Genomic DNA, 57,177 nt, shown 5'->3' on the forward strand with positions numbered 1-57,177 from the left:
GGCCCCTGTGACGGCCATGGCCCTTTCCCCCGACGACAGGTACCTCGTGGTGGTGGAAAAAAAGGTCCATCTCTTTGAGGCGGAAAAGCTCACTGACCGTACCCGCAGCACCGAATGCGGCGCCTTCACCCCGCGCCTTGGTGCCTCCTCGGTGCTCTGTGACCCCGACGGCGCAGTCCTCTATGAATCGGACCTGAGCAGGGTGGTGCTCTCGCTTGTGGATATCGGGAAGCTGCTTACCGATCCCCGCAATGCCGAGCTCTCCCAGGGAAGGACAGCCCTTCTCCCCCAGGAGCGCATTGGGAACAGGGAAAAAGAAGGCACTCCATGCAACATGGCCCTCTGTCCCGGCACACCGTATCTCTTCATGACCCATCCTTCAATTGACCGCATGAGCGTCGTCGATACGGAGAAGATGAAGGGCGGCGAGGCTTTATGGGGGGTGTCAAGAGTCTCCACGGGGCATTGTCCCCTCCAGGTGTGCTTTACCGAGGGGGCCGAGTATGCCGTAGTGAACAACAGCCTCTCGGGGAACCTCTACTTTTACGATGCGCCGCGTTGCATCTCTGAGCCTGCCGATGCGCTGGTGATGAAGCTTGCCATCGCCAGGCCCTCTTTCATGGCGCTCAGGCCCAGGGGGACCAGAAATGAGAGCCCTTAGCCGGCTGCTTTCTCCCTTTCAAGGCGGTCCTTCTCGTACATGAGCTCCTTGAGCTTGTAGCGCAGGTTCGAGGCATTGTCCTTCGCGTAGTAGTTCTCGTTGTTGATGCTGTCAACTGCGCTCGACAGCGAGTTGAACTCGGAGTTGAGGTCGTTTATCTTCCACTGGCAGCTGGTGATGGTGTCATAGAGCTTCATTATCTCATCATCAAGCCGCTCCTTTTCCCTTGCGAGGGAATGGAGATCAGAGCCTTCCGCATAGCGCATCTTTTCCTTGACGGTGTACCGCCGGCCCTCGGCGTCGGCCTTCCTGTCGTTTGCTTTTGAGAGCTCATTATTGTTGCGCCAGAGCTCACCTTTTATATACTCCCTTTTGCGGGCGATCTCATCAAGCTTTCCCTGGTTGGTATTGACACGGTATTCCACATTTGCAAGCTCATACTTGTTCTTCTCGATCTCATTTTTGACCCATTCAAGGCGCTGCTCCTTGCTGTAGTCCCAGTACTTGTATTGCTGCTCGTAATCGCTGGTCTGCCACCCTGCAAGGCTCACCGATGGCGAGGTATAGGCATATGATGAAGCTGACGGCACTGATGAAGCGTACATGTCCCTTTCCTCCCGGAACTTATGGTATGCTTTTATAGTAACATAAGTTTTTTCTCTTTTTTATAGATGCCTCGTTAACTTTTTCTGTGAAAATGTTAATTTCGGTACAGGTGGGGATGAGGGCCCTTCACGGCGCCGCTTGCCTGTGTGAGCCCCCTCTTATAACCTGCAGTGAGGGAGGAAAAAGGGGTTGACCCGATGCAGGGCGAAAGAAAACAGGAAAAACAGTCACGGGGCAGTGAAACGTTGCAGCAAAGCAGGGTCAGGCACGGCATGGCTTCTTTCCCGGTGAAGCATTGGAGAGCACTGATGGCACTCGGTACCCTCATCCTCTTTTTCACCCTTTTTTCTTGCCGCGAAGTGTCAGGGAAGAGCCCTTTTGAAGGGAAAGGGAGGAGCTTTGCAGGGAAGAAATCAAAGATGGTGAGTGAAGGGGAGCTTGCCGACATACGGGAGCGCCATGTAAAGCTCGCCGACAGCCTTGCGGCGAAAGAGGATTACAGGGGAGCCTGCATCGCCTATCAGAAAGCCCTCGATGAGCTGATGAAAAGGGGCATGGACCATGGCTTCGATGAGTGGATGAGAATTTACGGGAGCCTTTATAAGCAGGTGGACGGGAAGCTCAGGAAAAGCCGGTCGCTCTTCGAGGCGGGAAGAAAACATTTCCTTGCAGACCTCTATTCCCGTCACCAGAAGGAGCGGCTTTCCCAGGCAGCGTCACTTTCAGGTACTGTGAGGTCCACCCCCTTGAAGAAGGCCGGGAGCCTCTCCCTTGACGGCACCCTTGTGCTGGCCGTAGCGCCTTCAGATTCACCCTTTGCAGATTCCAGGCAGGTCGTGGGCCTCTTTGCTGCCGAATCGGGAGAAAAGCTTTACGAAGAGAGCCCTGTGCCCGATGACAGGCACAACCCCCAGATAACGCGCTGGGGCCGGTCCTATCTCATGCGGAACCCGGTCTGGTCCCCAGACGGCACCAGGTATGCCTATACTCTCAACGGCGCCCTCTGCGTGAATGACGACGGATCGGGGAAACCGGTCCTTGTCTCGGCCATTCCTGATTCCCGCACCGAGAACGACGTGGCCTTCTGGTGGTCCCCCGACGGAAAGAAGCTTGCCTATGTCCGTGATGACGGGAAAAGCAGGACGGTATACTGGAACATGGCGGCAGGAGCCTCGGAGCAGAAGGTGTCAGCAGGTTCGAGGGCCTGCTTCTCTTCCGATTCCTCGATGATTGCCGTTATCGCGGCATCAAGGGTCCACCTCTTCTCCCTTGCCACGGGCAGAAGCGAGGCACTGGGTTCAGGCGATGAGTGTGCATTTTCTCCCGATGACTCCCTTGTAGCCGTCGTGAAAAGGCAGGGGGGGACATGGAGCCTTGATGCCTGCGATCTGAAAAAAAGGAGAGAAACCGGGCTCGCAAGCTCCAGGGATTTCAGGGCTTTTACAGGAAGCACCCCCAGGGATATCACCTTTCTCTCGAGGAACCTTCTTGCCTTTACCTTGAGCGGATCCCGGGGAGGCCGCAGGGTGAGCGAGATATGGGCCTGTTCCCTTCCCCAGGGCGGCATCAGCATGGTGAGAGAAGGGGAGCTGCGCCAGTGGCTTGCCACCCCCATGAGGCTTGCCACCGAGCAGGAGCTTCTTTTTTTCTCCCGGTGAGGTCCCCGGTGCCGGGAAGAGAGAAAAGGAGTTTCCTCTCCCTCCATGGAATGTACCCCTTATCATGGGGGCTGCCACACAAGAAAAAGCTCCCTCCCCCTTGCAGTGGCCGGGACATTCCCGGCGATTCCGAAGAGATACTTTGATCCAGGTAAGAGGTGAGAATGTGAAGCTTTTTGAGAAGAAGAAAATTTCGCGGCCCACGTTCAAGGTGGAGAAACCGTCAAAATCCTCGAAGGATGACAAGCAGGACAACCTCTGGGTGAAGTGTGAGCAGTGCGGCTCCCCTCTCTTTGAAAAAATTTTTCTGCAGAACCTCAGGGTCTGCGATAAATGCGGCTTCCACCACAAGCTTTTTGCCCAGGAGCGCATGACCATGCTCGTCGATCCGGGAACCTTCGAGGAGCTTGACAGGGAGCTTTCCCCAGCCGATCCCCTCAACTTCGGGAAGGAATACATGGATAAAATGAAGGAGGACACGGCGAAGACCAGCCTGAAAGACGCGATTCTTACCGGGAGCGCCACCATGGGCGGCCATCCCGTGATGCTCGGCATCATGGATTTCCATTTCCGCGGAGGGAGCATGGGCTCGGTGGTGGGGGAAAAGATAGCCCGCATCTTTGAGGCCGCCATGGAAAAAAGAAGCGCGGTCATCACTGTCACTTCATCTGGAGGCGCCCGCATGCAGGAGGGTGTTCTTGCCCTCATGCAGATGGCCAAGACAAGCGCCCTCACGGTGAGCCTCGGAAAAGAGAGGCTTCCCTACATCGTAATCATTACTGACCCCACTACCGGAGGCGTTTCAGCGAGCTTCGCCTCCCTGGGGGATGTCATCATCGCCGAGCCCCACGCGATTATCGGCTTTTCCGGCCCCCGGGTCATCGAGCAGACAATACGCCAGAAGCTCCCGCCCGGCTTCCAGAGCTCGGAGTTCTACCTGAAGCACGGTTTCATTGATTGCGTGGTCCACCGCAAGGATATGCGCACCACTCTTATCAAGGTGCTCAACTTCTTCAGAGAGAGGTACCGGCAATGAGCAACATCATACTTGAGATAGAAAAGCCCCTGAAAGAGCTTGAGGAAAAGATAAAGGCCCTCAAGGAGGTCAACCTCTCAGGGAAGATTGATCTCTCCAGGGAGATCCAGGCTCTCGAGAAGAAGGCCCAGACCCTCAAGAAGAACATTTACGGGAACCTGAGCTCCTGGGACAGGGTGCAGCTTGCCCGCCATCCCCAGCGGCCCGCCACGTCAGATTATATTGAGAACGTCTTTGACGAGTTTTTCGAGCTCCACGGCGATCGCCATTTTGCCGACGATCCCGCGGTGATGGCGGGGTTTGCCATACTCGACGGCCGCACCGTGGTAGTCGTGGGCCATCAGAAGGGTAAGGACACCAAGGAGAACATTGCGCGGAATTTCGGGATGCCCAACCCTGAAGGCCTCAGGAAGGCCCGGAGAGTGCTGGACCTGGGGGCAAAGTTCGGTTTCCCCGCCGTGAGCTTCATCGATACCCCCGGGGCCTACCCCGGCCTAGAAGCCGAGGAGCGCGGCCAGTCTGAGGCCATTGCAAGCAACATCGCCCACATGTTCTCTCTCCCTGTGCCCATTGTGGTTATCATCATCGGGGAGGGGGGAAGCGGCGGAGCCCTCGCCCTTGGCGTGGGAGACAGGATAATGATGCTTGAGAATGCCATATACTCGGTGATTTCCCCCGAGGGGTGCGCTTCAATCCTCTGGAGGGATTCCCACAGGGCATCAGCGGCCGCCGAGGCCCTCAAGCTCACCTCCTATGACCTCAGGGAGATGGGCATCATAGACCTCATAGTGCCCGAGCCCATGGGAGGAGTCCACAAGAACAGTGAGGCCGTCTTCATTCACGTGAAGGATGAGCTCATCGCCCTTATTGACGAGCTTGGCGCACTTCCCCGGGAGAGGCTCCTCGAGGAGCGCTTCGGGAAATTCCGGTCCATAGGGGTATACAAAGGCAAGGAAAGAAAGGCGGCTGCAGAGTGAGAAGGACAAAAATCGTATGTACCCTGGGGCCTGCAAGCGCTTCGCGTGAAATACTGGAGGAGATGATCCTGAAGGGGATGAATGTGGCGCGCCTTAATTTTTCCCATGGCACCCATGAGAGCCATGGCCAGATGATAACCCTCATAAGAGATCTTTCAGAAAAGCTTGGGAAGCCCCTTGCCGTGATGCAGGACCTCTGCGGTCCCAAGATAAGGCTTGGCGAGATCGCCGGTGCCCCCGTGACGGTGTCATCGGGCGATCCGTTCCTGCTGACGGAGGACGAGATTGTGGGAGATGCCACGAAGGCCCACGTGTCCTATAAGAACCTCTCCCGGGAGGTCCATGCCGGTGACAGGATTCTCATCGATGATGGTCTCGTGGAGATGAGGGTCGAGGGGACAAAGCAGGGGGAGGTGGCCTGCCGGGTCGTCGTGGGGGGCCTTCTCAATCCCCGCAAGGGAGTGAATTTCCCGGGGGTGAAGCTCTCGGTGCCCTCCCTTACCGAAAAGGATTTTGACGATCTGAAATTCGGCATCCGCTCCGGCGTTGATCTGGTGGCCATCTCCTTTGTGCGGGCCGCCAGGGATCTTACCCCTGCCTATCAGGTGATGGAGCGCGAGGGCACTTTTCTCCCCATTATCTCCAAGATAGAAAAGCAGGAGGCCGTTGACGACATCGAGGCCATTCTGCAGCGGTCGTACGGCATCATGGTGGCCCGGGGCGATATGGGCGTAGAATTGCCTTTCCAGGAGGTTCCCTTTATCCAGAAAAAGCTCATAAGGATGTGCCGCGAGCGGGCAAAGCCCGTCATCACGGCAACACAGATGCTGGATTCAATGATCCGCAACCCCATGCCGACCCGTGCAGAAGTGACCGATGTGGCCAATGCCATCCTTGACGGCACCGATGCCGTGATGCTCTCCGGCGAGTCGGCCTCGGGGAAATACCCCCGGGAGGCCGTGGAGACCTTGGCCAGGATAGCTGATTACACTGAAAAGTTCCTCCCTTACGAGCATATATTTCAAGAGCCAGGGATAAAGCTCAATGCCGTCGAGGCAGTAAGCCTCGCCACCTGCGAGATGGCGGAGCAGATGGATGCAAAAGCCATCATAGTCGCCACCAGCTCGGGGAGGACAGCCCGGGCCATTGCCAAGTACAGGCCAAGGGCGCCGGTGATTGCCGCCACAGATGAGAGGGAGACAAGCAGGCGGCTCGTGCTCTCGTGGGGCGTTTTTCCCGTCGTGATAGCCTCGTCTCTGGGCACCGAAATCCTTATAGAGGATATGTGCAACGCGGCGCTTGCCACGGGGCTCGTCAAGGGGGGCGACCTCTCGGTGCTCACGGCAGGGATTCCCGAGGGGATGAAGGGAAGCACCAACACCATAAAGCTCCATATCCTGGGCCATCACTTCGTGCGCGGCACCGGCGTGGGCGCCCTGAAGACCGCCACAGGGAGAATATGCGTCACCCGCTCTGTTGAAGAGATCGGCGCAAGGCTCCAGCGGGGTGACATCCTGCTGGTGCGCCGCCTCGAGGATGCCATGGAGCCCCTCGTGATGGCTGCCGGCGGTATCATTTCGCAGGAAGGCGACAGCCATTCCCCCTTGAACGCCGTGCTCGAGAAGGCGGGCATCCCGGGGATCGTGGGAGTCCCCGGCGCCCTTGATCTCTTTGAGGAGGGAAAGATCGTCACCATTGACGCCCAGAGGGGCCTCATCCTCACGGAGCCCCGGCAGAGCCCGCAGTAATGCCGGGCGTCATGCGATGACCGCTCATCTTTTGCTTTCTTTTCTTGGAACGGGAGGGGCCCTCGGCGGCGGTCGCCTTTTTTCGGCGTTCATGGCCGACAACCATGTGCTCTTTGACTGCGCGCCCACGGTGCCTCTGGCCCTCCGGCGCATGAAGAAGGATCCCCTCCTGATCACTCATGTGTTCATCACCCACTACCATGGCGACCATGTGCTGGGCCTTCCCTTTCTGCTCGCCGAGTATGCCCTCAAGCACCGCAGGCGCGAGCCCCTCCATGTCATCGGCCCCCCCGATATTGAGGAGCGCATCTGGAGGCTTACGGAGCTCTCGTTCTCACCCATTGCCGGCGAGGTGATGGAGAAATCAGCGGTGCGCTTTCACCCCTTCAGGGACCAGGAAATCCTCCAGACTGCGGCGGGGATATCTTTCACTCCCTACCGCATGAGGCATTTCGGCAATTCATTCGGTTTCAGGGTAGGGTTTCCCGGCGCAGTCCTCGCCTATTCGGGCGACACAGGGTTCTGCAGCACCATCGGCCGCCTGGTGGAGGGAGCTGATGTGGCGGTTCTGGAGATGAACAGCCTGGCCGTCGATTTTCACGCCCACCTGAACCTGGCCCAGATTGAAGAGATCCGGCGGACGACCCCTTCCCGCCTGAAGATCGTGGTGACCCACAGGGAAGATGATGAGGTGCCTTCCCTTGAGGGGGTCATCATGGCGGAAGATTTCGGGGAATACCGCTTCCCCTGAGAATAGAGGTCACAGCGAGGGGAAGTTCTGGGGAGGAAGCCTGATGCGCTGCCTGAGCTCATTGAGCTCGGTTCCCGTGTTCTGCTGGGGAGAAGAGGTGTCACCGGGCTTTGATGCGGAGCTGCCTGAAGAGCCTGAAGGGGGTGCGCTTCCCCCTGAGCCGGTCTTGATGAGCGCCGGGTTGTAGCTTGTTCTTGCCACCTGGGGAGGTGCAAGGGCAGCCAGCTCATCCAGGCGTCCAAGCCTCAAGAGCTCATCCTTCTTCTCATTCCACCTGGTCCACGGGGAGAAGCCGCCCTGGCTGGTCTTGGATGCCCTCAGGGGCAGCTCCTGGCCGGGCATGAGGGCCACGGACTCCTTCTCATTAAGGATCACCGCTCTTTTTTTCCTGGTAAGCACGATCGATCCTTTCCAGACCCTGAATTCTTCAAGCTCCATCTTGTCTTTTCCCTTTATTACTTCAAAGACCGCACCATGGGTGAAGATTTTCCCTTCAGGTATGGTGATGGTAAAGGAACGGTCTCCGCCTTCAGAGGCTGGTATGGTGATCCAGAGGTTTCCGTACTGAAGGAACAGTTCGTCATAGGAAGAAGGGGAGCCCGGCGTCTCCTGCGGTGCGCCAAGCTGGACCATAGTGTCGTTGCTCATGGTGATACTGTCCGAGCCGTTGAGGGTGACTATCAGACAGCCCTTGCCCCCCGTGCCGATCCAGTCCTGTGCCTGAAAGGCCCCTCCCTTCTCCAAGGGCTGCCATCCCTTGCCCTCCCGGAAAAAGGATGATTTTCCCCAGACGCAGAGAGCGGTGGGAGATGACGGGCCATCGGCCCAGGAGCGCGGGAGCCATGAGGTAAAGAGCAGGATGATCGCTCCAAAAAGGAAGAACTGGAGTGTTTTCAATGCGGTGCCTCTCCTTCCGGAGCATTGATGTCCTGGACCGTCGCCGTGCAACAGCTCCATAACTCGTGGATCCTCTCTTTGAGGAGCCCTTCATCGATGAGCCCCTCCTCAAGAGCTTCGCCCATGTCGCTGATAATCATTGCAGTGAGAGCCTCCTCGCCAAGGGGCTTTTCTTCGCTGAGATAGCCCCCGCTTTTCAGGAAGCTCTCAAGCTCTTCGACTCTGCCGTGCCTGAACTTCGCCACTGCTCCCGTCCTCAGGGCGGCCATGAGAAGGCGCCCGTCGCCTTTCACGCCGGCTGCCTTGCGCGTTATGGCATCGATGAATTTTTTTGAGACGGGGGATTCCTCGATGACAGCCCTGTCAACGACCTTCCCCTTGCCCACGTGCCAGAGGGTGAAGAAGCGCTCGGCCGCTTCAATCCATTGATCAAGCTCCCCGAGGGCCTTCTGGTCAGCCTCGGAAAGCTTCAGATTCTCACGGATATAGCGGTACTGCCCCACGGTGGTAATTGACTGACTGGTAAGGCGGTAAAGGAGAGGAAGGTTATGCCTGAGGAGGTACCAGAGGTGGAGGGGCGCGGCGCCTTCAAAGGGATTGACTTTTGGAACCAGGAGGGAGCGGGCGTATTCCTCGGCGGTTTTTCCCTCGTAAGGGGGGGCTTCAGGCAGCTTTTCCACCTTGAACTCCTCACTTCCTATTGCCGCACTCTCGGACCTGATCTTTCCCAGGTCGATAAGAGTGAGCTCCTGGGGGGAGAAGTAACCCCGGAGCTTCCCGATATAATAACTGTCGCAGGTGATATAGAAAACCTGGCGTTTCCCGTCGGCCACCAGCTTTTTCAGATCCTTCGCGACGGCATCAAAGCGCACCGGGTCAGTGGTGGTAAGGACCTCGTCCAGGAAGAAGGGCAGCGTCGTGTTTTTTTCAGCCTGCCTCACGAAGGCAAGCCTTGCAGCGAGAAAAAGCTGCACCCTTGTTCCCGAGGAGAGCTCGGAGAGTGAGAGCGATTTTCCCGTCGAGAGCTCCTTTGCTTTGAAAGAGGGCCCGTTTTTGCCGTCGCCGGAGGTGACCAGAAGGGCATAAGTGTTAGTGGTGAACATCCTGAAAAGCTCCGATGCCGACCGGAGCGTCTGGGGCTCTATCTCTCTCTGGTACTGGCCTGTGACCTTGTCCATCAGGAAACGGCCCGCCGTCTTCCTCAATGCAAGCTCCCTCGCTTCCCGGAGGGCTTTTTCGGCCTCGTCCTGTGCGGCGAGGGCTGCTTCAAGCCTCGAGTCTTCCCGGGCCTTCCTGATGTTTTCCCTGATGATGGCAGCCCTGTTGGAGATTTCCCGGGATTGCTCCTCCTTTTTGTGGGCCGCGGCGATTCTCTCCTCAAGCTCAATGCGCGGGAGGGCCGCCAAGGCAGCTTTTCCATGGTGCGCCAGAAATTCCGTGTCCCTCCTGATGACTTCTCCATCGAGGGTGAGGGCCATGGTGATCTCCTTCCACCTGCCGTGGTTCGTGATGAGCCTTGTGAAGGCTTCCTTGTCACCACGCTGGAGGCCCAGGCGGTCGAAGAAGGATTCATAATCAAGAGAGCGCTTTTTCAGGATTCCTTCCCATTTTTCCCTCTCCTCCCTCAGCGTTTTCATCTGCTCTTCCGCCTGGGAATAGGCCTCGTTTCTCCTGTTGAGCCTCTGGAGAATCACCGAGGCGGTCTCGTTATCGGCGGCCTCCTCTTCATGGTGGGAGCGGAGAAATTCGTTGAGCTTTGAGAGGGCTTCCTGGTATGCTTCGGAGGCTTTATTCCGTTTCTCTTCTGCCACGGCAAGGCCGGTAAGGGCTTCCTGATAGATAAAGAGGTTCCTGAGGGTGAATACTATCGTGGAGTCATTGTCGGGTGCACCAATCCCCCCCTCGTGGAGCACCTGGCCCCGCTCTTCGACAAGCCCTTTCAGCTCCTTTTCCACCTCTATGAGGCGCTCATCGAGCTCAAGCTCCTTTTTCTTCAGCTCGCTCTCGAAGAGGGCCCCCGTATAGTCATCGGAGAGCTTCATGTAATGCTTCTGCACCTCTTCCTCTCCCCAGTCGGCAGGCTTGTCAAGCCCTGTATCCTCGTATTCCTTTCTGTAGAGCTCCCGGGAGCCTTCGCGGGTGCCGCCTGCCTTGCGGCCCACGTAGTAAAGGGTGAAGATGCCTGCGAGAGAGGCAATTATCGAGGACCACCCGAGGGTATTTCCCTCAAGGGCAATGGTTACCGCCGGAATCAGGGAAATGGCAAGGAGCACTATGACTCCCATCACTATCCACTGGGGGAGGGCTTCTTTCCCCTCGGGTGAGCATATCCAGCGGACCAGCTTCTGGATGCCGTCACGGAGCTTTCCGGGCTCCCCCGGCGCTCCCCCTTTTTTCTGGGCCTTAAGCCAGCTTTCCAGCCTTTTAAGGTGCTCCAGCTCCGCCCTTTTTGCAGTGACGGCGCCGAGATAGGCCTCGGCCCTTGCCACGAGCTCGGCGGTGACGGGAATCTCCTTCTCCCCCTCCGGCAGTCCCGTGAGCCCTTTCCGGGCTTCATTGAGCCTGGTGAGGGCCTCTGCGCAGGCCGTTTCGGCAAGCTTCACCTCCGTGCGGAGGTTCTGGAGCGTATCAGGGATGGCGAGCCACCGGTGCACCTCTTCGTGGTCAAGGGGCCCCGAAGTCATGCGCTGCGCCTCTTTTTTCTCAATGGCCTCCTTCAGAAGACGATCTATCCTTGCACATTCCTGCTTAGCCTCGTCGGTGGCATGGGAGAGTTTTTCCAGGGTGGTTTCGTCATGCTCGTGGATGAAAGCCATGGTCTCAGGGAACTCGCTTTTTCGTGCAAGGAGGGCTCCCTCCTTTTCCCTGTGCTCGGCGATCTCATGGGCTTTTTTCAGCAGCTCAAGCTCCTGTTTTGCCTCCAGGGCTTCATGTAATTCCCTCTCCAGGCGGGGCAGCTCCCGCTCCTCCTCTTCAATGCGCAGAAGTTCATCTTCAACTGCCTGCCTCTTCTCAACAGCCTCTCTCAGTGCTTTTGCCTGGGGGCTCCCCTCCCTGGTGCTGAGGGCAAAAAGGGTGCTCTCGGGACCTGTGATGAGGGAGAGATCATACCCCCCCGCCATCTCGCGGGCAATGGCGGCAGCGATCTGTGATTCTGTCCCTTCGCTCTTCATAAGGTCATCGATGCCGATGGTAAAGGAGCCCCAGGCCCTCTCGTCAGGGAGATCAAGATCTTTGTGGCTTGTCTCCCTGTCATCGATGAAGCACGTGACGTTTTTGCGGTTTCTTTCGATCACCACGTGCTTTTCACCATGGGTCCACTGTGATGACGTGTCGCTCTCGGCAAGCACCCTGTGCTCGGCATCGAGGTCAAGGGAGGGCCAGAGCATTCCCCTGATGGCGCGGCAGAGGGAGGTTTTCCCTATGCCGTTGGGCCCCACGATGATATTGAGGCCCTCGCCGAAGTCCCTTATCGAGAACTCCCCGAGGCCGGGCATCTTCCTTATGGTGACTGATTTCAGTTTCATGGTGACCACCTTTGGTGAGGGCTCAGTGGGCCTGGTGCTGCGCGGCAAGGGCATCAAGGGCGTCAAGGCCTGCCAGTAGAAGCAGAGACCTTACCTGCTCGTCATCAGGGTCACTGGCATCCAGAAGGTTCCAGGATGAGCGGAATTTTTCCCGCTCCAGCTCTTTTTTTGCCTCGCGGATGAGCTCTTTTGCGCTGCTGTCGTTGCGCTCCAGGGCGAGGATGAGCTTGGCCAGGATTCCCGGCGGGTCATTCTCCCTCGCGTACTCTTCCAGGGGGAGCTCGGGTCGTGTCTCGTCCCAGGAGACCTTGTCGATAAAGTAGGCCACCCTGTCATGATGGCGGCAGAGGGTTTCGATAGCAAGCTTTTTCACCTCGCCTGCAAGGATGCCATGGAGAGACGTCCTCCCCGAGAGGCGCACACGGCAGCCCACGGCGGATTTTTCACCGAGCTCATCCTTTAGCTCGTCCAGGCGGGACTCGATGCCCTGGACGATTGGAGACAGGAGATCACCGCTTTCCCTTATCCCGTCAATCGGGATTACGACCTCTTCCCAGCGCAGGGGGGAGAGGGGAAGGTGCCGGCATGTCACTTCCCTGTTTTCCACGGTGACAAGCCATGGCCCATGGGGTCCGCGCTCCGTGGGATCCATCCCCATCAGCGAGCCGGCATAGCCGCAGGGCCTCTTTCCCGAGAGGTCGTCGGGCTTGTGGATGTGGCCCAGAAACCACGCGCTTATCCTGATGTCGTCAAAGTCCCGCGTGGAGACAGGGGCATACCGTGATGACGGCTTATCCCTGTCGCAGTGAAGGAGGCCGATCACCGCCATGGGTGAACCGGGCAGATGGTCCGTGATGGTGAAGTGCCCGAAGGGATTCTCCTTCACCTCTTCCTGGGGGAAGGACCAGCCCACGAGGCGGGCCAGGGGGACCCCTTCCTTGAGGAGGTCAAAATGCTCCCACGTGCCCTTGCTCCCCAGCAGGTGAAAGTGGGGGATTTCCGCGGCAAGGCGCGGCAGCGCCTTCATATCATGGTTCCCTGCGACGGCGAAGACGGAGATTCCCGCCTCCTCCAGTGACCTTACTCCCTTTTCCAGGGGGCCGTATGCTTCAAAGATGCCATGCTCCTTATCGACCACATCGCCAAGAAGCAGCACTGCGTCAACATGCTCGCTTACGGCGCGCTTTACCACTTCATTCCAGGCGTGGAGGGGCCGCAGCCTCCCTGTAGCATGGCCCATAAGTTCCCTGAGGGACCCGGCTATCAGAGGCCGCCTCCCCAGGTGCATATCACCGACACAGAGAAGCGTCAGCTTCATTGCCACCCCTCCCCCTTTCATCACTCTCATAATACATTTAAAGATCGCGTGGGAGTATTCCTCTTCGTTTTGACCCCTTCAGAACATAAAACAGGGAAGGCCCTCATGCAGGATTTCGTACGGGGGCCTGTGAAATACTCACTTGAGCATAAAGCGCGGTTGACGAGGAGGGGGTGCCGGATGTCCCGATTCTGTCCGGAATGCGGAGCAGAGAACCGGGATTCTGCGAAATTCTGCGAGAGCTGCGGCGAGCGCTTCCCTGGTGGTCCAGTTCCCGCTTCAAAAAGTACATGCAAGGACTTCTTTGAAGCTGTCGCATCGGGAGATTTTGCCTCACTCAAAGCTCTTTCCACGCAGGGAGCGGATATTGCCGCCCAGGATGCCAGGGGATGGACTCCCCTCCACCATGCGGTGGCCCAGGGATCTTTTGAGATGGCTAAGGCCCTCCTCGCCTACGGCTCCCCTGCAGGACCAAAAGACAGGGGGGGGGCGACACCTCTCCATATCGCAGCCCTCAAAGGTGACTTCAAGACTGCAGAGCTTCTCATCGCAAAAGGCGCCCGCATTGATGTGCAGACCGGCAAGGGGAAGACCCCTCTCCATGCCGCCGCATTCGAGGGCCACCTGAAGGTGGCCGAGCTCCTTATCGGTGAGGGAGCTTCCGTGAACATCCAGGACAAGGAAGGGAGGTCCCCCCTGCACTGGGCGGCGGAAAGAAACAGCGGGGAGATCGCCGATCTCCTGGTTTCCCACGGTGCCCAGGGGACTCTTGTGGACACCGAGGGGCTTCTCCCCATTCATCTTGCCGCAGAAAAAGGAAGCTGCCAGCTTGTCACCCTGCTTGTGGATTCGGGGACCGACGTGAACGCCGAGTCCGCCCAGCATATCCGCCCCCTTCACCTTGCAGCACATTACGGCAGGGAGGATATCCTGGAAGTGCTCCTTGCCCGGAGAGCCCTTGTGAACGTCCGTGACAAGGATGGAAGAACAGCTCTCCATTATGCGGTAGAGAACGGAAGCAGGGCGATTGTGGAGCGCCTTGTCGAGAACGGGGCCAAGGTCAACAGCAAGTCAAGCGACAGCTCCACGCCTTTTCCCCTTCACATTGCGGCGGAAAAAGGTGCCCCCGGTATCGTGGGGTTTCTTGTCTCCCAGGGCGCTGAGGTGAATGCCGAGAATGCCGACGGCAGGACGGCCCTCCACTGGGCTGCGGAAAAAGGCTATTCCGAAGTGGTTGAGGTGCTTCTGCGCAACGGTGCCCGCGTCAATGCAAAGGATTCCCACGGCTTCACCCCTCTTCACCGCGGTGCCCTCGGCGGCTCACTCGAGGCGGTGAAGATCATCACAGCCCATGGCGCCGAAGTGAATTCCCGCGACAATGAGCTCTGGACGCCTCTCCACTGGGCCTCCCAGGAAGGCCACGCCGATGTGGCTGAGTTTCTGATCTCACACCAGGCCGATATGGAGGCCCGTGACAAGAACGGGTGGACTCCTCTCCACAGGGTGGCCCTCGGCGGCTCGGAGAAGACGGGCGACATTCTCATATCGAGGGGAGCCCGCGTGGCGGTGAAAGACAAGGACGGCAAGACTCCTCTTCATATGGCCGGGCTGGGCGGCTCCAAGGCGGTAACAGGCCTTTTCATTGCCAGGGGGGCAAAAGTAAACGAGAAAGATGCCTATGGCTGGACCCCCCTCCACTGGGCTGTTTTCAAAGGCCACCGTGATGTTGCCGAGTTTCTCCTTGATCACGGCGCAGATCTGAGCGCGCACAACAATGACGGCTGGTCCCCCCTTCATGCCGCGGTGGGGGCGGGAAAGCCGGTGACGGAGCTCATCGTGGGAAGGGGGGGCGACGTCAATGCCATTGACAAGGACGGCTGGACGCCTCTTCACAGGGCATCGTACAAGGGAAACCGTGAAGTTGTCGAGATATTGATAGGCGGCGGTGTGGAGGTCAATGCCAAAAACAGCAAGGGCAGGATTCCCCTCCACGAGGCATCGGCCGGGGGCTCTGCCGAGGTGGTGTCTCTCCTCCTCAAACTGGGCGCCGATTGCAATGCCGCCGACAAAGACAGCGTGACGCCTCTTCACCGGGCTTCCGAGAGGGGGCATCTTGACGCCGTGAAAGTGCTTGGCGCCCATGGGGCACTGGTGAACGGGAAGACCTCCTTTGGATGGACGGCCCTGCATTTTGCCGCCAAGGAGGGCCATGGCGCCATTATCGAGGAGCTTATAAGACAGGGGGCCAAGGTGAACGAGCGGACCCTCCTTTTCGAGACGCCCATGAAGCTTGCTGCCAAGGCCAACAGGAAAGAGGCTGTGGAGATCCTCGGCAGGCATGGCTCCGAAAAGTGATGGTTCTCCTCTTGCGGGGCGAGTTTCTTTTCCCTGGATGAAGGATTTTTCCCCCTCCTCTCGAATGAGGAGTCTGATATCGGTGTTTTCAACAATTCCCGCATGGCACAAGGAGGCATACCCATTGAACACACAAAATACCCCCCAAGATCGCCCGATCCAGAAAGAAGAGGACTCTTCACGGGCAAAGCGCCTGAGAGGAGTTTTTCTTTTTCTCATATTTTCAGGACTGGCTTTCTTTGCGGCGTATGCCTTCAACCTCTGTTATGTGCAGAAAAAGATGGAGTATGAGCTGAAGCTTTCTCAGATACAGCAGGTTGAACAGGAAAACGAGCGCCTTCAGCGGGAAAACAGGGAGCTCAAGAAAAGGATTGCCTACCTGAATACCAAGGATGGCGTTGAGTCCATCGCCAGAGAGAAACTCGGCTTTATCAAGCCCCAGGAGATTGCCTTCGTGGTGATCTCGTCCCCTACTCCCCACCCATCGAAAGCTCCTCTCACGCCTGCGGCGACGGATGAGGAGAACATAAGGCTCAAAAAAGAGATAAAAAGGGAATATGCAAAAGAAGAAGGATGGTTCGGGAAGGTATGGAATAGTATTGTGAAGAGATAGAGGCCTGAAGGGCCTTGTCCCGCCCGGGGATCATCAACTGAACTGGAATGCCATGCTGATTTATTTTTCTCTATGATACCCTGAAATATCCCGGGGATTGTTATGTACCCCGTGAGCAGGGGTGCCCGTTATAAGTAGCAGAGGAGGAAATAATGAGGATATGACCCTGGAAGTAGGCTCAATTGTAGAAGGAACCGTGATAGGAATCACGAATTTTGGTGCCTTTATCGAGCTGCCCAACGGCAAGACAGGGCTGGTCCACATTTCGGAGGTGGCTGACACTTTCGTGGAGGACATCCGACAGTTCCTGAAGGAGCGCGACAAAGTGCAGGTCAAGATCCTGGGCATCAACGAGAAGGGAAAATATGATCTCTCAATAAAGCAGCTGAACAAGGCCACCCCTCCCCCGGAGCAGCAGCGTCCGCCCAGCCACTCCCACGGCAAGGAGAAAAGAAGGTACGTTCCTCCCGAGGAGATGACCTTTGAAGACAAGCTCACCAAATACCTGAAGGAGAGCGAGGAGCGCCTTCTCGACCTCAAGAGGAACACCGAGGCAAAACGCGGCAGGGGCCGTACCAAGTAGCGCTCCCTGATGAAATACCACCCTCTCGGGAAGACCGGCCTCGAGGTCTCCTTCCTCTCACTGGGAACCCTCACGCTTGGCCCCCTCCAGGCAGATCTCTCCCCGCCGTCATCGCGGCAGCTTCTTCTGAAAGCCCGCTCCCTCGGGGTGAACCTCTTCGACACGGCAGAGCTTTACGGCACTTACAGGCATATCGGCGAAGCTTTCCCCCGCCATGACAGTCAGGTTCTTGTTTCTTCGCGGTCCTATGCCGCCACCGCCGGGGAGATGGAGCAGTCGCTCCGCAGGGCCCTGGAAGAGACGGGGAGGCCCTCCATTGAGCTTTTCATGGTCCACCAGCAAGAATCGGAGCATACCCTCAGGGGCCATTATCAAGCCCTCAGGTATCTTGCCGGGGCAAAAAGAAGAGGCCTGGTGAAGGCCGTGGGGATCTCGACTCACCACGTGGCTGCAGCCGCTGCGGCTCTTCTTTATGAAGAGATAGAGGTGGTCTTTGCCATCCTGAACCACCGGGGGCTTGGCATCCAGGACGGCACGGCACAGGACATGCGCGGAGCCCTGGAGGCCCTTCACGGCGAGGGGAAGGGCATCATGGTGATGAAGGCCCTGGGGGGCGGCCATTTTTACCGCGAGGCAGAAATGGCTTTCAGGTTTCTCAGGGAGCTGCCCTTTGTGGCGACGGTGACGGTGGGGGCCAGGGATGAAAATGAGCTTCTGATGGATTATCTCCTGCTCCATGGCATGGAGGTGCCTCAAGAGCTTGCACGGACCATAGGAGAGAGGGAGCGCAGGCTCCACGTGGAAGACTGCCAGCGCTGCGGCGCCTGCGTAGAGCGCTGCCCCAACAAGGCCCTCTCTCTGGGGGAGGAGGGAGCCGAGCTGGACGCAGGCCGCTGCCTGCTCTGCGGCTATTGCGCCGCCGCGTGCCCCGAGTTCTGCATCAAGGTGCTGTGAGACAGGGGTGATGCCGATCTGGCGCGGGAGAGGATTTTGTGCTACAATGGAGAAAGTACACGGCCCTTTCCCCGCCGGAGTGGCGGAATAGGCAGACGCACGGGACTTAAAATCCCGGGGGCCTCACGGCCCGTGCCGGTTCGACCCCGGCCTCCGGCACCTGGAACCCTCTTTTTTAAACACTTATTACCGCTTATTCCATGATAGGCTACCGCGTGGTGAGGACTACAAAATAGTGAGGCCAGGAGCAAGCCCCCCGGCCTTCTCAGGTAGATTACTGATAAGGGAATGCGTTATCGCCGCACGCGCCCGGAATTCGGTTCTACTGCTCCGTCTGCTCCGGTGCCTTCTTGGGCTTTTTTTCAATCTTTATCTTCTTGAGCTTTTTTGCGGGAGCCTTTTTGCCCTTCTTCTCCTTGACCGTTTTGAGCTTTTTGTCAATCATGCTTCTCAGTCCCAAGAGAATTGACTTTTTCGCCTCCATGAAGTGGGGAAGTGCTTCACCGGAAATAAGATCCAGCATTTCAGCGGGGATCTGAATGGTGATATACTTGCCTTCTTTTCGCAGCTTTGCTTGCTGTTTCTTACCGACGGGCTTTGCTTTTTTTGCCAGTGGCTTCTTTCTGGGCCGCCCTCTCTTGGCTTTTTTAGGGGCCTTCACTGCGGTTCCCGGAGCTTCCCTCGCAGTCTCTTCCGGATTCTCTGTTTTTCTGGGTCTTGCCATTGTCTCTCGTCTCCTCACTTTGTCGATAGTTCTCTATTCCATGCGCACCATTTGAATACCTCTCTCAATATCTGAAGAAGTATTTTTAAGTGCCCTGTCGAATAGACTTCCCGGGGGACCCCCGCAGACTGGTTGTTCAAGGAGTGTGAGCCATGGAACTGAAAATCGTCGCCATCGAAAAGCCTGAGCCGGTGAATCTCATCCTGGGACAGTCACATTTCATAAAAACCGTGGAGGATATCCATGAGGCGCTTGTCACCTCCCTGCCGGGGATACAGTTCGGACTGGCATTCTGTGAGTCATCGGGCCCTGCCCTTGTGCGCTGGTCGGGCACCAATGCGGAGATGATCGAGCTTGCCAAGAAAAATGCCATTGCGCTCTCTTCGGGACACTGCTTCATCATCTTCCTCTCCGGGTCCTTCCCGATCAACGTGCTGAACGCCGTCAAGATGGTTCCCGAGGTATGTCACATTTACTGCGCCACTGCAAACCCCTTACAGGTGGTCATCGCCGAGACCGATTCGGGACGGGGCATAATGGGAGTAATAGACGGCGTCAAAACCATGGGCATCGAGAACGAAGACGATATCGCGGAGCGCAAAAGCCTCCTCCGGCGCTTCGGGTATAAGATGTGACGGATATGGGGAGTATTTATTATGACAGGGGCCGTGCCTACGAGGAGAAGGGCAATCTGGACCATGCCCGCGACGATTACGAGAAATGCCTGGAATTAGTCGATCCCGACAACCCTTGTAATGAGAAGGATATCGCCGATATCCACCGCCGGCTCAAAGATATCCGCCAGAGGAAGCTTATGGAGTGAGGGAGGCAGCGCCAATGCGTGATCATGTGCACCGTCAGGACAGGCTCCTTTCCTTGGTGTTTGTAATTTCTCTCGTTATTTCGCTGGGCGGCTGCGGCGGAACACAAGGCAGCGAAGGGAGCCTTTACGGCAGAGGCTCCGAAAACAGTGAGGCGGGGAGGGGCACCCTCATGGTGAGCTGCCCCTTTGCGGGGGATTCACAGGCTTCATCCGGTATTTATGAAAGCCTGCAGTATTACCTTTTGAATGTCTATGAGAAGGGCTCAACGGTTCCGCTGGCACCGGAACAGAGGGTTGAAAGGTCTTCCGGGGGCCTGGCGGGCGTGGCTCAATTCAGCGGGCTCCCTGCGGGGTATGTGACTCTTGCGGTGAAAGGATTCACTGCGGAGGCCCTTGTCAATTGCGAGTTGAGCGAGAATATGCTCATTGCAGGCGGACTTCCTTCAGAGGTCACCGTGAAGCCGCTCCATGGCCCCGCCCCCAATGGCTTCACGATGAATGAAATGACTTTTACCGGGGGAACGGGCGCCGTGACACTTGACAATTTCAGCGCCGCAAGCGAGGCAATCGTCTCGATTACTTACAATTCAGAGATACAGAAATCTCATGAGGTGAACCTTGTTACCACGGGAGGCTCGGCGACAAATCAGTCCTCAGCAGTTCCCGTCCCCGCGAAGAAGAGATCTCCCCCGCCGTCGCCCTCAGTTATGGAAGAAAGTGCCATCGATGACATGGAATTTACCACAAGAAAAATGGCAGAGGCTGTTGAAAAATATGGAATTCCCGGGCCGGTGTCCCGTGACATGCTCATCAGGCTGGGCAAGATGGACAGGAACGGCTCGTTTATAAAAGATACGGTGGGCCAGAAAAGGGACATCATGCTGTGGATGAGGGTGGACAAATTGTCAAGCCCCAGAGAATACATCACCAGGAGCTGCACATGCTATTATGCGGGAACCCGCTGCGTCATATATGTCGATGACGCGGACTGGAGCTCTTCCATCGAGCAGAGCCGCGTCGATGCGATAGGCCAGCATTTTGACGCCACGACATGGCAGAAGGCCGAAGAGCTCTTCGGCCCCCTTCCGGAGCTTCGCTGGGGAGACAGGCTCTATGTCATTTTTTCGTCAAAGATTGCCCACGGCGCTTATTTTGATGCCGACAATGAATATGACAAGAGCGAGGTGCCCCACTCCAACCAGCTTGACTGCGTGTTCTGCGATCCCACCCTGGAGAAGGAGAATATCATTCCCACCGACAGGGACTGGCAGGGCGTGGTGGCTCACGAGTTCCAGCACCTTCTGCGCTGGTTCAGGAAAGTGTACCAGTCGGGCCATACGGTCTATGACACTCAGCAGAACAAGGACAGCCTCTTCCTTGATTCGCCGGTCACCGAGGGGCTGTCCCAGTATTTTGAATGCATGGTGGGGAGAGGATTCTTATACGGTGACGACCTTTCCAGGGCCTATCGGCTGAAAACCCTGAGGGACTATCTCTCGAAGCCCCAGGACACTACCATGGTCGCCGGCAGCAATACCGGGTATGCCATGGGCTTCCTGATGGTTTTTTACCTCCTTGATCACTATGGCATGGACAGCCTTCAAAGAGCAGAGCTCCCCGATGGAAAGCTCGCCCTCCGCTCTCTCGAGGCGGCGTCAGGGGAGACGGCGGCCCAACTCTTTGCCAAGTTCTCCATGGCCCTCAAGCTTGCCGCCGTGCCGGGCATCAATCCCCAGTATGCCTTTACCTCCATCGATCTCACCGGCGCCACCAAGTATTATAATGGCCAGGGCCTCTTCACCGCATGGAATCATGCCACCAACTGCAATGATTATTCTCAGGGAGTTGATCTCAAGGAAGGGGGCTATTCGTATCTTTTTGAGAGCCTAAAAACCCTTGAATGGTCTCCCCAGTATCTGCGCTTTTGTAATGGAAGCGGCAATCCGCTCCGTATCAGCCTGGCGGGCTTCCTGCCCACCGCTGCGGGAGGAGGCACTTTTACTGTCTATGTGCTGAGCCGGTAAAGGGGCGGCAGCCTATCTCTTCTCCCTCCTGAAAGGGAAAAGGGACTCCAGGCGGATTTCCTTCAGAAAAACCCCGTACTTTTTCATGGAGCCATTCTCACTTGGCTTTCCTGTCAGCTCGCAGAGAATGCCCCTCACTTGGGCGGCGCTCTGGTAACGCTCTTTCGTATCCCAGGCCATGCATTTTGCGAGGAGATGCTCCATTCCCTGTGAAACTCCGCTGTTGAAGGCCCGCACGGGAGGGTACCTGAATTGAAAGGAAGCCATGTCCTGGAGGGTGAGCAGGTAGTAAAGGGTAGTTGCCAGGGAATAGAGATCCGATGCCGGCGTGGTCTGCGAGCGGCCATACTGCTCCGGCGGTGAGTAGCCTGGCGTTCCCAGGGGAATGGTATCTGTATCCTTGCCGGGGCAGTAAAAGCGCGAGATGCCGAAATCGATGAGCACCACTCGCTCCTCCATCGTCAGCATGATGTTCTGGGGCTTGAGGTCGCGGAAAATAATGGGAGGGTCATGGCGGTGGAGGTATTCAAGGGTGTCGCAGAGCTGGATCGCCCAGCCTGCCACCTCTCTCTCATTGAGGGGCTTCTTGTTGTTTTTGACAATATCTTCGAGGGTGAGGCCCTCGACGCGCTCCATGACGAGATATCCCCTCCCGCCGGTGATGAAGTAGTCGGTGAATCTGGGTATGCCGCGGTGGGAGAGGGCAGTGAGAATGGCCGCCTCGTTGCGGAATGACTCCAGGACCTCACGCTTCTCGCCGGGCTCCATCCCTTCGCCCAGGACCTCCTTGAGGGCCCAGACCGCGCCCTTTTCCCTGAGATCCATCCCGAGATAGACGGCGCCAAAAGCCCCGCTTCCAAGAAATCTCGTAATCCTGTAGCGGCTGTTCACTACAGTGCCGGGCTGGAGAGGAGCTGCCATGGTGACCGCCTTTTCAGGTTGAGTGCTGGTGCTATTCTTTCGCTATCTCGCCGAGCTTTCTGAGGGTTGCCCTCCAGAACATGAAGGAGAAGAGCGCCATGGTGAGGAGGCACACAAGCCAGAAAAGGTGGAAGTAGGAATAAGGATCGCTCATACAGTTATAGTGCTTTGCGCCTGCCATGAGGTACATTGCCGAAGCATAGCCGGTTCCCGGGTTGAAGAAGACCAGGAAGGGGAGGAAGGGGAAGGTGTGCCCTCCCATGGTGTGGAGGATACCGTTCCCTATCCAGTCACCAATCCACGTGGCAATGATAAGGAGGGCCATGAAGCTGGTAAGATAGCTCTGGGCTTTCTGCCCCGTGGGGGCAAGGGCTGACGAGTAGAGGCTCACCACGCCGCAGAAGAGCGAGAAGGCAATGGAGAAAAGGAATACGACGATAAGGCCCTCCAGGGCGGCACCTGAGAGGAGGCCCATGATGAAAAAGAGCGGCGAATAGAGAACCAGCGTCCCTATGACAGGGTAAAGGGCGGTAAAAAGCTTGCCGGTAAGAATCTCCTGCGGTGTCATCAGGGAGCAGATGAGGCTGTCATAGGTTTTCTGCTCCTTCTCCCTGGTGAAGGCAAACTGGGTGGCATTGGCCGACGCGATGAGCACGTAAAAGAACTGGATTCCTGCGCTGAAATAGAAGCATCCCTTCAGGATCTCGGTGAGGCGCCTCGCAAAATCTCTGGTGCCGCCGTTGATATCGGCGAGAGTGATGAAAGCCACGATGAGGAACGGTGCCACGAGGATGAGAGGATAGACCACGGCGTTGGCCACGTTCTGGAAGAGCAGGTTCCTGTTCCTTGAGAGGCCCCTTGATTCCTTGAAATAGATGGGGTTGTCCTTGAGCATTGAGAGCATGATGGATACCTCCTTGCCTTTATGAGCACAGAGCAGGAGCTTCTCCTGCCCCTTCGATGATTTTCATATACGCGCTTTCAAGAGAGCCCTGGATCTCTGAGAAGGAATAAAGAGGAAGCTCCTTCTCAATGAGATACCTGAGGAGCTCCGACAGGTCACGATCCGATCCGCTGAAGGTGATGATAAGATCCTCGCCGTCCCACTCAATACCTGAGACATCGCGGTACTCGCCGAGGATGCGGCTCAGCTCCTCGTGGTTTCCCAGGGTGCGGAGCTTCAGGCGCTTGAGGCCTGTGGAGATTTTTCTCAAGAGGGACTCTGTCTCCTCGACAAGCAGCATTTTTCCCTTTTCGATGATTCCCACCTTGTTGCAGAGATCGGCAAGGTCTGACAGAATGTGCGAGGAGATGATAATGGTTCTTCCCTGTTTCTGGAGCCCCTTGATGATATCCCTGAGCTCCACGCGGGCTTTCGGATCAAGGCCAGAGGCAGGCTCGTCAAGGAGTATGACCCTGGGGTTGTGGAGAAGGGTCTTGGCCAGGCCGAGTCGCTGCTTCATTCCCCTTGAGAGACTCTCGACGGGAAGACCGAGGAGAGGGGCGATCCTTGTAAGAGTGGAGACCTCTTCAATGGCATAATTTCTAAGGTGCGGCGGGAGGTGGTACGCACGGGCGAAGAATTCGAGATAATCCCTTACGGCAATATCGTCGTAAATACCCAGGAAATCGGGCATGAAGCCGATGATGGCCCTCACCTTTTCCACTTCCCTGGGAAGGGAGTGCCCCGCAATGAAGACCTCCCCGCTGTCGGCCGAGAGCGTGGTGGCGAGTATCCTCAGGGTGGTGGTCTTGCCTGCACCGTTGGGTCCTATGAAGCCGAAAAGATCGCCTTCATAGAGAGTGAGATTGAGATCGTTTATGGCAAGAACCTTTCCGTAGCGCTTGGTAAGGCCCCGCACCTTCACGGTCTCCTGCGGCAATGCTTCCAAGGGTGGACTCCTCTCTTCCTATCTCAGCCTGTCGATGAATGCGCGCACTTCCATGGGAAGCGTGCCCTTCTCCCTGTTGCTCCACTCCAGGTTGCTGAAGTAGATATAGGTTTTTCCCCCTGCCTGGGGATCGCTGGTGAAGGTGAGCTTCAGGTTGAATTGGCCTCCCTTGTCAATGCGCTCTAACTTGTAGGCCGAGTCACCCTTGCGCTTGTCGTGGAGGAAAAGAAACTGGACCCGCTCGGGTGTCGCCTTGAAGGCGAAGATATCAAGCAGATGCCGGTATGCCGAGTCTGCCTTGTCATGGACACCTATGCTCTCATCGGAAAATACATACACATTGAATCGCTGCTCCGGCTTTGAAGGGTATTCATCAAGCCAGGGCCTGTTGAAGAGCAGGTTCTGCGCCTTGAGGCCCGAGTATTTCTCGACGACCTTTCCGTGGCTGCTGCATCCTGCGGCAAGCATGACGCTCACGCACAGTGCTCCCAGGAGAAAAAACAGAAAAATCCTGCGTCCTTTCATGGTGATCATCCTTTCCTGCGGTATGCTCATCCCCTGCCCGGGGATGTTTAAGATTATTATAGCAGTACAGAGGGAAATTGGCAATGAAAGGGAAAAGGGGTGAGCAAGGTGAACCTCTTTTCCTGGAGGTTCCATGAAGAAAAGGTTCTGGCGCTGCTTCCTCTGCGAGAAAAATATTTACGACGATGACTGTCAAGGGCCTCTCATATACCACGATAAGTCAGAGGAATTCCATGTGTGCGTATCCTGTGCCGTTGATATGGGCTCGGCGGTGCTGAACCAGAAGCGCTACCTCCTTGTGGAATGCTCGCGGTGCGGCCGCTTTTTCCTTCCCCTGCCTGATTTCGACCCTTCTGAGTACCATTCCAAGGTGATGAGCTGCCCCTTCTGCAAAGAGAAAACGACGGTGGTCTTCAATGAAAAGCCTGAAGGCTCCGTAATCCGTGAACTCTCACCCGAGGAGTTCAAGAAGCACCTCAAAAAATGGAGCCCTCTCAGACGGTGTGATCCTTGAGGGCGGTGACAAGAGCCGCCCTCTTGTGCTCAAGCACCTCTTCCCCCGGCTCCATTCCCATCATCAAGGGCATGAGCCCCAGGGGGATCACCCCAGACTGCAGGACCATGAAGTGAAAGTCTCTCTCGCTTTTTTCCCTGGAGCGCTGAAGAAAACGGCTCTTCAATGTCTGGAGGGTCTCGCGCCCCAGGAAATAAGCGACGACGTCGCGGGCTCCCGTAATAATTCTGGCCGTCTCTGCCGAGGCCACCTCAGCGGAAGCTCCCAGGCGATCCATGAGAAACTGCCGCGCCCCATGCTCAGTGAGGACACCGCTCTGCATCCCGGTGAGGATCTTGAGCCGTGCAGCTCTCCAGAGGCGCGCTTCAATGAGAGAGAGAAGGCTTTCTCCTTCCAGATATCCCTTTTTTTCCGCCATATCCTCGCAGTAAAGGGTCCAGCCCTCACTGGTAATCCGTGATCGCACCCTCCTGACCGCATAGCTTTCGTGGCGGCTTGCGTAGTAGCACTGGAGGTGGTGGCCGGGAGCGCCCTCGTGGAGCGCGGCGTGCCTTATCCTCCCGAAACAGTGCGCGGCAAGCTGCTCCTCCTCGTTGTGGTACCCCGTGACGATGGGAGTGACGAAGATAAAGGTCTTCTGCTCCTTTTCAAGTCCTCCTGCTGCCGCGAAGCTTGCCGAGGGGAACCTTAGTCTTATGTGGAAAGGAGCCGTTCTCACCTCGACGGAGCCCATGCCGAGAGAATCGGCGATCTCCCCGTGGGCGAAGTGCTCCGCATTCCTCATCCCATTGCGGTAAGCGTCATGGAGCGACTCTATCGAGGGATGGTGCTCCCCCATCTTTTCGAGAAGGGTGTTCCAGTCCTCTCCCCGGAACCCTGCCTCTCCCGCCTTGCGCCTGAGTGCATCCTCTGCCTCCTCGAAGGCTTCTTCGGCCATTTCTCTCAGCCTTTCGATCCCGCAGTCCCTGATGCAGTCGATCTTCAGAAAAGCGGTGAGGTCACTGGAGGCTTCGGGAAGATCGGGAGGCACCGCCGGAAGCAGCTCCTTCGCAAGGTATTCGCGGAATTCAAGCAGCGAGGTGCCCGCCTCCCTCACAAGACCCTGGAGCTTCTCGAGCTTCCCGGAGGGCAGAATGGCGAAGCAGGAAGCACACTCCTCGAGAGAGAGCTTGATACCGAAGGAGAGCGGTATGGCCTCTTTTATGCGGAGCGCCGAGAGAGGCCTTAGGAGCTTCCGTGCCTCCTGCAGATGGGCCGGCATTTTCGCCAGGCGTGCCATCAAGGCTTCAAGCCTTTCCTCCGGCGGCGCGTATTCCCTCCGGGCCATTGCATCAAGCGCCGATGCAACGGGAACAAGATACAGGCGGGGATCGCGCTCCCATTCCCTCTCCTCGTAAAGAAGCCTGAAAGCCTTCAGGCTCTCGGTGAGGGCGATAATGAGATCCACTTTCTCACCGCCGCTGAGGAGGGAGAAGGAGCTTTCAGTCACCGCCCCGGCCAGGGAGATAACTTCTCTGTAATAGGACTCCCTCTTCTCCCGGGAGTATGATTCCACGGCAGCGTCAAGGCGGTGCTCCCCCGAGAGAGTGGCCTCGCAGGGAAAGAAGTCATCCTTTACCCTGAAAAGGGTCTCGGCTGCATGTGATGGTGACCTGTCCATAGTAATCCTGATTATATGTCCTCCCGGCGAATTCCTTTTGCCGAGCCCCGCTCACCGCTCAGGCTTGAACATAAACCGAATGACGGTGCCTTTCCTGGAATATTGACAAATCCTCCCTCTGTCGTGATATACTAACGCATATTATAAAAGACATAACCCTGGCGCCGCCGGCAGGCTCTTGCGAAGGAAGGACACGATGGTCTTCATACCTCAGGAGGGGAAATTTTTTGAAGTAAAAAAGCATGGAGGGCCCGCCCAGGCCTCAAAGGCCCGCGATGACGCCCGTGGGAAGGAAGTCCAGGGAGGGAGCTCCTTGCTGGAAGATCTCTTCACCGAGACACCTCCTCCTCCCACCATGGAGGAATCGCCCTTTTCCCCTGACCAGGGCGGCATCCTCTCCAGCGCGAAGCTTTTCGGCAAGCTGAGCGAGTTCGTGGAATCGGGCCTCCTCGATACCACTTCCCTCAGGGAGAGCCTCAAGCAGGCCGTGCAGAACGCCACGACAAGCATCTGGTCCATCCTGAAGAAGACCCTTGATGAGGAGAAAGAGGCTGACGACGACGAGATCATCTACATGCTGGAGATGCTCATGAAGATGGCTTCGAGCTTTACCTACGAGCATTCCCAGAGGGTCATGGGATGGTCCATGTCTCTGGCGGGAAACCTGAACCTCGACGCGGGCCAGCTCAATGACATAAGGCAGGGAGCCCTCTTCAGGGATATCGGCAAGACAGGGATTTTCTTTTCCGAGGCTTCCGAAGATGAGCGGGAGAACGCCGCGGAGTTTCTTAAGAAGGAGATGATCGCCTGCAGGGGCTGCGGCGAGTTCCATGACATCGGGAAGCTCAAGATTCCCGAGGAGATTGTCAACAAGACGGAACGCCTCACCGACGAGGAGTACGAGATAATGAAGCAGCATCCCATCATCGGTGAAGCTCTGCTGCGGCCCATCAAAAGCCTTGCCGCCATCCTCCCGGCAGTGCGCCACCACCATGAGCGCTGGGATGGCAAAGGCTATCCCGACGGAATTTCGGGCGAGAATATCCCTTTATCCGCAAGGATTGTAGCTCTCACCGATACTTTTGATGCCATGATTTCCGACAGGCCTTACCGGAAAGCCCTTACCAGGGAGGAGGCCACAGGGGAGCTCAGGAAAAACGCGGGCACACAGTTTGATCCTCATCTCGTCGAGGTATTCCTGGCAATTCTTGCAAAAGAATCTTCCCCGGCGGGGCATGAGCTCCTCAGTTCGTGATAAGGCGCTCACCGCAGGTGAAAGCTTCTCTCAGGAGATCCTCTCTTTCCCTTGCAGCGCCTTTTCCATCGCAGTCGTCGGCCAGAAGCTCATCGAAATAGACGATGTTGTTCACCGTGAAGAAGGATTTCACTTCGGCCTTGAGGTGCTCGAATTTATCCTTTCCCGGCATCCCCTTGGAAGCGATGAGAAGGCCGCGCCTGTTCGGGCTTTTGGGGGCGATGGCCTTCCTGAGGCGGTATTTTGCCACCCACATGCACTGGCACCGGTCAATGAGGCATTTTCCAAGTGAGCTCACACCGGCAAAGAAGAGGGGCGTGGCAAAGATAAAGAAGTGCTCTGTCGCCAGGTCGCGGTATATTTTCTGGAAGTCGTCGTTGACGACGCATTTGCCCGTTTTGTTGCATCCTCCGCACTCAATGCAGGGAGAGAGGGCCAGGTCGCAGAGCGTAATTTTTTCCGTTTCGGCGCCGCGGGACTCTGCCCCCTTGAGGGCTTCGTCAATGAGGGTATCGCTGTTTCCTTTTTTCCTGGGGCTTGTCATGAAACCAAGCACTTTCGATGCCATAGCGGTTCTCCTCTCATTGGTGGTAAGGAAGGCGGTATATGATAATTAGTCTTTTCCCATGCCTTTCCCTCCTTTTATACTCAAGAGCATGGAAAGAAGGTTCACCGCTGTTCCTGTCGAAAGATTACTGGTATATCATCATGGATGAGATGTTGCTTTATGGACGCCGTAATAAGCTTCTTGACCTCACATCCTTTTTTCTATAGCCTGGGAACAAAAGATATCCTCTCTTTTTCTTCTTTTGTCCACATCACCAATTACGCCCAGGGCCAGGTGATTCTGCGCCAGGGCTCCCTCAGTGACTCCCTGTTCATGATAATGAAAGGCCACGTGGTGATAACGGTAATCGACGAAGAGGGAAGGGAGCTCGTAGTGGCGCAGCGGGGCGTCGGCGAGTTCCTCGGCGAAAGGATTCTGGCCGGCGAGAAACAGTGGTTCTACTCTGCGAAAGCCGTAGACGAAGTGACGGTCCTGGTGATGGAGGGGCAGTCCTTCAGGAACGTGGTCCGTGCCTTCCCCGATCTCAATGAGCGCCTGGAGCGCCTCATAGCCCAGAGGGAAGCCCAGATGGATTTCTATCGCCTCGATTTCGAGAGCGATTACAGGAAAAGGGCAGAGGCTGCCACCTTCGCCATCGATCCCAGCCTTCCCTATCTCCTCAACCAGCTCAACGAAGCCGCAGGGGGGAAAGCCCAGCTTGAGCACTGCAAGTCCGTAGCTTTTCTTGCAAGGGAAATCAGCAAGATCCTGTGCCCCATGATGAACGAGCTTATTTACTGGGCAGGCCTCCTCCACGAGATCGGCAAGCTTGCCCTTGATGACAGCACCATCATCAGGCTGAGAAGCAAGGAGTCCCTCAGTGACGAGGAGCAAGAGCAGGTGGCCAGGATCTACGAGAATGCCATGGAGATTCTGAAGCCCGACGAGTCCCTCAGCGAGCAGATGTATTTTATCGGCTACCTGGGAAAAGAAAGCTACCACGATATGCCCCTGGAGGCCCAGATCCTCAGGGTCGCCAATGACTACATCGAGCTGCTTGAAACCAGGTCTGTCGTGAATGCCATCGAGGAGCTCAGGTCCCAGAGCGATATCATGTACAACCCCAGGATTCTTCAGGCTCTCGACGAGGTTTTTGACAAGTTTCACAGCCTCCGCCTGAACAGCCAGATCAACTTCATCAGGATGCTCAACGTGGCCCTCAACGCAAAAAATCCCGTCTCGGCGGAGCACACGAGCTCTGTTACCCAGCTCTGCCTTCTCTTGGGCAAGAAGCTCGGTCTCTCGAGGGAGCACCTCGAGGAGCTGAAGCTTGGATCAGAGCTTCACAACGTGGGCATGATATACGTGCCTCATGAGATCTTGAATGCCGAGCGCAAGCTCACCGAGGAGGAATTTGCCTTCATCAAGCGCCATCCCGTTGACTCGGCGGCCTTCTTCCAGGATATCACCGGGATGGAGCGGCTGAGCGACTTCATCCTCCATCACCATGAAAAATATGACGGCACAGGATACCCCAAAGGGCTTGCCGGGAACGACATCCCCCTTTTCTCGAGGATCCTGAAGGTCGCCGACGTTTACTGCGCTCTCCGGCGCCCACGGGTATACCGGAGAAACAAGAAGGGGGAGATCCTCTATTACAAGCCCCTCATGGCTCTCACCATCATGGGGCAGATGCAGCCCGGCGAATTTGACCCGGGCATTCTCTCCCTCTTCAAGGACATGCTCAAGAGGGGCGAGCTGAGAAGCCTTGCCGAGGAAGGGTGACGGGGAAAGCCAGAATGCATAGAAGAGCCATCGATATCTGCAACAAAGGATACGTTTTTGGCCTGGACGAGCGCTTCCAGGAGGCCCTTGAGCTTTTTGACAATGCTCTGGAGCTGGACCCGGGTCTTGTCGAGGCCTTGTCCAACAAGGCCGTTATCCTCTCCAAGACGGGCCATGTTCCCGAAGCCCTTCTCTGCCTGGAGAAAGCGGCAAAACTGAGGCCGGCCTCCTTTTCCGTGTGGATGACATGGGCCGACGTGCTTATCATGGCGGGTACCTATCAGGACGCCTTTGAGAAGGCAGAGCGGGCCACCAGGCTCTCCTTCAGGGACCCTCGACCCTGGATCACGAAAGGGAATACCCTTTTCAAGCTCGGGAGAAACGATGAGGCTCTGGCCTGCCACACAAAAGCCCTTTCAATAGACAGCAGGAACATACTTGCCTGGAAGAACAAGCGCCTTGTGCTTTACACGATGAAGCGCTACGGCGAAGCGCTTGAGTGCAGTGAGCAGCTCGTCAGGCTCAGTCCCTCCGACGTGGAGAGCTGGATAGGGATGGGGATCCTTCTGGAGGAGCTCTCCCGTGAGAAAGAGGCCACGGCCTGCTTTGAAAAGGCCCTCGAGCACAACAGCGAGAGCGCCCTTCTGTGGATATACTGCGGCCGCCTCAAGGAGAAGTCCGGCGACATCACGGGGGCAATCAGCGCATACAGCCAGGCTTTCAGGTACGATCCCTCCCTCGTGGAGGCCCGGCGCCACCTTACCGCCCTTTCGGGGAGGGGCGACGAGGAGGAGCTGAAAAAGGCCCTCATTGAAGATCCCGAGAACGTGGAGATCTACATAGAGCTCGGCTATCATTATTTCTCCCTGAACCAGAGCGAGGAGGCCCTTGAGATTTTCAGGCGCGCCCATGAGAGGGCCCCTGAGAACAAGGAGGTCCTGAACCTTATGGCCTGGATTCTCTATTACCGCGGGGCCATTGAAGAAGCCCGCGCGCTGGGAGATCAACTGATAAGCCGCGGCAAGGAGCCCCCAGGGGTGCATTACCTGATGGGTCTCATCTACTTTCAGGAGCAGAGGCTCAGGGAGGCCGAGGCGGAATTGAGGCTGGTCCTGGAGCATGAGCGCCATAACTACTCGCTGAGATATTACCTTGGCATGCTCAAAGGACAGATGGGCAGATTCGATGAGGCTCTCCGCGAGTTGAACGAGCTCATCCAGCTTGATCCCACCAACTTCGCCGCAAAAATTTCCGTGGGATCCCTCTATATCAAGCAGGGAAAGGCAGAGGAGGCCGAGACCCTTTTCCGGCAATTGGTGGAAAAGGACTGCACGCTCCCCGGCGCCGAGGAAGGCCTGATCTCGGCATATCTTCTCAGGAACAGGTACGACGAGGCCGAGGCGCTTTTGAACTCGATGGGGGAGAGAAACAAGAGCGAGGACTTTGTCCTCTATCATCTCGGGAACATCTGCTACGCGAAGGGAAAGCTCGAAGAAGCCTGCCGGATATGGACCCGCCTGGAAAAGCGCCCTGCGCACAGCGTTGACGAGAGATTTCTGCTGGCCCTTGTCTATTATTTCACCGGCAACCTGCAGAAAGCCGAGAAGGTGACTGCCGAAGGCCTCGCGATATACCCAGGGAACCTGGTGCTTCTTAATTGCATGGGGCTTGTGTGGCTCCAGGAGAAGCGGTACGAGGAAGTTCGCCAGGTGCTCTGCCACGAAGTGGCCCTCCTTCCCTGGTCAACCGATGCCCATTTCAAGCTGGCGCGTCTCTTGCTCACCATGGGCGAGCATGACAAGGCGCGGGAGCATTTCGGCAAGGCCCTTGCCTCGGAGGCCGACGCCACGCCGGTCACCATTGCCGCCGAAGGCTTTCTGAAGCTCATGGACAAGGCCTTTGACCAGGCCATCCAGGCGGCGAAAAAGGCCTCGGGCCTTGATATGAATTTTCCTGATGCCTATTTCCTCGCGGGGGAAGCGGCGCGGGGCCTCGGCAGATACGGCGAAGCAGAAGGATATCTCAGGAAGGCTTTTCAGCTTGTGCCCTACCACTGTGAGTACCGCGAGGCCCTGGAGGCTCTTACCGCCTCCAGGGGAGGCCCTCATCAGGGCGGGCATTCTCAGAACGGGTATTCTCAGAACGGCAGCGACAAGGGAGTTCTCTGAAGGCAGGGAAAGAATCCTTTACCGGTAAAGGGGTGAAGATCATGGGAAACAAGGGCAAGGATGATGAAGGCTGGCTTCAGCGAGAGGTGGACAGGAAGCGCAGGGAAAAGGAGGCCATGGCCTCAGTGTTCTCCGGGGCCCAGAAAAAGCGCCAGGAGAGCCAGGAGGCCCTCCAGGAGCTCATGAAGAAAGAAGAGGAAAGCCCGGAAGAAAAGGGCGGCCCCCTCTATACCCCGCTTGCAAAGGACCTTGATCTCCAGACGGAAAAAAAGAAAGCCATGGCAAAGGTCTTTTCGTCGGAGCAGGAGCGCCGCGAGAAGCAGCGCCAGGCCCTCAAGGCCTGGATGCTCGGCGAGGAAAAGAAAGAGGAGTCATGAAGCATTCCCGGCGGGAAGAAGAATCCGGGGAGAGGTTAACAAAATAGTAATTGACCTCCCTGGCAGTCTCTGTTATGATGTGAGGGAGCATTTATGCTCCCTTGATGTTTTCCGAGGCGAGGCCCGGGATTTCCGGGCCGATAAAGGAGTGGTGACCATGACATTGGATAAGATCGGGGCTTCATCGCCTTCCTACCAGGCTCCGCAGCGATCGTCTCCGCCCCCCGCGGGCGGCGAGGCGGCGGCGGCCGCTCCCGGCGACCAGTTCACAACGGGTGCTGCCGAGGCTCCCCGCCTCATGGCCAATCTGTCGTCTCTGCTGGGGGCGAAGGGCCTTGACAAGCAGACCATGGATTACCGCGTGAAGTCCTATGCCACGGGCTCTGACGGCACCACCTTCCTCTCCTACGGGTCGAACAGGAACGAGGAGGGAAAGGCGAAAGGCTACCTGTCGGCAGTCTCGAAGGAGGGGGAAGTTCTCTGGGAGGCGCCTGTCAGTGAAGAAGGGCTCTCGGAGCTCACCGTAGGCCCTGACGGCACTCTTTTTGCCACGACAAAAACCTCCATGAAGGCCTTCAATGCCGACGGCACCCTGAAATTTGACCACGCCTTCAAGGGAGAGGTGAAGGAGCATTTCATGGATTCGGCGGGGAACCACTACTTTCTCGGGCAGAGCCCCCGGGAGCTTTACCGGATTGCCGGGGACGGCTCCCCCCTGGAGCTTCCTGAGGCACTGCGCGGCCTTACTCCCCAGGAACTGAAGCACCCCTCGACCGATGAGCTTTACATGAGGGACGGCTCCACCATTTCTGCGTTCAACCTGAAAGAGGGCAGGAAAACGGGAGAGGTCACCTGGCAGGATACCATGGAGAAGAAGAACAATTTTTCCCGGTATATTGACCATTTTGATGTTGATGACAAGGGCCGGATAAAAGTCTGGATCCAGAACAATACCACCATACCCTCCCATCATTCCTTCCATGACGACCTGCACTTCGGCCTCGGCGGGTTCCGCCGTCCCTGGGGCGGCATGCCCCATCCTCCCATGGATGACGAGTTTTACAGCTCCACGACCGTCACCGATATGTCAATAGAGCAGCTCGGCAAGGAGGGGAAGGTCCAGTGGACGGCGGCGAACCTGGGCTCCGATCCCGTCTGCGGGCAGCTTCCCGATGGCAGCGTATTTTACACCACCAACAGGGATCAGCTCGTGGACAACCCGAAATACCAGGATCCCCCGCCTCCCGGCACATACGAGCCCAGGACCATAGCCTCGGGCAAGGTCTTCGTGGGGAGAGTAGGTCCCGGCGGCAAGAAAGATGAAGAGGCCCTCATGGTCGAGGGAAAGGTGAAGAAAATCCTCGTCAATGCTGAAAAGGGCACGTTCGTCGTGCGCCATGGCAACGACGGGGTTTCGGAGTACTCATCAAAGGGCGAGCTCATCCGGAGCGCCACGATTCCCGGAACCGGCAGCTACCTCTTTCCCATGGGCCTCCAGGGGAACGATAAGGTCATCCTTGAAGAAACCGAAGGCAAGAAGGCATTCTCCTTTGATATGGGAAGCGGCTCGCTCACCCCCCTTACCGACAGGGAGCGCGATTTCTCCTACAAGGTCATAAGCAAAGAGATGGGTGACGTGGAGGTCCCCGCGGGCGGCGGCGCCGAAGGCATCGAAGAGACCGACGAGTGGGTCACCATAGGGGGCATAAAGCTCAACAAGAAGGACCAGTAGCAGCAAGAAGGGCCGCCATGGTCTCCCCTGCGATGCTCTTTTTCGCCTCGGGAGGGAGGTGGGCCCTCCTCACGCGCTCCAGCTCGAACCGCATCTCGAAGAGGGGAGCCCCGCTTCCATAGACGAGCCTCTCAGGGCCAAGGGTCCTCGCCATCTCCTCGATAAAGTCCTCGCGGTAGATGCCCGATGTCTCCATAAGCACATTGGAATGCCGCAGCAGCAGCTGCCTGGCATGCTCAAGGCCGCCGCCGCTCACGTTGATCTGCCCTCCGCTGGTGGCGATTATGGTCACGCCTGGCCATTCCCCTGCCAGATCGCCTATCTGGCTCGCATGGGAGACGATGGGGAAGCCTCCCCTCACCATCACGGGAATTTTGTATTCCAGGGCCTTTTCCATCAGGGGAGCCATTTTTTTGCAGTTCACCTGGAAGGTCTCCTCCCAGGGATCGAGATAGAGCCCCCTGAGGCCCAGCGTTTCGACAGCCCTCGCAAGTTCCTCGACGGCTTTTGTCCCCCTGTGGGGGTCAACCCTTGCAAAGCCCGTGAAACGGTCGCCATGGGCCTTTACTGCCTTTGCAACGCGGTCATTTTCAGGCTCCAGGTGGTACTCAAAGGGTTTTACCGGGCAGAGCACGCAGCGATCAACTCCGCATGCGCCAAGCGACGACAGGATAGAGTTTTCGTCCATATGATGGCCGAAAAGCGAGGTTCCCAGGTGGACGTGGGCATCAAGTACCATGAATCTCTCCTCCTTGCGCTGCCCTGCGGGCAGAAAGCTCATGCGCCGTGGAGGCGCTCTATGTTCCCGTGGAAAAGGCAGGCCTCTTCGGCGCTTGAAAGCCCGGCGCACCGGACCTTCTCCGCGTCCAGATGCGGAGGGCATCCCGGCCCGTCGCTCGCGAAGATGACCCGGGCCGCCCCGAGCAGTTTCACGGCCTCCCTTATCACCGAGGGATAGGGCATGGCCGAGGTCTCGAGCATGATGTTGGCGTGGTGTTCTGCTGCTTTCAGGGCGTCAGCACAGTGGAAATAGCCTCCCATATGGCCCAGGATGAAGGTGGTGCCGGGGGCCAGGGCTGCAGCCTCGGCAATCTGAAGGGGCATGGTATATTCCTCATCTCCACAGTGGAAAAGGGCCGGCACGCCGAGCCTGCCGGCCTCCTTCAGGAGCTCCAGGGAGCTTTCATGGGCAGGAAGCATATGGTAGGCCACCGGGTGGAGCTTGAGGCCTTTGAAGCCGAGGTCCTCTATGGCATGCCGCAGGAGCCCGCAGGGATCTTTTTCCTCGGCGAGGTTGATGTTGGCGTAGCCTATGAATTTTCCGGGGTATTTTCTCACGCACTCATCGATGTAGTCTATGGAAACCTCGGCAGGGGCCCCGCCATATGACATGATAACAGACTTTTCCACGCCGGCCTCCTCCATGAGGGCGAGAAGGCGCTCGGGCGGCGAGTCCCAGAAGGAGCCGGGAACTCTGTGGACATGGGTATGGGCATCAATAATCATGGGGCACCTCCCTGAGTGGTTTCGTGGCACTGGCGGTAAAGGACGAGGGCGCAGCAGAGAGCGTCATCCTTTGAGGTGAGCCTGTCGCAGAGCTCCTGCTCCCTTATGCTGCGCAGGATAAGGCTCAGATGGGGGCCCCTGGGAATCCCTGCCGCCACAAGGTCATTGCCCTTTATCAGCCTGGGGGTGAGGGCACATTTGTCCAAGAGGTAGTCAAAGTCTCTCTTTTCCCTCACCACCGCCTTTTGATGGGCATTATAGAGGGTGATGAGCTGGCGCGCCATGGGATTCCCCGCCAGGATCTCCTCGGCGACTGCCCTCCGCTCCTCGAGACGTTCATAATTGACAAGGCAGAGAAACCACCTGAGGAGGTTTTCGATATCCCTCAGGTTGGGAAGGGCAAGCCGCCGCGCGACAATGGCCTGTCTTTTCGCCGTATAGAAGGCAGGGTCACCCGGGTGAGTCCCGCCGGGGACAGGCTTTTCCCCGTGGCCTGCCATCAGATCGCTGCATTCCTCGAGGGCAGTGTCGCAGAGGAGGCACGCGAGGAGGAGCGTGGCGGTGATCTCATGCGTGGCCGAGAAGGAGGGAAGGTATAGAAAGCGCCTCACAAAGATCTTTTCCCTTTCCCCGGCCATGGAGGCAAGCTCGGGGATGAGCTCTCTTAATGCCCCGCTTTTCTTCCAGTCATGGTAAGTTTCCACGGGATTCGCATGGAGTGACTTGATGAGCTCCTCGGCGATTCTCTCCATGGAGATCGTGTGAATGAGGGCGGGCATGGATTTTTCAATGGCCGCCCAGGTTTTTTTCTCTATCGTGAATCCGCGGCGCTGGTTTTTCTGCCTGATTGCGCGGAGCATCCTCAAGGGGTCCTCGGCGAAGCGCTCATAAGGGTTCCCCACGGCTTTTATCTCTTTTCTGGCAAGGCCTTTGAGACCTTGCTGATAGTCCACGATGGTGCCACCCACGGTCCTGCCCTTGAGGGTGAATTTGAAGAAGAGGGCGTTGATGGTGAAGTCTCTCCTGCTTGAGTCCTGGCGGGCCGTCACGTTCTGTGTCGAGATGGCAAAGTCCCTGTGCCCGCTTCCCGTGCTCTGCTCTTTCCGTGCAAGGGCCACGTCAACAGGGTTCAGGGCCCAGCGCACCGCTACTTTGAACACGGGGAAGTGTTTTCCCGCCGAGATGACTTCCTTGACCTGGAGGGCTGCTCTTCTTTTAAGGTCCCTGAGGATTTTTTCCAGGGAGGGGCTCTGAAGGCCGGTGATCATGAGATCGATGTCCTTGAGGTCGGACTTCCCTTCCAGGACATCTCTCACTGTTCCCCCTGCAAGATAGAGAGTTGCTCCGAGGGGGGCCATGGCCTTGAGGAGTTCTTTGATGAAGGCCGATAGCTTTCCGTGGTGGCGCACCCACCTGGTGAGCCTTGAAGCTCCCTCGTCTTCCGGCGAACTCTCATGCAATGCCTTTCTGTTCTTCATCAAGAGGGTATCATGCCTTTCCGGGAGTGGTCTTTACTTCCCCTTACTTATTCTGACCTCCGGCTCCTGAATCCTGGATTCCCCCGGGGGCTCCCGGGGAATTTCCATCATGGCTGGCACAAAGCCGTGGACGGAGGTATGCCGGTAACAACGCCGGGGGGCATGATCAGGAAAGGATAAGGTGAGAGGGAAAAATAAAAAAGGCGGAAGGCTTCCCTTCCGCCTTTTTCTTGCGTTCCGCTTAACCCTTGATGTATTCGTCCCACTTGTTGAACATCTTGTCCTGGGTCTTGGCGCGGTTGAGAGTCACATCCTGCTGAATTTCATAGATTTTTGTCTGCGTGTCCTGGAGTATCTTCCACTTGGTCCATTCATGCTTCTGCTTCTCAGCAGCCATCTGCATCGCCGTCTGCTCACCCTGCAGAGAGTCGGTCTGCTGCATCTGGGCCATGGTCATCATACTCGAGGAACCGCCACCACCTACGCCTCCAAACATAGCTCCAACCTCCTTTCAAAATATAGTTTCCTCTTACTCTGAATATCACCGCATGAGAGAAAAAAGTAAAGGGGTTTTGTAAAAAATTTTAAAAAAATTCATGAGAGCCGTCACAGGGGGGCTGCGATCCTCTTCCATCTCTCCCTGAAAAGGGCCTCTGAGTCTCCCCGGGCTGTCTCTTTCATGATCTGCCAGACTTCTGAGAAGGAGAGGGCGTTTCCATGGATGGGGTGACGCCAGTGCTCCTTGCCGTTTTCCGATATGATGACCCTCATGCGGTGATGGGTTTTGGGGGGAAGATAGATCCCTGCCGAAGCCTCGCGGTATTCCAGGCGGAGGCCGCTTTCCTCGGTATCATGGTAGGAGAGCGCCCTCCTCCCGCTGAGAGATCCCATGACGGCGCTCTCGATGACGATGCAGTCCTCAATGTCGGCTTCATGAAGCCATGATTTTATCACAATGGAGTTTTTTACCCTTCCGCTGCCTATATGGGAGCCCAGCACGACAGAGCCCGAGATTTCCGTGGCGTCTGTCCATGAATCCTTCACCGGAGGCGAGGGCACCTGGTAGAAGAGGCGCATTGCCTCGCCTTCGGCTGAGTTCTCCAGGAGCTTCAGGAGATTCTCCTGGTAGAGGGCGAGCTGGCCGTAGTCCCACCAATAGGAGTCACCGGTGTCGATGGCGCCGAAGGGGCGGATACCTTCGTCGCAGGAGGCGGAAAAGCTCTCCATGAACGATTTTACCCTGTCCCAGTTGGCTTCTGACCGCCCTGCCGCCCTGTATTCATCTCTCAGGGAGGTGAGGGGCTGCCAGAGGTCTGCATCGGTGTTCAGGCGGCAGGTTTTCTGGGAAAGCTCGCCCTGGTACTGGGCGAGGAGCATCTGGAGGAACCTTGTGGAGATCGAGAAAGAGCCCAGGCTGATGCCGGCCATGGCCTCCCTGCAGTGGGAGTTCCTCAGAGATTCTTTTATCCTCTCCAGGGGCATCTTCTCCCGGAGCTTCGCGTCGCCATGGTTCTGGAAAATAAGGAGGCCGTAATTCTCGAGCTCCCTGGAGAGAGGGACTTTTTTCGCGAGCATCTCCACATGGTGCGTTCCAGGGCACTTATAGCGCGCGGGGATAAAGACCTGATCCCCCCACCAGACCGAGAGCCTTCCCGGCCTTGTGGCGGCAAAGGGGCCTGTCTGGAGTATGACGGCTTCCAGGATGGTGAGCGGCGTGGCGGTGCCATTCACGGTAAGAAGCGACGGGAGCTTCACCGCTGATTTGGAATTGCACTCAGAGCCGGGAAGGGGGGCAAGGCGCGTGCCCAGCCCCGCGATATGATACATGGCGACGCTTTTCCCCGATTCCAGGAACCCGAGGAGCGTGGTGCCGCTCTGCTCCCTCATGAGCTTTTCCGCCTTCTCCCAGGCGTAGAGGGTGCCAAGGAGGTTCCCTGCGCCGTTTTCACTGTTCCAGTCTTCATAACAGGAGAATATAAGGGAGCCGCAGTTACTCACCATCCCCCTGGTGGCCTCGAGGCGCTCCTGCCAGTAGCGGGCTTCATGGGGGCTGTTGGTGGAGATGATAATGGCATCATACCCTCTGGCCTCGCGGGGTGCCCTGTGCATCGCGGCAATATAGTCATTCACAAAGCTCATTGCGGCCTTTCTCGATCACATGCTATATCAGGAGGCTTTCTGTAACGTTTTCGGGGTTGCATGAGGCATCAGTTTCTATGAGATGTATGAAGATTCTCACAATCTCGGGATCAAACTGCGTACCCGCGTTCCTCTGGAGCTCACTGATGGCCTCCTCGGTTTTCAGTGCCTTGCGGTAGGGGCGGTCGCTCGTCATGGCGTCAAATGAGTCGGCGACAGTGATTATCCTTGACTCGACGGGGATGGTCTTCCCGCTGATATGCTGGGGGTATCCTGTGCCGGAGTAAGTCTCATGGTGGTGATAGAGGAAGGGCAGGATCTTCTGGAAGGCTTTCACGGGCCTCATGATGAGGGCTCCGTGCTTCGGGTGCTCCTGGATGGCGGCGCGCTCCTCATAGGTAAGCTTTCCCGGTTTCAGCAGGATCTCGTCCTTCACGTTGATTTTTCCTATGTCATGGAGAAGGGAGGCGTAGTGAAGATTTTCCACCTCTTCAGGCCTCATTTTGAGTGCCTGGGCAATCTTCATGGAGTAGTGGGTTACCCTTATGGAATGGCCTTTTGTATAGGGATCCCTTGCTTCGATGGCGTTAATCAGGGCTTTTACCGATCCGATGAAGAGATCCTTGAGCTCCATGTGGAGCCGGGAATTCTCTATGGCGATGGCGGCCTGGTTGGCGAGCATCTGGAGGAGCCCCACATGGTCATTGATAAAATTCTCGTCTCGGATTTGATCGCTTATGTTCAGCACGCCGATGATTTTCCCCTTGATCTCTACGGGGACCGATATTGCGGACTTGAGCTCCTTGGAGTCCAGCGTGCTGTGGGAGTCGGCGAGCTTCACCCCCTTCTTTATCAGGATGGGCATGCCATCCCGCGCCACTTTGCCCGAGATGCCCTCCCCGATGATAATGCGTGTTTTCATCACGATGTCCGGGGAGAGCCCCACGGCGTTTACTATGCGCATTTCCTGGGTCTCCTCCTCGATGAGCATGAGGGAGCCCTTACGGGCATCGAGCATCCTGATGGCTTTGTCGAGGACTTCCTGGAGCACCGTGTCCAGATCAAGGGAGGAGCTGATGGCGTTGGTGATAAAGACCAGCATGGCCTGCTCCTGAAGCTTTCTCCTGAGACTCTCGTAAAGGCCCGTGTAATTGATGGCCATGGCACATCCGGCGGCGATAGCCTCAAGGAGGTCCAGTTCCTGCTCGCTGAACTTCCTGTCGTTTTTTGGATCGCTCACCGTGAAGACTCCCAGGGTCTTCCCCTGGGCAATGAGAGGCACCCACATGGAGGAGTGGCCGAAGTGGTGGTAAATCTCGGATTTCCCCGTTTTCACCACCATGTCCGCCACGCCTTCGTTGTGAGGGATAACGGTGTCCCCCGCGGAACCGTGAACGGCGCTGTAAGATGCCAGGCTTTCCAGGTTTCCCGTTTCCTCGTCAAGGGAGAACATGGAGGCCTTTTGCGCCTCGTAAAGGTGAGCCGTGAAGCGCAGCACGTCATACAGTATGTCCCTGAGCGGGAGGTCATTGTAGAGTGACCTGAAGATCCTGTAGAGAGATGAGACCTGGTGCTGGTGGTTTTTTGAATTCTCATACTCTTCGTGCCACTTCGTGATAATCGCGGTATAGCTTTCGCAGAGCCCCCTGAGCATGGCCACTGTTTCGCTCTCAATGACAGGGCACGCGGCGCTGATTGCTTCAATATCTTCACTGCTCATGTGGTACTGCTTCCCCCGGCTCTCCGCTTTTTTCCTCCCGCCGGTCTTTTCCCGGTAAGGTCCTGCAAGAAAAAGTATCTTGCCGCCTTCACACTCCACAAGGGGGATGACAAAAACCTTGAGCCCCCCGGGAAGATCATCAAGGATCCTTATGTGGGGAGAGAGGGGGCGGGGCATGGAGGCGCAGAGCTTTTCTATGAAAGGGATAAAAAAGGAAGGGGAAAGGGAAGAGTGTGCCAGGGGCTCATTGGCTTCGTCATCAGTGAAGGCCGATGAGAGCCCGAAAGAGGCGAGAAGAAATTCCTGGATTTGATGGATGGCCTCGCGCCGAAAAAATTCTTTGAGTGTTTTTCCTGGGTCGGGATTCTGATAAGTGTTTGTATTCATTACAGGATTGAAACTCTCTTCATCGGTTCTTTTGTGAGGCCTCCGATCCCTGAAGGAGGCTTTTCCTGAGGCTCAAGCCTGTGCCTCAGAGGCTCACTTTCCAGGCTCCTTTTTCCTTCACCAGGATCATCTCCTGCTGATAGGGCTCTTTTGACTCGAGAGGGAACTCCAGCGTGACGGTGGCTTTGCCGTTCTTGACCTCTTCCTTCACTATCTTCGTGGCCTTGAGCTGTGCCTTGAAGGCTTCGCTCTTGAGGGCGTCCTCGACGTGGCTTTTAAAGCCCGACGCGCCTGCTTTTTCTACGGGGCCTTCAAACTCTTGCTGCGATTTTTTTGAAAGATCCCCCCAGGCTTTGTGGTAGTCTCCCTTCTGGAGGGCCGTGACAAAGTGCTCCATCGCCGCTTTGGGCGTGGAGCCTTGTGCGCACCCGGCAAGCAGGGCTATGGCCACCGCAATAAGTGCCCCAAAGAGCACTGCGTGAGCCAGGGGTTTCATATGATTCATAGGGCACCTCTCCTTCCCGGCGAGTAATATGCTATAATTCTCCTTCCCTCCTGCTTTTCCTGTAAACAGGCACAGACCGATAGTAACAAAATGTTCCCATATCAGCCTCTTTCCATAAAAGAATCAGTCCCTGCATTCGCCCGAGAGCTTGAGGCGCATCGGGAGGCCAGGGGAATTCTCCCGGCAAACAAGATTTTGTCTGTGTGTAGATGCACCTGTAGGGACAAAATCCAATGTTTGCTGAAGAGGAGAATAGCCCCTGGCCTCTCATCACAAGTCCTACAGGTCCCCCATAGGCTTCAATGGTGAGCGGATTCCGCTGCCGCTGGTAAAGAAGGTAAGGTCATGGGGCGCACTGCCCCTGATGATGAGGTGCCCCTCGTGGACGCACCTGAGGTGGTGGGCCATGCAGAGGGTGATTCTGTTGTGAAGTCTGTCACTCCCCCCGTGTGAGCGGAAGATGATATGATGGGAATGAAGGTTGCGCCGGCACTTGCAGCCGGGAGCCTGGCACTGGTAGCCGTCGCGTGCAAGGGTCCTGTGGTGGATATCGCGCTTTTCGGGGAGGTCCCAGGCGGCGAGGAAGGTGTCAAGAAGGGCCTCGATGAAGAGCGCGAGCTCCTGCCCGCCCTCGGCGGCCTCTTCTGGTCTGCCGGCGGCCCAGAGTCTCACCGCGTGGTTCCAGAGGGGGATAAGATCTTTTTTGATGAAGAAGCGGATGATGGCGCCCCGGTCTGAGGGATTTGATCCGAAGGTCCCTTCTTTCGGGGTCTCTCCCGAGAGGATCGAGAGAATCCCGGGGAGATCGGGGTGCTCCCTGCCCCGGGTGACCTCCCAGATGACGGCTCCCCCGGAACTATCTCCCCCTTCCCCTGTTTTTTGCTGTGCGGAAATCTGGACTGCGGCATCCAAACCCATATCCCCATTGGGTTCATGGGCATTTGAATCAGCCTGGATAATCCTCTTGACGGACCTCCCCGTGACGGCCACCTCGAAGGCCTCGGGAGCGATATCCCACTTTTTGTGGACAGCCCTCTTCGCGAAGCGAAGGAATCCCTCGACAGCCTGCATGAGGGTGGCCACCGGGACCTCCCGGGCGTAGTCAAGCCACGCCCCCTTGACGCGGGTCCCCTCATTGAATACCCTGGCAAGATGCCGCGCCTGCTCAGGGGTGAGCTTCCCCGCCTGCACGAGGTCCAGCATATCGGGATACTCAAGATAGCTCCTTTCTGTTGAGATGAGGGAATACGCGGTGCTGCGGGACATTCCCAGGCGCTCCCTGGTATAGTGCCCGAGGGAGAGGAAGAGCATGTCCCTGTAGAGCCCGAAATTGTTGAGAGTCCGAAGGAGGCGCCCCTGGTAGAAGGAGAGGGAATGGCGGAGGGCCGCCATATTCCTGAGCCGTGCGACGGTTTCGAAGGGATCGGCAGGAGGGGTCGCCTGGGCGCCGGAAGCCTGGAACTCCCCGGGAAGCTCAGTGGTGACGGGCTTCCATGGGAGAAACTCCCACAGGTGCGACACCTCTTCAAGGTCCTTGTGGACCTGCCGTGCAAGCTCCTTTTCCTTCTCGCCGAAGGAGGCCTCGTCATCGAGGGAGCCGATGGCACCCGCCAGGGCGCCAAGGAGAAGGGCTTTCTTCTCGATGGCGGGATCGGTTCCGTTCTCCTTGGTGCCGGAAGCATCAAGGCTATTCCGAGAGTATGCCCCCTCGCCGTGGGTGACGCAGGCTCCCTGGGAGTCTTTCCCCTGCGAGCGGCAGAGAGAAGCTCCCGCGGCCTCCCGAGCCTCAGGCTTCCCTGTCCCGGAATCGGAATCCTCCGGAGACTGCACCGTTGTGCCAGGATCCCCGAGACCTTCGAGCGGCGCCGAAGCGACGAACTCGGCGATAAGAGCCTCCACGAACGACTCCGAAGGGAGGTCCGCCTCCTCCATCCTGCGGAACACCTCGAAGGCCCGGTCCCATTTCGCGGCAACGGAAAAAGGAACCCGCGCGCTTACCGCGAGGCTCCCTGTATCCTCTTCGTCGTCATCGGCGGCAGCAAATGAATTGATGCCGCTTCCCTCGGCACCGGACTTAAAACACTTCACCTCCTCTTCAATTTGTCTTATGGTGCACTCGATGGCTTTTGAGAGCCACTCCGCCTCGTTCTCGGGCGTCACGACCTGGAAAAGATACCGCAGCGCGCTTTTGCGCAGAAGCCCCTGTTCAAGAGCCTCCCTGATGAGGGGGAGCTTCTGAAGGGCCTTCGCATTCCTCATCAGCTCATAACCGCTCCTGGATGAGAGGCCCAGCTCCTCGCGTGCAAAGTCGCCGACACGCACATAGCCGAGCTTCTCGAGCTTCCCGTGTAGAGAAAGAAGTGCCTCCCCGATGAGAAGATCGAGCCTGACCCCGGCGGAAGAGAGGCACCAGAGGTTCCAGTCCAGGACCTCCCCGGTGAGATCCCGGAATATGTGCCGGCTGTCAGCGCGTGAGAGCACCTCGTCGGCGCCATAGGTCACCAGGGGCATACCAGGGGCAGCCTGGAAGACCTGCCCGCCCCCCATCACGGCTTCATAGCCGGGATACTCGCGGCGAGCAGCCTTCCTGTGTGGGGCCATTCTGAGGTGAGAGCCGGCCGGCGTGTTCACGATAATCCTCCTTTCATAAGTGATTCACTTGTCATGAGTAACATATGTATCCTTTATTTTATTATACCCTATAATAGATGCCGAGTCAAAAGAGCTGTCTGCAGAATGTATTGTGATTACTGGGTTTCATGACCATCACCAGATGCCCCTCTATGGGATGGAAAGGTCTGTTGGGCGATTTTTTCGCTCTAAGCCTCTGAAGGCCCATCCAGCGAAGAGAAAAGGCGCCCTGCGGCAGTGAATGGAGAGACCTGAGGGAAAGGGGGTGGGAAGAAAAATAATTTCAGGCGGGAGCCCCCTCTGCGGAAGCAGAGGTATTTCAGGATCCTGCCGCTGAGCCCATCGATGGTGCAGGCAGATCCGGGAGAAGTCCCTGAGATAAGGTGATATGATATGCCCGGCAGAAACTCTTTACATAGGGGAAAAAGTGTGCTATAATCCTGCCACGGCAAAGACGCCGGGGTGGCTCAGTGGTAGAGCAGCTCACTCGTAATGAGCAGGTCGGCCGTTCGAATCGGCTCCCCGGCTTCTTTTATTTCTAAGGCTCCGGGGCATTTACGAAGTTACTGGGTTTTCAGGGGTTGTGCCAGATTTGTGAACTTTCCCCGGCAGGGTTGCTTCATTGTGGCTCCAGAGCCAAAGCAGAGTTGGCCCTCGTGGCTCAGCCATGAGGAGGTCAATAAGGCCGTTCCCTCGCGCCGTGGGCTTTGAGGAGGCCTATTATTTCTTTATAACCTACAGTGCTTGCCATTTGAAGAGGGGTAATGCCATCGTTATCTCTGGTATTGATATCAGCGCCCTTGGAAAGAAGCAGTTTTACCAGTTCTTTTTGGTCTTTGCAGCATGCATAGTTTAGAGAGGTCCAGCGGGTATTGTCCTTTGTATTCACATCAGCACCCTTGGAAAGGAGAAACTTGGCTACTTCTATGTCGCCTGCCAGGTGTAGAGGGGCACGGCCATATTTATCCTTAGTATTGACATCCTTTCCTGCCTTTATAAAGAGTTTCACTGCTTCCAGGTTTCCTGCTCCAACCTGCTCGATAAAATCCTCATCAGTATAAGGAATATTTTTGTTCTCTAATGCAATGCGAGCGCGTTCGTTTTCACTTGCACACCCAATAAGAAACAAGCAGCATAAGACGATTATCACAGTGAATGGCTTATTCATTTTCCCTCCTCTTTCCTCATCGTGCACCATCACAACGACTCTCATTATATCGCTCTCTTGTCCCGATTCATATGAGAAAAAGTCTAGTCTTTTGGGGAGGCTCTCATGGGTCATGCCAGAGCTGGCCCTCGCCTTGGTCGCCTATCACAGGAAAGCCCTCAGTGAAATGTTTTTGTTAAAATTTTGGACTTTTTCAGAAATCTATTGTATACTATTTTGCGAAAACCAGGGGGCGACACTTGAATGATGAAAAGAGAGAGACCGTGATCGGTGAAAAAGAACGGGCACAGGAAGAACTGAAAAGGGAAAATATCCCTTTTACCGGCCAGGCTTTCCTGAGTCAGATACGGGAGGGGAATCTGGAGGCAGTAGAGCTCTTCCTCAAAGCAGGTAGAGACGTGAATGCCACTTGCAGTGAGTCAATGGGGACTTACACTCCCCTGCACGGGGCAAGCGAAAATGGTCAGAGAGAAATAGCCGAATTCCTCATCTCACAAGGAGCAACAGTCGATGCGAGGGGAAACTATGGCATCACTCCTCTGCACGCTGCCTGCCATAAAGGTCAGAGAGAAATAGCCGAGCTCCTCATCTCACAAGGAGCCGGCGTCAATGTAAGGAGCGATGATGGCATAACGGCCCTTCACTGGGCATACAGCGGAGAAATCGCGGATCTGCTCATCCGCAATGGCGCCGAGGTCTGCGCAAAAGACAGTAAGCTTGCGACCCCTCTTCATTGGGCAGGCACCGGGGAAATTGCAGATCTGCTCATCTCCCGTGGAGCGGAGCTTAATGCCAGGACGGAAGATGGCTGGACGCCGCTTCACTACGCGGGTATTAATGGCCAGAAAGAAGTGACGGATCTGCTCATCTCCCGCGGAGCGGAGGTCAATGGGGAGGATAACCATGGCTTTGCACCTCTTCACCTGGCCAGCTGCAAAGGGAACTATGAAATAGTGGAAGCTCTCCTTGCCCGGGGTGCCCGTGTCAATGGAAAGAATAAAGATGGCATTACTCCTCTCCACGGAGCAAGCAGCTGCGGGCACAAAGAAATAGCAGCACTCCTCATATCCAGGGGTGCCGGGGTCAACGAAAAATCCGGCGATGGCAGGACACCGCTTCATGAGGCAAGCAGCTATGGCTGGAAAGAAGTGGCGGAGATACTCATCCAGAGGGGTGCCGATGTCAAGGCAAGGGCCGGCGATGGCAGGTCACCGCTGGACATGGCAAGCAGCTATGGGCATAAAGAAGTAGCGGAGCTCATTGTCTCGAGTGGCGCCGATATTGACGGAAGGGGAAAATTTGGTGTCACTGCCCTTCACAGGGCCAGTGCCAGAGGCTGCAGGGAAGCGGCGGACTTTCTTATCTCCAGAGGTGCCGATGTCAATGCAAAAGCCGAGGATGGCAGGACGCCGCTGCACATGGCAAGCGGATTCGGCCATAAAGAAGTGGTGGAGCTCCTTATCTCACGGGGTGCCGATGCCGCGGCACCCGACAAATCAGGGAGGACACCGCGGCACATGGCGGAGATTAACGGTTACAAAGGGATAGTCAAGCTTCTCTCGTCGCACGGCGCAGAGGATTGACAGAAACAGGGCACTATAGCTCCATATCTTTCAGGAAATTTCTCTTTTTCCCATACTTGTCAAGGGCATCAGCCAGCATGGAATCGCGATTCCGCTTCGTGGGCTCGAATTTTCCCACCTTTGTGTCGTGGTTCTGATGGATTACATAGATATCCCTGGGTGAGACGGTCTTCCATCTGTTCATCCGCCGGCGCTGCTGGAAATCATAATCCACCGTGCCCCAGTGGGGAGATTCGTTCAGTCCCCCGAACTTTTTCCATGCCCTCCTCGTCATGCCTCCAAATACCCAGGATTCCCAGCATTCTATGGTTTCAACGATTTTTGGCGTGTAATATTGATTCCCGGTCATCCCCAGGTATTCTTCCCCGTCAGGGGAGTCTCTGTAAAAATTTTCCATGGTTCTTACCTGGTAGAAATCGGACTGCCAGTCAATGGTTTCCAGTCTCTTCTGCAAGTGCGGGGTCATATAGTAGACGCGGGCATTAAAATATGCATTCTCATTCTCCCGGAGCGCGCTGTTGGCGTTTTCAATGCAGTCGAAGCATACCATGACCTCCGGGTGGGTGATATACACAAATTCTCCTTGTGACATGATGATGCCCCGGTTGATAATGGCCCCGGCATCTCTCCACTCACCGGGCTTCTTGTCACTCAGCCGCTCATAGCGGATGGCGAGATCACCTGAGAAAGAGCGCACCAGGCTCTCGGTATCATCCTCGGAGCCGTCGTCCAGTATGATAAGCTCAAAATCCCTTGTGGTCTGTTTTTTGTAGGTGACGAGGGAGTTTTTCAGCAGATGGGCCCTGTTGTAGGTGCATAAGACCACGCTTGCAGAATTCTCAATCACGAGCGCCTCCTGTAATAAACCGGCTCCCGGGAATAGTATCCCGGCAGTGCCTCCCTTTCTGTCGTTCAGATATTATTATATCAGGTCTTTGTAAACAAGAAAAGTCGCAGTGATGGAATATTGTGCGCCGGTAGAGCGGGAACCTGTCGAAATGACATGGGCGGTATACAAGGCTGGAGCCGATTATGGCGCGTGTCTTTTATTGGGAAGGCTTCAGCATGGTCATGGGGAAGGAGCGCACCTGGCTTTTTGTGCTGATATCCCAGAGGCGCACTGTGCCGTCATCACCGCCGCTTGCAAGTGATTTCCCGTCAGGGGAGAAACAGGCTGACCGCACCGCATCGCTGTGCCCTCTGAATAAAGCCGTTTCCTTGCTGGTTTCCGTATCCCACAAATGGATGAGGTTGTCGTCTCCTGCCCCGGCCAGGCTCTTCCCCCCGGGGGAAAAGTCCAGGCAGTTGAGACACCAGTCTCCCTTGCCAATGGTGCAGCGCAGAGCTCCTGACAGGGCATCCCATATCCTGACGGCTCCGCATAATGAAGCGGCGGCAAGAAGGTTTCCCCCGGGAGATGCAGCCATGACATAGACCGGATCCGGCTGCGGTGCCCACGGCAGCTCAGGCTTCATCCCTTCCTCATCCAGAAAGGAGAGCGAGGAGCCTCCAAGGGCAAATGCTCTGATGGCAGGGAGCGCGGCCAGGGTGTGGAGTTTATCAGCCTTGGCCCGGCTTTTCTCCCTGCCTGTTTTACGGTCCCAGAAGAGGAGCGAGCCGTCGTAATAGGCGGCCGCGATGGCAGTGCCGTCGGGGAGCGCAGCCAGGGAGTCCAGCCACTGGGAGAATGAGCCGTCTCCGGCCTCTCTTTTTCTCACAAGGGCGCGCAGGTGCTTGCCCGAGGGAAATTCCCAGAGCCTCAGCGTTCCGTCAGGGCTTCCGCTGGCCATCACGGGGCTCCCGGAAAGCCAGGTAAAACAGCTTATCCAGCCGGTGTGCCTCAGCAGGATCTTCTTCAGCTCGCCTGATTCCATGTCCCACATCCTGAGGGCTCCATCGACAGAGCCTGCCACGAGGCACGTACCGTCAGGAGAGAAAGCGAGGGTATAAACATAGTTGGGCTCCGGTGAGAGGGTCTGGAGCACCTGGCCGCTCTCCGGATCTATGAGCACGGCCATATTTTTTGCTCCGGCGGCCAGCACCCTTCCATCCTTTGAGAAAGCTACGGGAAGCATATGGTTCGCCCTGAGGTTCTGTATGCTCTGGACCGAGTGGTTCTTTGCATCCCATAGATACAGGCTCCCCCCATCGAACCCGGTGGCAAGGAAGCGACCGTCAGGGGACCAGGCAATTGAATCGATTGACTCCCTCTCGCTCCTGTCGCCGGAGCTGAATTTTTCAAGAAGCCCCCCCTTTCTTGCATCCCATATTACTATGGTATTGGGGGTTTCTGATGTCTTTGCGTAACAGCAGGCAATGGTTCTGCTGTCAGGTGAAAAAGCCATGGCTTTTATACCGGCGAGCATGGGTTTCGGCTCACCCGGAGATGAGAGCTCCAGTGCTCTTCCCCCGGCAAGATCCCAGACGCGCGGACAATTATTGAAGCCGCACCCTGCAAGAAGCGTCCCGTCAGGGGAGAAGGCAACATGCTCCACCGGGGTGCCTTTGATGGTATGGACGGCATATCTTGTTCTGCTCCTTGTATCCCAGAGCCACACGGTGCCGTCGCCGAAGCCTCCCGCAAGAAGGGATCCATCGGGTGAATAGGCGAGGGCATGGAGATTTGCCCCTGGTCCCTTGAGCTTCCCCGCCATTTTGCCAGATGGCAGCTCATGGAGAGACACTTCCCCATAGGTCCCTGAGGCGGCGGTTTTCCCGTCAGGCGTCAGTGCCACAGTACCCGGCTCAAAGCGATGCAGGAGCTTCCCCGAGCCCATGTCCCACAGAAAAACTCCCCCGTCACCCCCTGCGGCGAGCACTTTCATGGAAGGGGAGAATGCAATGCTCTCTATATTATAAGTGCTGTCGCCCTGCTGATTGCGCGCCTCGAGCCCTGCGGTGAGAAGCGCGAGAAAAAGAAAAAAGGGGATGATGCCTCTTGCCATAAGTACACACTTTTCTCATTTTCCAGATATTCCTTCTTGTCACCATGGGAGGGAAGACTGCCCTTGTCGCATCGCCGTTACATGCCGAAGCAAAGATTCCATAATGTCTGAACCGGTGAAAGGAAACTTCTGTATAATTGATTTCGGTGCCTGAGAACAGGAAGCGCCTACACCATCGAGCAGCGGAGGGCCTCTTCAACGGTAGTTATCCCTTCCTTGGCCTTCCAGAGGGCGCTCTCCCGGAGCGTCGCGAGGAAGAGGGGCCTGAGCTCCTCCCTCAGCTCGGCAAGTGACAGGTTCCTCGTCAGAAGCTCGGGGAGCTTTTCGTGGCGGGGCAGGATTTCATATACCGCTGTTCTTCCCAGGTAGCCTGAATGATGGCAGCGGGCACATCCTTTGCCGCGGTAAAGCACGGCCGGGGAATCCCCCTTTCCCGGGATGCTCCCCGCGATTTCGGCAGAGCTTTTCACTTCCTCCCTGCAGTGAGGGCAGATCTTTCTCATGAGGCGCTGGGCTATGACCCCTTCAATGGTCATGCCCAGCAGGTAGGGCTCTATGCCTATATCAACAAGCCTTTTCAGCGCCCCCGCCACGTCGCTCGAGTGGAGCTGAGAGAGCATGAGATGCCCGGTGAGGGAGAGCGTCATCAGGAGCCGGGCTGTCTCGGCATTCTGGATCTCACCGCAGAAGATGACATCGGGGTCCTGTGACATGAGGGCCTTGAGGGCCTTGGCATGGGTGAATTCCGAGTCCACGGTAGTCTGAACGAGACCTTCCAGGTGGTATTCAATGGGGTTTTCCAGGGAAATTATGCTGCAGCGGCCTTTTGTTCTCTCATGGAGATAGCCCAGTGATGCGTAGGCCGTGGTGGTCTTGCCGCATCCCGTGGGCCCTGTGTAGAGGATGAGGCCGAAAGGCTTGTCCAGAATCGATTTGATCGCTTTTTCCTCTTTTTCAGAGAACCCCAGCGTTCCCATGTCACCCTTGAGGAAGCTCACCTTGCCCGGGTCCAGGATCCTGAGCACCATCCGCTCGCCGAAGCATGTGGGGAATGTGGCGATGCGCAGTGTATACGCGACTGTCTTTTTGTCGATCTTATCGGTCGTGAAGGTGACGATTCCCTCCTGGGGGGTTCTGATTTCATCGGCCTTGAGAGCGGCAGCTTTTTTTATTACCCCAAGGAGCACTGAGATGACAGGGAGGGGGTGCCGGGAGATTTCCTGGAGGAGGCCGTCGATTCTGTATTTAATCACGCCCTCCTTCTGGCCCGGATCTATGTGGATGTCAGAGGTCCGCTCCGCGATGGCGTCAACGGCGATTCTGAGGGACAGCTCATGGGCGACGAGCTCCTCTTCGTCTTTCGTAGTGAACTGTGCAAGGCTGTTCACAAAAAATCACTCCTTCCTTTTATTATAGGGGAACCTCATCGGGCTCAAGGCTCAATATCCTTTTCCCTGAGCCTTGCCTCATAGAAATCCCGCGCCTGGCGGAGCCATTTTATCCTCCCTTCCCTTTCCTGGTCTCCCGATTCAATGAAACTCAGCAGGTCTGCCCGGTAAAACCTCCACTCCCTCCCTGCCTTGAAGGCCCTGATCCTTCCCTCGCCGACCCATCGGTAAAGGGTGGGCTTTGAAGTCTTCAGGAAAAGGACGGCCTCTTCAAAATCCAGAATATCGCCACTCACTGCACACCTCTTTATTATAATTAATCATAGCTTATCATAATTAATTATAGTTTATCTATGGTTTTTTGTCAAGCTTTTCCCTGAGAAGGCAGGCAGGCATAGACATTGGCTTCATGGGGAGAGAGGAGCAAAAAAAAATCCGCCTCTCAGTCCCCGGGCGGATCCTTCTCAATACGAGCGGCTGAAGTAGCCGTCAGTGCCTCTTCTCAAGCACTATGCCACCGATGATCACCACGTCGTCAGTTTCCTCGATAGAGGGCAAATCTTTTGGAGCCTCAAGCTCCGAGGCCAGGCCCTCAATCTCTATGCGGGCCTTTATCTCCTCGGCCTTTTCCATCGTCACGTATGACCCGTCAACGGCCCAGACCACCGCTTCGTCCAGGCGGTCCTTGAACTTCGTGATGAAGTCGCCGGCCTTCCCCACGGGCTCGGGAGTCCCCGAGGTGGTGTCGTAGAAGACATAGCCCTTCCTGGTGCCGGTAATGAACATGTCGAGAGGGGCGAGGTGCGGCGGCCTCATCGTGGCCATGACGGTGAATCCGTTTTCATGGGTTTTGTAGCATACCTGATCGCCGTATCCGGCATAGGGATTTTCCATCATCCTCACAAAAGCCTCGGCAGGGGGCAGCTCCTTCATGTCCTGGCTTGTGAAGTGCATCCCGTTCCTGGCAAGCGAGCTCATCCGGTCAAGGGCCTGCCGCTGCCTGGAATGATATGCCCGTCGGTGGTATCGTCATGGTATTCTCTCCCTTCGGCACCCGCTGCCCTGTAGAATTCCTTTTCATAGATAGAATAAGGCTTTTCTGCCAAAACTGCAATACCGGAGGGGCAAGATGCCTTTCAGGAAATGCAAGAGGGCTAAATAGCATGACAAGGCGCACCGCCATGGAACATGTGACGGCTCCCCGCGGAACCCGGAAGGAGTGACTATCTGTGCTCGTTGAGGATGTCGCGCACTCCTGGGATAAGGGCGTTGATAAAAGCAATTCCTCCCGAGGGCTTGTCGAAGTCCATGTCCAGCCTGTTGATGGCTACGAACACGATGCGGCCCGAATCGGGAAGGTAGGTCCACTGGCAGCCCATGCCGGGATTTCCGCCGCTCTGCGATAACTCCTTTTCACCCCAGCCGCCCTTTTCTTTGACATAGAGGCCCAGTCCGTAATCCCGGGAGGGAGGGAGAATGGTCATCATTTTTTTCATGGAATCCAGGCTCACCACTCTCCCTTCGACAAACGCATTGGTCCAGGTGAGCATGTCGATAGCCGTCGTCACACCTGAGCCTGATGGCCATTTCCAAGAAAAGTCCCATGCCGAGGTGTCTTCCATCTTGTTCTGAAGAGGGTTCCAGGTATATCCATGGACAAAGGGGGGCGTGAGGGCTCCCGATCTGGGGAGCGAGGTGCCTGACATGCCGAGGGGCCCAAAGAATCTGCTGCGGAGCTCTTCTTCAAGGGGCTTTTTGGTCGCCTTCTCGGCAATGAGCCCCAGGATGAAATAATCGGTGCTCGAGGGATACCAGGAGACTCCCGGGAGGGAAATGGGGGGGGCTTTCGCGATAATCTCCATAAGATCCTCAGGTGCCCATTGCGAGCCGGGGTTCTCGTACACTTTTTGCCATAATTCCAGGGAATTGGCGTAGTTGTAAAGGCCGCTTGTCTGTGAGAGGAGCATCATGAGGGTGATTTTCCCGCCTCCCGGCACCATGCCGGGAAGCCATTTCTCGACGGTGTCGTCGAGTGAGAGGAGGCGTTCCTCTGAGAGCTTCAGGATGAGGGCTGCCATGAAGACCCTGGTGATCCCCCCGATGCGCACTTTCATATAGGGGCTCATGGGCTTGCCCGTTTCCAGGTCTGAAATGCCAGAGGCGCTTATCCAGATGGTGCTCTTTGTCTGAATCGCCATGAGGATGCCGGGAACATCGGTGTCGTATACCGATTTGTTGAGGAGGGCCTGAAGTTCCTGGACGGGAAATTCCCTGCTGGCCTGGGCGGTGAAGATGTCCATAGGGAGACCTGATGCAGTGGTCCCCGGCAGGAGAGAGAAGAGGACAATCCCTGCAATAATGATAATGAGGCTGCCGATACAGGTCCTTGCTCGTTTCATGGCAATCCCTGGTGAGTAATTTTTGTACTCCGCATGCTATAATTTTAGCATTAATGAGGGAATCAGATCAAGATTGGCGCCCCTTCAATTCCGAGAAAATAATACCCGATGTGCTGCAGAGGTACTTTACCTGAAAATTTCTTCTAAACAGGGTAAGCTTTCCCAGGGGCGAATTATTTCATGGAACCAAGGTTCCGGAAGTGAAACAGGCAGGAGACACCAATGGCGCGAGGAGACAACTTTATCAACAACCTGGAGCGGACATCCTCGGAGAATTTTTTCAAGCTGGAAGAGCGGGTCAAGGCCGATCTCTGGGAGCGGGCCATGGAAGGCGACACAAGGGCTATCGATACCCTTCTGAAGTTTATCGAGGTGGGCATGAAGGTCGTGGAGCTGTCCCACTACAGGAACAACCTCTCCGCCATCGCCGAGCGCCTGGAGGGAAGGGAGCAGATAGGTGAGCTTTTCCTTATCCTGGACAGGATTGCCACGTCGCTCGACCATATTGAGAAGAAACTCGGCGGTACCGATTCCTTTTAGCACGGCATCCCGGGAGGGTGCACCGGGCTGGTTGCCCCCCCATTTTATAGCCGCCGCCGTGGAGCGCGCTGCATGACAGGGAGGTGCATCAATGGCTTTGACTGAAGGTATGGAGGCTCCGGATTTCACTCTCAAGGATACCGGTGGCAGGGAGATCTCCCTCTCTCACTATAAGGGCTCAACACCTGTGGCCCTCGTGTTTAACAGGGGGTTCATATGACCTTTCTGCCGCCGCCATATGACGCAGTTGCGCCATGAGTATGAAAAGTTCAGGGCCCTTGGCGCCGAGGTGATAGCCATCGGTCCCGAGGACCCCGGGGAGTTCAGGAGGTACTGGGATCGCGAGGCGATGCCTTTCCCCGGTCTTTCCGACGCCGATCACAAGGTGGCCGATCTTTACGGGCAGGAGGTGCGCCTGCTGGCCCTGGGACGCCTCCCCGCGCTCTTCGTCATTGATAAGGAAGGAGTGGTCCGCTTTGCCCACAGGGGGCGCTCCATGGCCGACATCCCCTCCACCGGGAAGGTGCTGGAAATTCTTGGCGCTCTGACGAAGCCTTCATGACAGGCCCCCTTCCCGGGGCCCGATCTCTCTTTCCCTGCTTTGATGAAGGTATGGGGCGGAGAATAGCCAATTATATCAGGGGACTCTTATAAGACACGAGGAACAGATGCCATGAGATTATTTTTTGTCCTTTTAATCTTTGTGCCCCTCTCGATTCTTTTCCATTTCCTTCATTTCTCCAAAGCCCTTAATTTTTTTATTTCGGCCCTGGCCATTATCCCCCTTGCCGGTTTCATGGGAAGGGCGACTGAGGAAATAGCCTCGAAGAAAGGCCCCACCGTGGGGGGGCTCATGAATGCCACTTTCGGGAATGCCACGGAGCTTATCATCGCCTTTATCGCCCTCTCAAGGGGATACATCGAGGTGGTGCAGGCTTCTATCACCGGCTCAATCATCGGGAACCTGCTCCTTGTCATGGGGGCGAGCTTTTTGGCGGGCGGCCTCAAGTACAAGAGTCAGCCCTTCAACAAGGCAATCGTGGGGAATGGCGCCTCGATGCTCACCATTGCCACCATAGGCCTTGTGGTGCCGGCCATGTTTGCCTACACATGTCACCTGGACTCAAGGAGCATTGCCGTCGTGCACCTCAGCGAGTGGGTTGCCATAGCACTGCTTTTCGTGTATTTCCTGGGACTCGTCTTTTCGCTCCATACCCATAAGAATGTCTTCTGCGTTCCTGACGAGGATGCCGTTGATGAGTGCGCGCAGATGCACTGGAGCATGGGCCGCTCTCTTGCAGTGCTGCTGGTGACCACGATTTTTGTGGCCATAGAGAGCGAGCTGCTTGTCGATTCCATCCATGAGGTGACCAAGGTGCTCTCTCTCACGGAGCTTTTTGTGGGCATCATCATCGTGGCAATAGTGGGAAACGCCGCAGAGCATGCTGCGGCGATAGTGGTGGCCCTCAAGGGAAAGGCAGATCTCTCCCTCAATATATCGCAGGGCTCTTCAATTCAGGTGGCTCTTTTCGTGGCTCCCGTGCTTGTGCTTTTCGGTACCATCGTGGGCCAGCCTATGAGCCTCGTGTTCACGCCCTTCGAGGTGCTCGCTGTGGCGGTCTCGGTGATTATTTCCACGATAGTGTCCATGGACGGCGAGTCCAACTGGTTTGAAGGGGTGCTGCTCCTCGCCGTCTACTTTATTCTTGCCGTGGCCTTTTTCTTCTACCGCGCACCGGGACTCTGATCAAAGGCCCCGGTTATGGGCTCTAGCCGGCCTTCTTAAGGCCAAGAATGCCGGGCCGCGGTATCAGGGAGCGCCATAGTTTCCTCACGGTCACCATGTGCCTCATATAGTCATATTTGGTAAGGGTATTTCCCGTTCCCGGCGGAAAGCACAGGATAATAGCCCAGAACACGAAGGTGATTGTCACCAGAATTACAGAAAAAATACTTTCCATGGAGTTCCTCCTTGATGGCTTTTGTGGATGCGCTATGAGAGCGGCTCTGCAATGGTGAGCCTCCGGGGCTCACCTTGAAAAGAGAGGGGGCAGGTCTCGAGAGGCAGTTCCTGCGCAAAATGGATCCTGGCGCGTTTTTTCCTGGTGCTCCGCTCTTTCCAGGCTTTTATCTTCTCCCGTTTGGAGCACCGGGATT

The 57,177-nt window shown here is 56.5% G+C and carries 51 protein-coding genes and 2 tRNA genes (2 of these 53 running past the window's edge); 25 read left to right on the forward strand and 28 right to left on the reverse strand.

Features of this window, described 5'->3' with window-relative positions:
* Positions 1–661, forward strand: partial view of a hypothetical protein gene (locus RDV48_02665; protein MDQ7821678.1) — the 3' portion only. The gene continues 533 nt to the left of window position 1, outside the view; the window shows 661 of its 1,194 coding nt (coding positions 534–1,194); the start codon falls outside the window, past its left edge; its stop codon occupies positions 659–661.
* Here RDV48_02665 and RDV48_02670 read toward each other — a convergent pair.
* Positions 658–1,266, reverse strand: coding sequence for a hypothetical protein (locus RDV48_02670; GenBank protein MDQ7821679.1), 609 nt, complete (start codon positions 1,264–1,266; stop codon positions 658–660). The two genes, RDV48_02665 and RDV48_02670, sit on opposite strands and share 4 nt — an antisense overlap.
* 309 nt (positions 1,267–1,575) lie before the next feature.
* On the opposite strand from RDV48_02670, the gene RDV48_02675 reads away from it, so the two are divergent.
* The 5 genes from RDV48_02675 (at position 1,576) to RDV48_02695 (ending at position 7,437) form a co-directional block, all read left to right on the forward strand.
* Positions 1,576–2,925, forward strand: coding sequence for a hypothetical protein (locus RDV48_02675; GenBank protein MDQ7821680.1), 1,350 nt, complete (start codon positions 1,576–1,578; stop codon positions 2,923–2,925).
* Positions 2,926–3,115: 190 nt separating this feature from the next.
* On the forward strand, positions 3,116–3,961 hold the full coding sequence (gene accD, locus RDV48_02680) for an acetyl-CoA carboxylase, carboxyltransferase subunit beta (GenBank protein MDQ7821681.1): 846 nt from the start codon (positions 3,116–3,118) through the stop codon (positions 3,959–3,961).
* Between the two features lie 5 nt (positions 3,962–3,966).
* Positions 3,967–4,938 carry an acetyl-CoA carboxylase carboxyltransferase subunit alpha gene (locus tag RDV48_02685; GenBank protein ID MDQ7821682.1) on the forward strand — a complete coding sequence of 324 codons (972 nt, stop codon included), beginning with the start codon at positions 3,967–3,969 and terminating at the stop codon, positions 4,936–4,938.
* Positions 4,935–6,686 carry a pyruvate kinase gene (gene pyk, locus RDV48_02690; protein MDQ7821683.1) on the forward strand — a complete coding sequence of 584 codons (1,752 nt, stop codon included), beginning with the start codon at positions 4,935–4,937 and terminating at the stop codon, positions 6,684–6,686. Before RDV48_02685 ends, pyk begins: the two co-directional genes overlap by 4 nt.
* 16 nt (positions 6,687–6,702) lie before the next feature.
* Positions 6,703–7,437, forward strand: coding sequence for a ribonuclease Z (locus tag RDV48_02695; GenBank protein MDQ7821684.1), 735 nt, complete (start codon positions 6,703–6,705; stop codon positions 7,435–7,437).
* Between the two features lie 9 nt (positions 7,438–7,446).
* Here the strand turns inward: RDV48_02695 and RDV48_02700 are convergent, their stop codons facing one another.
* From RDV48_02700 to RDV48_02710, 3 genes are read right to left on the reverse strand one after another with little or no spacing between them, the layout of a single operon-like run.
* On the reverse strand, positions 7,447–8,334 hold the full coding sequence (locus tag RDV48_02700) for a hypothetical protein (GenBank protein ID MDQ7821685.1): 888 nt from the start codon (positions 8,332–8,334) through the stop codon (positions 7,447–7,449).
* Positions 8,331–11,861 carry an AAA family ATPase gene (locus RDV48_02705; protein ID MDQ7821686.1) on the reverse strand — a complete coding sequence of 1,177 codons (3,531 nt, stop codon included), beginning with the start codon at positions 11,859–11,861 and terminating at the stop codon, positions 8,331–8,333. Before RDV48_02705 ends, RDV48_02700 begins: the two co-directional genes overlap by 4 nt.
* A gap of 22 nt (positions 11,862–11,883) precedes the next feature.
* Complete coding sequence (locus tag RDV48_02710; protein MDQ7821687.1) at positions 11,884–13,179, reverse strand: metallophosphoesterase; 1,296 nt, start codon at positions 13,177–13,179, stop codon at positions 11,884–11,886.
* A 180-nt stretch (positions 13,180–13,359) separates the two neighbouring features.
* Between RDV48_02710 and RDV48_02715 the strand changes: the two genes are divergently transcribed.
* The 5 genes from RDV48_02715 to RDV48_02735 all read left to right on the forward strand — a co-directional run bounded on the left by RDV48_02715 (position 13,360) and on the right by RDV48_02735 (position 17,843).
* The gene (locus tag RDV48_02715; GenBank protein MDQ7821688.1) at positions 13,360–15,534 is read left to right on the forward strand and encodes an ankyrin repeat domain-containing protein; all 2,175 of its coding nucleotides are present in this window, start codon (positions 13,360–13,362) and stop codon (positions 15,532–15,534) included.
* 124 nt (positions 15,535–15,658) lie between these two features.
* Positions 15,659–16,147: a septum formation initiator family protein gene (locus tag RDV48_02720; GenBank protein MDQ7821689.1), complete on the forward strand. Its 489-nt coding sequence runs from the start codon at positions 15,659–15,661 to the stop codon at positions 16,145–16,147.
* A gap of 160 nt (positions 16,148–16,307) precedes the next feature.
* Entirely contained in the window at positions 16,308–16,730 is a 423-nt protein-coding gene (locus RDV48_02725; protein ID MDQ7821690.1) for a S1 RNA-binding domain-containing protein, read from the forward strand.
* Between the two features lie 9 nt (positions 16,731–16,739).
* Positions 16,740–17,684: an aldo/keto reductase gene (locus RDV48_02730; GenBank protein ID MDQ7821691.1), complete on the forward strand. Its 945-nt coding sequence runs from the start codon at positions 16,740–16,742 to the stop codon at positions 17,682–17,684.
* 73 nt (positions 17,685–17,757) lie between these two features.
* Positions 17,758–17,843 (forward strand) — tRNA-Leu (locus tag RDV48_02735).
* Positions 17,844–18,006: 163 nt separating this feature from the next.
* On the opposite strand, the gene RDV48_02740 is transcribed toward RDV48_02735, so the two are convergent.
* Positions 18,007–18,408 (reverse strand): hypothetical protein, encoded by a 402-nt coding sequence (locus RDV48_02740; protein ID MDQ7821692.1) that lies wholly within the window; start codon positions 18,406–18,408, stop codon positions 18,007–18,009.
* A 152-nt stretch (positions 18,409–18,560) separates the two neighbouring features.
* On the opposite strand from RDV48_02740, the gene RDV48_02745 reads away from it, so the two are divergent.
* The 3 genes from RDV48_02745 to RDV48_02755 are packed head-to-tail and all read left to right on the forward strand — an operon-like array spanning position 18,561 to position 21,255.
* A complete protein-coding gene (locus tag RDV48_02745) occupies positions 18,561–19,043 on the forward strand; it encodes an adenosine-specific kinase (protein ID MDQ7821693.1) in 483 nt (160 codons plus the stop codon).
* A gap of 5 nt (positions 19,044–19,048) precedes the next feature.
* Positions 19,049–19,231 (forward strand): tetratricopeptide repeat protein, encoded by a 183-nt coding sequence (locus RDV48_02750; protein MDQ7821694.1) that lies wholly within the window; start codon positions 19,049–19,051, stop codon positions 19,229–19,231.
* A gap of 14 nt (positions 19,232–19,245) precedes the next feature.
* The gene (locus RDV48_02755) at positions 19,246–21,255 is read left to right on the forward strand and encodes a hypothetical protein (GenBank protein ID MDQ7821695.1); all 2,010 of its coding nucleotides are present in this window, start codon (positions 19,246–19,248) and stop codon (positions 21,253–21,255) included.
* A gap of 12 nt (positions 21,256–21,267) precedes the next feature.
* Here RDV48_02755 and RDV48_02760 read toward each other — a convergent pair whose 3' ends face one another.
* Genes RDV48_02760 through RDV48_02775 form a run of 4 tightly spaced genes read right to left on the reverse strand, consistent with a single transcriptional unit; the run spans position 21,268 to position 24,593 of the window.
* On the reverse strand, positions 21,268–22,176 hold the full coding sequence (locus RDV48_02760; protein ID MDQ7821696.1) for a serine/threonine-protein kinase: 909 nt from the start codon (positions 22,174–22,176) through the stop codon (positions 21,268–21,270).
* A 31-nt stretch (positions 22,177–22,207) separates the two neighbouring features.
* A complete protein-coding gene (locus tag RDV48_02765; GenBank protein ID MDQ7821697.1) occupies positions 22,208–23,080 on the reverse strand; it encodes a hypothetical protein in 873 nt (290 codons plus the stop codon).
* Positions 23,081–23,099: 19 nt separating this feature from the next.
* A complete protein-coding gene (locus tag RDV48_02770) occupies positions 23,100–24,068 on the reverse strand; it encodes an ABC transporter ATP-binding protein (protein MDQ7821698.1) in 969 nt (322 codons plus the stop codon).
* Positions 24,069–24,086: 18 nt separating this feature from the next.
* Positions 24,087–24,593, reverse strand: coding sequence for a hypothetical protein (locus RDV48_02775; GenBank protein MDQ7821699.1), 507 nt, complete (start codon positions 24,591–24,593; stop codon positions 24,087–24,089).
* 133 nt (positions 24,594–24,726) lie between these two features.
* Here RDV48_02775 and RDV48_02780 point away from each other — a divergent pair, with 133 nt between their 5' ends.
* Complete coding sequence (locus tag RDV48_02780; GenBank protein ID MDQ7821700.1) at positions 24,727–25,107, forward strand: hypothetical protein; 381 nt, start codon at positions 24,727–24,729, stop codon at positions 25,105–25,107.
* On the opposite strand, the gene RDV48_02785 is transcribed toward RDV48_02780, so the two are convergent.
* Positions 25,088–26,767: a DUF885 family protein gene (locus RDV48_02785; protein MDQ7821701.1), complete on the reverse strand. Its 1,680-nt coding sequence runs from the start codon at positions 26,765–26,767 to the stop codon at positions 25,088–25,090. The two genes, RDV48_02780 and RDV48_02785, sit on opposite strands and share 20 nt — an antisense overlap.
* Positions 26,768–26,963: 196 nt before the next feature.
* Between RDV48_02785 and RDV48_02790 the strand changes: the two genes are divergently transcribed.
* Positions 26,964–28,022: an HD-GYP domain-containing protein gene (locus RDV48_02790; GenBank protein ID MDQ7821702.1), complete on the forward strand. Its 1,059-nt coding sequence runs from the start codon at positions 26,964–26,966 to the stop codon at positions 28,020–28,022.
* Here RDV48_02790 and RDV48_02795 read toward each other — a convergent pair.
* Positions 28,012–28,590 (reverse strand): flavodoxin family protein, encoded by a 579-nt coding sequence (locus RDV48_02795; protein MDQ7821703.1) that lies wholly within the window; start codon positions 28,588–28,590, stop codon positions 28,012–28,014. The genes RDV48_02790 and RDV48_02795 overlap by 11 nt on opposite strands.
* 159 nt (positions 28,591–28,749) lie before the next feature.
* Between RDV48_02795 and RDV48_02800 the strand changes: the two genes are divergently transcribed.
* From RDV48_02800 to RDV48_02815, 4 genes are all read left to right on the forward strand, one after another.
* Complete coding sequence (locus tag RDV48_02800; protein ID MDQ7821704.1) at positions 28,750–30,354, forward strand: HD domain-containing protein; 1,605 nt, start codon at positions 28,750–28,752, stop codon at positions 30,352–30,354.
* A 14-nt stretch (positions 30,355–30,368) separates the two neighbouring features.
* Positions 30,369–32,522 carry a tetratricopeptide repeat protein gene (locus tag RDV48_02805; GenBank protein MDQ7821705.1) on the forward strand — a complete coding sequence of 718 codons (2,154 nt, stop codon included), beginning with the start codon at positions 30,369–30,371 and terminating at the stop codon, positions 32,520–32,522.
* A 41-nt stretch (positions 32,523–32,563) separates the two neighbouring features.
* A complete protein-coding gene (locus RDV48_02810; protein MDQ7821706.1) occupies positions 32,564–32,899 on the forward strand; it encodes a hypothetical protein in 336 nt (111 codons plus the stop codon).
* A 157-nt stretch (positions 32,900–33,056) separates the two neighbouring features.
* Positions 33,057–34,631, forward strand: coding sequence for a hypothetical protein (locus RDV48_02815; protein ID MDQ7821707.1), 1,575 nt, complete (start codon positions 33,057–33,059; stop codon positions 34,629–34,631).
* Here RDV48_02815 and RDV48_02820 read toward each other — a convergent pair.
* From RDV48_02820 to RDV48_02855, 8 genes are all read right to left on the reverse strand, one after another.
* Positions 34,612–35,370, reverse strand: coding sequence for an amidohydrolase family protein (locus RDV48_02820; GenBank protein ID MDQ7821708.1), 759 nt, complete (start codon positions 35,368–35,370; stop codon positions 34,612–34,614). The genes RDV48_02815 and RDV48_02820 overlap by 20 nt on opposite strands.
* Before the next feature lie 38 nt (positions 35,371–35,408).
* Positions 35,409–36,137: an amidohydrolase family protein gene (locus tag RDV48_02825; GenBank protein MDQ7821709.1), complete on the reverse strand. Its 729-nt coding sequence runs from the start codon at positions 36,135–36,137 to the stop codon at positions 35,409–35,411.
* The gene (locus tag RDV48_02830; GenBank protein MDQ7821710.1) at positions 36,134–37,615 is read right to left on the reverse strand and encodes a hypothetical protein; all 1,482 of its coding nucleotides are present in this window, start codon (positions 37,613–37,615) and stop codon (positions 36,134–36,136) included. Before RDV48_02830 ends, RDV48_02825 begins: the two co-directional genes overlap by 4 nt.
* Before the next feature lie 241 nt (positions 37,616–37,856).
* On the reverse strand, positions 37,857–38,111 hold the full coding sequence (locus RDV48_02835; protein ID MDQ7821711.1) for a hypothetical protein: 255 nt from the start codon (positions 38,109–38,111) through the stop codon (positions 37,857–37,859).
* A gap of 110 nt (positions 38,112–38,221) precedes the next feature.
* A complete protein-coding gene (locus tag RDV48_02840; protein ID MDQ7821712.1) occupies positions 38,222–39,754 on the reverse strand; it encodes a hypothetical protein in 1,533 nt (510 codons plus the stop codon).
* 22 nt (positions 39,755–39,776) lie between these two features.
* Positions 39,777–41,861, reverse strand: coding sequence for a GAF domain-containing protein (locus tag RDV48_02845; GenBank protein MDQ7821713.1), 2,085 nt, complete (start codon positions 41,859–41,861; stop codon positions 39,777–39,779).
* A gap of 85 nt (positions 41,862–41,946) precedes the next feature.
* Positions 41,947–42,366, reverse strand: a complete 420-nt coding sequence (locus RDV48_02850) for a DUF4878 domain-containing protein (GenBank protein ID MDQ7821714.1) — start codon at positions 42,364–42,366, stop codon at positions 41,947–41,949.
* A 279-nt stretch (positions 42,367–42,645) separates the two neighbouring features.
* On the reverse strand, positions 42,646–44,997 hold the full coding sequence (locus RDV48_02855) for a hypothetical protein (protein ID MDQ7821715.1): 2,352 nt from the start codon (positions 44,995–44,997) through the stop codon (positions 42,646–42,648).
* Between the two features lie 456 nt (positions 44,998–45,453).
* On the opposite strand from RDV48_02855, the gene RDV48_02860 reads away from it, so the two are divergent.
* Positions 45,454–45,525: transfer RNA gene (locus RDV48_02860), tRNA-Thr, on the forward strand.
* Positions 45,526–45,673: 148 nt separating this feature from the next.
* Here the strand turns inward: RDV48_02860 and RDV48_02865 are convergent.
* The gene (locus tag RDV48_02865; GenBank protein ID MDQ7821716.1) at positions 45,674–46,210 is read right to left on the reverse strand and encodes an ankyrin repeat domain-containing protein; all 537 of its coding nucleotides are present in this window, start codon (positions 46,208–46,210) and stop codon (positions 45,674–45,676) included.
* 194 nt (positions 46,211–46,404) lie between these two features.
* Here RDV48_02865 and RDV48_02870 point away from each other — a divergent pair, with 194 nt between their 5' ends.
* Positions 46,405–47,748: an ankyrin repeat domain-containing protein gene (locus tag RDV48_02870; protein ID MDQ7821717.1), complete on the forward strand. Its 1,344-nt coding sequence runs from the start codon at positions 46,405–46,407 to the stop codon at positions 47,746–47,748.
* A 13-nt stretch (positions 47,749–47,761) separates the two neighbouring features.
* Here the strand turns inward: RDV48_02870 and RDV48_02875 are convergent, their stop codons facing one another.
* The 6 genes from RDV48_02875 to RDV48_02900 all read right to left on the reverse strand — a co-directional run bounded on the left by RDV48_02875 (position 47,762) and on the right by RDV48_02900 (position 54,480).
* Entirely contained in the window at positions 47,762–48,595 is an 834-nt protein-coding gene (locus RDV48_02875) for a glycosyltransferase (protein ID MDQ7821718.1), read from the reverse strand.
* A 199-nt stretch (positions 48,596–48,794) separates the two neighbouring features.
* The gene (locus RDV48_02880; GenBank protein MDQ7821719.1) at positions 48,795–50,693 is read right to left on the reverse strand and encodes a WD40 repeat domain-containing protein; all 1,899 of its coding nucleotides are present in this window, start codon (positions 50,691–50,693) and stop codon (positions 48,795–48,797) included.
* A gap of 167 nt (positions 50,694–50,860) precedes the next feature.
* Entirely contained in the window at positions 50,861–52,081 is a 1,221-nt protein-coding gene (locus RDV48_02885) for a GspE/PulE family protein (protein ID MDQ7821720.1), read from the reverse strand.
* A 44-nt stretch (positions 52,082–52,125) separates the two neighbouring features.
* Entirely contained in the window at positions 52,126–52,377 is a 252-nt protein-coding gene (locus tag RDV48_02890) for a helix-turn-helix domain-containing protein (protein MDQ7821721.1), read from the reverse strand.
* A gap of 193 nt (positions 52,378–52,570) precedes the next feature.
* Positions 52,571–53,059, reverse strand: a complete 489-nt coding sequence (locus RDV48_02895) for a hypothetical protein (protein ID MDQ7821722.1) — start codon at positions 53,057–53,059, stop codon at positions 52,571–52,573.
* Between the two features lie 245 nt (positions 53,060–53,304).
* Positions 53,305–54,480 carry a serine hydrolase domain-containing protein gene (locus tag RDV48_02900; GenBank protein ID MDQ7821723.1) on the reverse strand — a complete coding sequence of 392 codons (1,176 nt, stop codon included), beginning with the start codon at positions 54,478–54,480 and terminating at the stop codon, positions 53,305–53,307.
* A 222-nt stretch (positions 54,481–54,702) separates the two neighbouring features.
* Here RDV48_02900 and RDV48_02905 point away from each other — a divergent pair, with 222 nt between their 5' ends.
* The 3 genes from RDV48_02905 (at position 54,703) to cax (ending at position 56,767) form a co-directional block, all read left to right on the forward strand.
* Complete coding sequence (locus RDV48_02905; GenBank protein MDQ7821724.1) at positions 54,703–55,020, forward strand: hypothetical protein; 318 nt, start codon at positions 54,703–54,705, stop codon at positions 55,018–55,020.
* A gap of 109 nt (positions 55,021–55,129) precedes the next feature.
* Positions 55,130–55,582 carry a peroxiredoxin family protein gene (locus tag RDV48_02910; protein ID MDQ7821725.1) on the forward strand — a complete coding sequence of 151 codons (453 nt, stop codon included), beginning with the start codon at positions 55,130–55,132 and terminating at the stop codon, positions 55,580–55,582.
* A gap of 111 nt (positions 55,583–55,693) precedes the next feature.
* Positions 55,694–56,767 carry a calcium/proton exchanger gene (gene cax / locus RDV48_02915; GenBank protein ID MDQ7821726.1) on the forward strand — a complete coding sequence of 358 codons (1,074 nt, stop codon included), beginning with the start codon at positions 55,694–55,696 and terminating at the stop codon, positions 56,765–56,767.
* A gap of 22 nt (positions 56,768–56,789) precedes the next feature.
* Here cax and RDV48_02920 read toward each other — a convergent pair whose 3' ends face one another.
* Positions 56,790–56,981, reverse strand: coding sequence for a hypothetical protein (locus RDV48_02920; GenBank protein ID MDQ7821727.1), 192 nt, complete (start codon positions 56,979–56,981; stop codon positions 56,790–56,792).
* Positions 56,982–57,013: 32 nt separating this feature from the next.
* A protein-coding gene (locus RDV48_02925; protein MDQ7821728.1) for a hypothetical protein crosses the window boundary here: on the reverse strand, positions 57,014–57,177 show its 3' portion. Its footprint extends 34 nt past the window's final position; only the last 164 of its 198 coding nucleotides appear in the window; its start codon lies beyond the right edge, outside the window; its stop codon occupies positions 57,014–57,016.

The sequence above is a fragment of the Candidatus Eremiobacterota bacterium genome, from assembly GCA_031082125.1.
Classification (GTDB): Bacteria; Vulcanimicrobiota; CADAWZ01; order CADAWZ01; family Ess09-12; genus Ess09-12.

Coding starts and splice junctions, on each gene's coding strand:
- RDV48_02795 (MDQ7821703.1), bottom strand. CDS start 28,590: ATGGCATCGAAAGTGCTTGGTTTCATGACAAGCCCCAGGAAAAAAGGA.
- RDV48_02740 (MDQ7821692.1), bottom strand. CDS start 18,408: ATGGCAAGACCCAGAAAAACAGAGAATCCGGAAGAGACTGCGAGGGAA.
- RDV48_02780 (MDQ7821700.1), top strand. CDS start 24,727: ATGAAGAAAAGGTTCTGGCGCTGCTTCCTCTGCGAGAAAAATATTTAC.
- RDV48_02900 (MDQ7821723.1), bottom strand. CDS start 54,480: ATGAAACGAGCAAGGACCTGTATCGGCAGCCTCATTATCATTATTGCA.
- RDV48_02765 (MDQ7821697.1), bottom strand. CDS start 23,080: ATGCTCTCAATGCTCAAGGACAACCCCATCTATTTCAAGGAATCAAGG.
- RDV48_02670 (MDQ7821679.1), bottom strand. CDS start 1,266: ATGTACGCTTCATCAGTGCCGTCAGCTTCATCATATGCCTATACCTCG.
- cax (MDQ7821726.1), top strand. CDS start 55,694: ATGAGATTATTTTTTGTCCTTTTAATCTTTGTGCCCCTCTCGATTCTT.
- RDV48_02725 (MDQ7821690.1), top strand. CDS start 16,308: ATGACCCTGGAAGTAGGCTCAATTGTAGAAGGAACCGTGATAGGAATC.
- RDV48_02785 (MDQ7821701.1), bottom strand. CDS start 26,767: ATGGACAGGTCACCATCACATGCAGCCGAGACCCTTTTCAGGGTAAAG.
- RDV48_02745 (MDQ7821693.1), top strand. CDS start 18,561: ATGGAACTGAAAATCGTCGCCATCGAAAAGCCTGAGCCGGTGAATCTC.
- RDV48_02830 (MDQ7821710.1), bottom strand. CDS start 37,615: ATGAAGAACAGAAAGGCATTGCATGAGAGTTCGCCGGAAGACGAGGGA.
- RDV48_02800 (MDQ7821704.1), top strand. CDS start 28,750: ATGGACGCCGTAATAAGCTTCTTGACCTCACATCCTTTTTTCTATAGC.
- RDV48_02755 (MDQ7821695.1), top strand. CDS start 19,246: ATGCGTGATCATGTGCACCGTCAGGACAGGCTCCTTTCCTTGGTGTTT.
- RDV48_02865 (MDQ7821716.1), bottom strand. CDS start 46,210: ATGAGAGTCGTTGTGATGGTGCACGATGAGGAAAGAGGAGGGAAAATG.
- RDV48_02825 (MDQ7821709.1), bottom strand. CDS start 36,137: ATGATTATTGATGCCCATACCCATGTCCACAGAGTTCCCGGCTCCTTC.
- RDV48_02905 (MDQ7821724.1), top strand. CDS start 54,703: ATGGCGCGAGGAGACAACTTTATCAACAACCTGGAGCGGACATCCTCG.
- RDV48_02705 (MDQ7821686.1), bottom strand. CDS start 11,861: ATGAAACTGAAATCAGTCACCATAAGGAAGATGCCCGGCCTCGGGGAG.
- RDV48_02675 (MDQ7821680.1), top strand. CDS start 1,576: ATGGCACTCGGTACCCTCATCCTCTTTTTCACCCTTTTTTCTTGCCGC.
- RDV48_02840 (MDQ7821712.1), bottom strand. CDS start 39,754: ATGAGCTTTGTGAATGACTATATTGCCGCGATGCACAGGGCACCCCGC.
- RDV48_02715 (MDQ7821688.1), top strand. CDS start 13,360: ATGTCCCGATTCTGTCCGGAATGCGGAGCAGAGAACCGGGATTCTGCG.
- RDV48_02710 (MDQ7821687.1), bottom strand. CDS start 13,179: ATGAAGCTGACGCTTCTCTGTGTCGGTGATATGCACCTGGGGAGGCGG.
- RDV48_02695 (MDQ7821684.1), top strand. CDS start 6,703: ATGACCGCTCATCTTTTGCTTTCTTTTCTTGGAACGGGAGGGGCCCTC.
- RDV48_02850 (MDQ7821714.1), bottom strand. CDS start 42,366: ATGAATCATATGAAACCCCTGGCTCACGCAGTGCTCTTTGGGGCACTT.
- RDV48_02815 (MDQ7821707.1), top strand. CDS start 33,057: ATGACATTGGATAAGATCGGGGCTTCATCGCCTTCCTACCAGGCTCCG.
- RDV48_02790 (MDQ7821702.1), top strand. CDS start 26,964: ATGGTCTTCATACCTCAGGAGGGGAAATTTTTTGAAGTAAAAAAGCAT.
- RDV48_02810 (MDQ7821706.1), top strand. CDS start 32,564: ATGGGAAACAAGGGCAAGGATGATGAAGGCTGGCTTCAGCGAGAGGTG.
- RDV48_02835 (MDQ7821711.1), bottom strand. CDS start 38,111: ATGTTTGGAGGCGTAGGTGGTGGCGGTTCCTCGAGTATGATGACCATG.
- RDV48_02775 (MDQ7821699.1), bottom strand. CDS start 24,593: ATGAAAGGACGCAGGATTTTTCTGTTTTTTCTCCTGGGAGCACTGTGC.
- RDV48_02750 (MDQ7821694.1), top strand. CDS start 19,049: ATGGGGAGTATTTATTATGACAGGGGCCGTGCCTACGAGGAGAAGGGC.
- RDV48_02880 (MDQ7821719.1), bottom strand. CDS start 50,693: ATGGCAAGAGGCATCATCCCCTTTTTTCTTTTTCTCGCGCTTCTCACC.
- RDV48_02730 (MDQ7821691.1), top strand. CDS start 16,740: ATGAAATACCACCCTCTCGGGAAGACCGGCCTCGAGGTCTCCTTCCTC.
- RDV48_02820 (MDQ7821708.1), bottom strand. CDS start 35,370: ATGGTACTTGATGCCCACGTCCACCTGGGAACCTCGCTTTTCGGCCAT.
- RDV48_02760 (MDQ7821696.1), bottom strand. CDS start 22,176: ATGGCAGCTCCTCTCCAGCCCGGCACTGTAGTGAACAGCCGCTACAGG.
- RDV48_02895 (MDQ7821722.1), bottom strand. CDS start 53,059: ATGAGCTCGCTTGCCAGGAACGGGATGCACTTCACAAGCCAGGACATG.
- RDV48_02920 (MDQ7821727.1), bottom strand. CDS start 56,981: ATGGAAAGTATTTTTTCTGTAATTCTGGTGACAATCACCTTCGTGTTC.
- RDV48_02805 (MDQ7821705.1), top strand. CDS start 30,369: ATGCATAGAAGAGCCATCGATATCTGCAACAAAGGATACGTTTTTGGC.
- RDV48_02845 (MDQ7821713.1), bottom strand. CDS start 41,861: ATGAATACAAACACTTATCAGAATCCCGACCCAGGAAAAACACTCAAA.